The organism is Streptomyces venetus (assembly GCF_039540295.1).
GTDB lineage: Bacteria > Actinomycetota > Actinomycetes > Streptomycetales > Streptomycetaceae > Streptomyces > Streptomyces venetus.
In genome coordinates, this window is the sequence record NZ_BAABET010000005.1 from 284,046 (window position 1) to 339,484 (window position 55,439).

The 55,439-nt window shown below is 71.5% G+C and carries 54 protein-coding genes (2 of these 54 cut by a window edge); 26 read left to right on the forward strand and 28 right to left on the reverse strand.

What is annotated here, in order from left to right:
• The 9 genes from ABEA82_RS18360 to ABEA82_RS18400 form a co-directional block, all read left to right on the forward strand.
• Positions 1-486, forward strand: the final stretch of a protein-coding gene (locus tag ABEA82_RS18360) for a coiled-coil domain-containing protein (protein WP_345662613.1). The gene continues 1,035 nt to the left of window position 1, outside the view; only the last 486 of its 1,521 coding nucleotides appear in the window; the start codon falls outside the window, past its left edge; its stop codon occupies positions 484-486.
• Entirely contained in the window at positions 476-1,837 is a 1,362-nt protein-coding gene (locus ABEA82_RS18365; RefSeq protein WP_345662614.1) for a DUF4407 domain-containing protein, read from the forward strand. The genes ABEA82_RS18360 and ABEA82_RS18365 overlap by 11 nt, the downstream gene beginning before the upstream one ends.
• Before the next feature lie 247 nt (positions 1,838-2,084).
• Positions 2,085-2,759 carry a glycoside hydrolase family 11 protein gene (locus tag ABEA82_RS18370; RefSeq protein WP_345662615.1) on the forward strand — a complete coding sequence of 225 codons (675 nt, stop codon included), beginning with the start codon at positions 2,085-2,087 and terminating at the stop codon, positions 2,757-2,759.
• 2 nt (positions 2,760-2,761) lie between these two features.
• Entirely contained in the window at positions 2,762-3,460 is a 699-nt protein-coding gene (locus tag ABEA82_RS18375; protein ID WP_345662616.1) for a polysaccharide deacetylase family protein, read from the forward strand.
• A gap of 91 nt (positions 3,461-3,551) precedes the next feature.
• Entirely contained in the window at positions 3,552-4,112 is a 561-nt protein-coding gene (locus ABEA82_RS18380; protein ID WP_345662617.1) for a DUF6461 domain-containing protein, read from the forward strand.
• Positions 4,109-4,669: a hypothetical protein gene (locus ABEA82_RS18385; RefSeq protein WP_345662618.1), complete on the forward strand. Its 561-nt coding sequence runs from the start codon at positions 4,109-4,111 to the stop codon at positions 4,667-4,669. Before ABEA82_RS18380 ends, ABEA82_RS18385 begins: the two co-directional genes overlap by 4 nt.
• A gap of 115 nt (positions 4,670-4,784) precedes the next feature.
• A complete protein-coding gene (locus ABEA82_RS18390; RefSeq protein WP_345662619.1) occupies positions 4,785-5,579 on the forward strand; it encodes an SAM-dependent methyltransferase in 795 nt (264 codons plus the stop codon).
• 191 nt (positions 5,580-5,770) lie between these two features.
• Positions 5,771-6,451: a hypothetical protein gene (locus ABEA82_RS18395; protein WP_345662620.1), complete on the forward strand. Its 681-nt coding sequence runs from the start codon at positions 5,771-5,773 to the stop codon at positions 6,449-6,451.
• 35 nt (positions 6,452-6,486) lie between these two features.
• Positions 6,487-6,975: a MarR family winged helix-turn-helix transcriptional regulator gene (locus tag ABEA82_RS18400; RefSeq protein WP_345662621.1), complete on the forward strand. Its 489-nt coding sequence runs from the start codon at positions 6,487-6,489 to the stop codon at positions 6,973-6,975.
• Here ABEA82_RS18400 and ABEA82_RS18405 read toward each other — a convergent pair.
• Positions 6,972-8,165: an MFS transporter gene (locus tag ABEA82_RS18405; RefSeq protein WP_345662622.1), complete on the reverse strand. Its 1,194-nt coding sequence runs from the start codon at positions 8,163-8,165 to the stop codon at positions 6,972-6,974. The genes ABEA82_RS18400 and ABEA82_RS18405 overlap by 4 nt on opposite strands.
• A gap of 72 nt (positions 8,166-8,237) precedes the next feature.
• On the opposite strand from ABEA82_RS18405, the gene ABEA82_RS18410 reads away from it, so the two are divergent.
• The 3 genes from ABEA82_RS18410 (at position 8,238) to ABEA82_RS18420 (ending at position 10,707) form a co-directional block, all read left to right on the forward strand.
• Complete coding sequence (locus ABEA82_RS18410; protein ID WP_345662623.1) at positions 8,238-9,239, forward strand: ArsR/SmtB family transcription factor; 1,002 nt, start codon at positions 8,238-8,240, stop codon at positions 9,237-9,239.
• A gap of 9 nt (positions 9,240-9,248) precedes the next feature.
• Positions 9,249-9,752, forward strand: coding sequence for a glutathione peroxidase (locus ABEA82_RS18415; RefSeq protein ID WP_345662624.1), 504 nt, complete (start codon positions 9,249-9,251; stop codon positions 9,750-9,752).
• A 76-nt stretch (positions 9,753-9,828) separates the two neighbouring features.
• The gene (locus ABEA82_RS18420) at positions 9,829-10,707 is read left to right on the forward strand and encodes a MerR family transcriptional regulator (RefSeq protein ID WP_345662625.1); all 879 of its coding nucleotides are present in this window, start codon (positions 9,829-9,831) and stop codon (positions 10,705-10,707) included.
• Positions 10,708-10,811: 104 nt separating this feature from the next.
• Here ABEA82_RS18420 and ABEA82_RS18425 read toward each other — a convergent pair whose 3' ends face one another.
• The 3 genes from ABEA82_RS18425 to ABEA82_RS18435 form a co-directional block, all read right to left on the reverse strand.
• Positions 10,812-11,003, reverse strand: coding sequence for a DUF397 domain-containing protein (locus ABEA82_RS18425; protein ID WP_003990968.1), 192 nt, complete (start codon positions 11,001-11,003; stop codon positions 10,812-10,814).
• Positions 11,004-11,197: 194 nt separating this feature from the next.
• On the reverse strand, positions 11,198-12,058 hold the full coding sequence (locus ABEA82_RS18430) for a helix-turn-helix domain-containing protein (RefSeq protein ID WP_345662626.1): 861 nt from the start codon (positions 12,056-12,058) through the stop codon (positions 11,198-11,200).
• A 233-nt stretch (positions 12,059-12,291) separates the two neighbouring features.
• Entirely contained in the window at positions 12,292-13,047 is a 756-nt protein-coding gene (locus tag ABEA82_RS18435) for a GOLPH3/VPS74 family protein (protein ID WP_003990970.1), read from the reverse strand.
• Between the two features lie 236 nt (positions 13,048-13,283).
• Between ABEA82_RS18435 and ABEA82_RS18440 the strand changes: the two genes are divergently transcribed.
• The 3 genes from ABEA82_RS18440 to ABEA82_RS18450 all read left to right on the forward strand — a co-directional run bounded on the left by ABEA82_RS18440 (position 13,284) and on the right by ABEA82_RS18450 (position 18,988).
• The gene (locus tag ABEA82_RS18440) at positions 13,284-16,160 is read left to right on the forward strand and encodes a D-alanyl-D-alanine carboxypeptidase (protein WP_345662627.1); all 2,877 of its coding nucleotides are present in this window, start codon (positions 13,284-13,286) and stop codon (positions 16,158-16,160) included.
• A 210-nt stretch (positions 16,161-16,370) separates the two neighbouring features.
• The gene (locus ABEA82_RS18445) at positions 16,371-18,404 is read left to right on the forward strand and encodes an MFS transporter (protein WP_425588533.1); all 2,034 of its coding nucleotides are present in this window, start codon (positions 16,371-16,373) and stop codon (positions 18,402-18,404) included.
• Between the two features lie 35 nt (positions 18,405-18,439).
• Positions 18,440-18,988: a GNAT family N-acetyltransferase gene (locus ABEA82_RS18450; protein WP_345662628.1), complete on the forward strand. Its 549-nt coding sequence runs from the start codon at positions 18,440-18,442 to the stop codon at positions 18,986-18,988.
• A 36-nt stretch (positions 18,989-19,024) separates the two neighbouring features.
• Here ABEA82_RS18450 and ABEA82_RS18455 read toward each other — a convergent pair whose 3' ends face one another.
• Positions 19,025-19,864, reverse strand: a complete 840-nt coding sequence (locus tag ABEA82_RS18455; RefSeq protein ID WP_345662629.1) for a hypothetical protein — start codon at positions 19,862-19,864, stop codon at positions 19,025-19,027.
• Between the two features lie 79 nt (positions 19,865-19,943).
• On the opposite strand from ABEA82_RS18455, the gene ABEA82_RS18460 reads away from it, so the two are divergent.
• Positions 19,944-20,729 carry an SDR family oxidoreductase gene (locus tag ABEA82_RS18460; RefSeq protein ID WP_345662630.1) on the forward strand — a complete coding sequence of 262 codons (786 nt, stop codon included), beginning with the start codon at positions 19,944-19,946 and terminating at the stop codon, positions 20,727-20,729.
• 126 nt (positions 20,730-20,855) lie between these two features.
• Positions 20,856-22,427 (forward strand): sodium:solute symporter family protein, encoded by a 1,572-nt coding sequence (locus ABEA82_RS18465; RefSeq protein ID WP_345662631.1) that lies wholly within the window; start codon positions 20,856-20,858, stop codon positions 22,425-22,427.
• Between the two features lie 16 nt (positions 22,428-22,443).
• Here ABEA82_RS18465 and ABEA82_RS18470 read toward each other — a convergent pair whose 3' ends face one another.
• The 5 genes from ABEA82_RS18470 to ABEA82_RS18490 all read right to left on the reverse strand — a co-directional run bounded on the left by ABEA82_RS18470 (position 22,444) and on the right by ABEA82_RS18490 (position 26,032).
• On the reverse strand, positions 22,444-23,559 hold the full coding sequence (locus tag ABEA82_RS18470; RefSeq protein WP_345662632.1) for an ADP-ribosylglycohydrolase family protein: 1,116 nt from the start codon (positions 23,557-23,559) through the stop codon (positions 22,444-22,446).
• 71 nt (positions 23,560-23,630) lie between these two features.
• Complete coding sequence (locus tag ABEA82_RS18475) at positions 23,631-23,921, reverse strand: hypothetical protein (RefSeq protein ID WP_345662633.1); 291 nt, start codon at positions 23,919-23,921, stop codon at positions 23,631-23,633.
• Between the two features lie 47 nt (positions 23,922-23,968).
• Complete coding sequence (locus ABEA82_RS18480) at positions 23,969-24,748, reverse strand: helix-turn-helix domain-containing protein (RefSeq protein WP_345662634.1); 780 nt, start codon at positions 24,746-24,748, stop codon at positions 23,969-23,971.
• A gap of 225 nt (positions 24,749-24,973) precedes the next feature.
• The gene (locus ABEA82_RS18485) at positions 24,974-25,573 is read right to left on the reverse strand and encodes a hypothetical protein (RefSeq protein ID WP_345662635.1); all 600 of its coding nucleotides are present in this window, start codon (positions 25,571-25,573) and stop codon (positions 24,974-24,976) included.
• 9 nt (positions 25,574-25,582) lie between these two features.
• Positions 25,583-26,032 carry an ATP-binding protein gene (locus ABEA82_RS18490; protein ID WP_345662636.1) on the reverse strand — a complete coding sequence of 150 codons (450 nt, stop codon included), beginning with the start codon at positions 26,030-26,032 and terminating at the stop codon, positions 25,583-25,585.
• 113 nt (positions 26,033-26,145) lie between these two features.
• On the opposite strand from ABEA82_RS18490, the gene ABEA82_RS18495 reads away from it, so the two are divergent.
• Together ABEA82_RS18495 and ABEA82_RS18500 are read left to right on the forward strand one after the other, a co-directional pair.
• Positions 26,146-26,958 (forward strand): helix-turn-helix domain-containing protein, encoded by an 813-nt coding sequence (locus ABEA82_RS18495; protein WP_345662637.1) that lies wholly within the window; start codon positions 26,146-26,148, stop codon positions 26,956-26,958.
• On the forward strand, positions 26,955-27,137 hold the full coding sequence (locus ABEA82_RS18500) for a DUF397 domain-containing protein (protein WP_345662638.1): 183 nt from the start codon (positions 26,955-26,957) through the stop codon (positions 27,135-27,137). Before ABEA82_RS18495 ends, ABEA82_RS18500 begins: the two co-directional genes overlap by 4 nt.
• On the opposite strand, the gene ABEA82_RS18505 is transcribed toward ABEA82_RS18500, so the two are convergent.
• The 3 genes from ABEA82_RS18505 to ABEA82_RS18515 all read right to left on the reverse strand — a co-directional run bounded on the left by ABEA82_RS18505 (position 27,134) and on the right by ABEA82_RS18515 (position 29,330).
• Positions 27,134-27,985: an ABC transporter permease gene (locus ABEA82_RS18505; protein ID WP_345662639.1), complete on the reverse strand. Its 852-nt coding sequence runs from the start codon at positions 27,983-27,985 to the stop codon at positions 27,134-27,136. The genes ABEA82_RS18500 and ABEA82_RS18505 overlap by 4 nt on opposite strands.
• A complete protein-coding gene (locus tag ABEA82_RS18510; RefSeq protein WP_345662931.1) occupies positions 27,982-28,824 on the reverse strand; it encodes an ABC transporter ATP-binding protein in 843 nt (280 codons plus the stop codon). The genes ABEA82_RS18505 and ABEA82_RS18510 overlap by 4 nt, the downstream gene beginning before the upstream one ends.
• A gap of 227 nt (positions 28,825-29,051) precedes the next feature.
• A complete protein-coding gene (locus ABEA82_RS18515; RefSeq protein ID WP_345662640.1) occupies positions 29,052-29,330 on the reverse strand; it encodes a GlsB/YeaQ/YmgE family stress response membrane protein in 279 nt (92 codons plus the stop codon).
• 147 nt (positions 29,331-29,477) lie between these two features.
• On the opposite strand from ABEA82_RS18515, the gene ABEA82_RS18520 reads away from it, so the two are divergent.
• Positions 29,478-29,990: a DUF2165 domain-containing protein gene (locus ABEA82_RS18520; RefSeq protein WP_345662641.1), complete on the forward strand. Its 513-nt coding sequence runs from the start codon at positions 29,478-29,480 to the stop codon at positions 29,988-29,990.
• Positions 29,991-29,999: 9 nt separating this feature from the next.
• On the opposite strand, the gene ABEA82_RS18525 is transcribed toward ABEA82_RS18520, so the two are convergent.
• The gene (locus tag ABEA82_RS18525) at positions 30,000-30,560 is read right to left on the reverse strand and encodes a hypothetical protein (RefSeq protein ID WP_345662642.1); all 561 of its coding nucleotides are present in this window, start codon (positions 30,558-30,560) and stop codon (positions 30,000-30,002) included.
• A 107-nt stretch (positions 30,561-30,667) separates the two neighbouring features.
• On the reverse strand, positions 30,668-31,663 hold the full coding sequence (locus tag ABEA82_RS18530; RefSeq protein ID WP_345662643.1) for a glycosyltransferase family 2 protein: 996 nt from the start codon (positions 31,661-31,663) through the stop codon (positions 30,668-30,670).
• Positions 31,664-31,768: 105 nt separating this feature from the next.
• Here ABEA82_RS18530 and ABEA82_RS18535 point away from each other — a divergent pair, with 105 nt between their 5' ends.
• Both ABEA82_RS18535 and ABEA82_RS18540 read left to right on the forward strand, forming a co-directional pair.
• On the forward strand, positions 31,769-32,239 hold the full coding sequence (locus ABEA82_RS18535) for a GtrA family protein (protein ID WP_345662644.1): 471 nt from the start codon (positions 31,769-31,771) through the stop codon (positions 32,237-32,239).
• 18 nt (positions 32,240-32,257) lie between these two features.
• A complete protein-coding gene (locus ABEA82_RS18540; RefSeq protein WP_425588534.1) occupies positions 32,258-33,667 on the forward strand; it encodes a hypothetical protein in 1,410 nt (469 codons plus the stop codon).
• A gap of 8 nt (positions 33,668-33,675) precedes the next feature.
• On the opposite strand, the gene ABEA82_RS18545 is transcribed toward ABEA82_RS18540, so the two are convergent.
• From ABEA82_RS18545 to ABEA82_RS18555, 3 genes are all read right to left on the reverse strand, one after another.
• The gene (locus tag ABEA82_RS18545) at positions 33,676-36,261 is read right to left on the reverse strand and encodes a bifunctional FO biosynthesis protein CofGH (protein ID WP_345662645.1); all 2,586 of its coding nucleotides are present in this window, start codon (positions 36,259-36,261) and stop codon (positions 33,676-33,678) included.
• A 58-nt stretch (positions 36,262-36,319) separates the two neighbouring features.
• Positions 36,320-36,499 carry a hypothetical protein gene (locus ABEA82_RS18550; RefSeq protein ID WP_345662646.1) on the reverse strand — a complete coding sequence of 60 codons (180 nt, stop codon included), beginning with the start codon at positions 36,497-36,499 and terminating at the stop codon, positions 36,320-36,322.
• Between the two features lie 172 nt (positions 36,500-36,671).
• The gene (locus ABEA82_RS18555; RefSeq protein ID WP_345662647.1) at positions 36,672-37,517 is read right to left on the reverse strand and encodes an LLM class F420-dependent oxidoreductase; all 846 of its coding nucleotides are present in this window, start codon (positions 37,515-37,517) and stop codon (positions 36,672-36,674) included.
• Between the two features lie 209 nt (positions 37,518-37,726).
• On the opposite strand from ABEA82_RS18555, the gene ABEA82_RS18560 reads away from it, so the two are divergent.
• Positions 37,727-39,253, forward strand: a complete 1,527-nt coding sequence (locus ABEA82_RS18560; protein ID WP_345662648.1) for a CehA/McbA family metallohydrolase — start codon at positions 37,727-37,729, stop codon at positions 39,251-39,253.
• A 10-nt stretch (positions 39,254-39,263) separates the two neighbouring features.
• On the opposite strand, the gene ABEA82_RS18565 is transcribed toward ABEA82_RS18560, so the two are convergent.
• Complete coding sequence (locus ABEA82_RS18565) at positions 39,264-40,082, reverse strand: endonuclease/exonuclease/phosphatase family protein (protein ID WP_345662649.1); 819 nt, start codon at positions 40,080-40,082, stop codon at positions 39,264-39,266.
• Positions 40,083-40,181: 99 nt separating this feature from the next.
• Here ABEA82_RS18565 and ABEA82_RS18570 point away from each other — a divergent pair, with 99 nt between their 5' ends.
• Entirely contained in the window at positions 40,182-40,574 is a 393-nt protein-coding gene (locus ABEA82_RS18570; RefSeq protein ID WP_345662650.1) for a nitroreductase/quinone reductase family protein, read from the forward strand.
• Positions 40,575-40,580: 6 nt separating this feature from the next.
• Here ABEA82_RS18570 and ABEA82_RS18575 read toward each other — a convergent pair whose 3' ends face one another.
• From ABEA82_RS18575 to afsR, 8 genes are all read right to left on the reverse strand, one after another.
• Positions 40,581-42,050, reverse strand: coding sequence for an aldehyde dehydrogenase family protein (locus ABEA82_RS18575; protein WP_345662933.1), 1,470 nt, complete (start codon positions 42,048-42,050; stop codon positions 40,581-40,583).
• Positions 42,051-42,064: 14 nt separating this feature from the next.
• The gene (locus ABEA82_RS18580) at positions 42,065-43,795 is read right to left on the reverse strand and encodes an N-acyl-D-amino-acid deacylase family protein (RefSeq protein ID WP_345662651.1); all 1,731 of its coding nucleotides are present in this window, start codon (positions 43,793-43,795) and stop codon (positions 42,065-42,067) included.
• Between the two features lie 104 nt (positions 43,796-43,899).
• Entirely contained in the window at positions 43,900-45,018 is a 1,119-nt protein-coding gene (locus tag ABEA82_RS18585; RefSeq protein WP_345662652.1) for an LLM class flavin-dependent oxidoreductase, read from the reverse strand.
• Positions 45,019-45,132: 114 nt separating this feature from the next.
• The gene (locus ABEA82_RS18590; protein WP_345662653.1) at positions 45,133-45,903 is read right to left on the reverse strand and encodes an SDR family NAD(P)-dependent oxidoreductase; all 771 of its coding nucleotides are present in this window, start codon (positions 45,901-45,903) and stop codon (positions 45,133-45,135) included.
• Between the two features lie 9 nt (positions 45,904-45,912).
• A complete protein-coding gene (locus ABEA82_RS18595; RefSeq protein WP_345662654.1) occupies positions 45,913-46,815 on the reverse strand; it encodes a TIGR03619 family F420-dependent LLM class oxidoreductase in 903 nt (300 codons plus the stop codon).
• A 14-nt stretch (positions 46,816-46,829) separates the two neighbouring features.
• Positions 46,830-48,068, reverse strand: coding sequence for an amidohydrolase family protein (locus ABEA82_RS18600; RefSeq protein WP_345662655.1), 1,239 nt, complete (start codon positions 48,066-48,068; stop codon positions 46,830-46,832).
• Between the two features lie 151 nt (positions 48,069-48,219).
• Positions 48,220-48,396, reverse strand: coding sequence for a hypothetical protein (locus ABEA82_RS18605; RefSeq protein ID WP_345662656.1), 177 nt, complete (start codon positions 48,394-48,396; stop codon positions 48,220-48,222).
• 218 nt (positions 48,397-48,614) lie between these two features.
• Positions 48,615-51,626 (reverse strand): SARP-family global regulator AfsR, encoded by a 3,012-nt coding sequence (gene afsR, locus ABEA82_RS18610; RefSeq protein WP_345662657.1) that lies wholly within the window; start codon positions 51,624-51,626, stop codon positions 48,615-48,617.
• A gap of 323 nt (positions 51,627-51,949) precedes the next feature.
• Between afsR and ABEA82_RS18615 the strand changes: the two genes are divergently transcribed.
• Positions 51,950-52,873, forward strand: coding sequence for an SMP-30/gluconolactonase/LRE family protein (locus tag ABEA82_RS18615; protein ID WP_345662658.1), 924 nt, complete (start codon positions 51,950-51,952; stop codon positions 52,871-52,873).
• Here ABEA82_RS18615 and ABEA82_RS18620 read toward each other — a convergent pair.
• Positions 52,839-54,479, reverse strand: a complete 1,641-nt coding sequence (locus ABEA82_RS18620; RefSeq protein WP_345662659.1) for a FadD3 family acyl-CoA ligase — start codon at positions 54,477-54,479, stop codon at positions 52,839-52,841. The two genes, ABEA82_RS18615 and ABEA82_RS18620, sit on opposite strands and share 35 nt — an antisense overlap.
• A 105-nt stretch (positions 54,480-54,584) precedes the next feature.
• Here ABEA82_RS18620 and ABEA82_RS18625 point away from each other — a divergent pair, with 105 nt between their 5' ends.
• On the forward strand, positions 54,585-55,439 hold the 5' portion of the coding sequence (locus ABEA82_RS18625; protein WP_345662660.1) for a lipid-transfer protein. Its footprint extends 342 nt past the window's final position; the window shows 855 of its 1,197 coding nt (coding positions 1-855); the start codon lies at positions 54,585-54,587; its stop codon lies beyond the right edge, outside the window.

Sequence of the window (55,439 nt, forward strand, 5' to 3'; positions counted from 1 at the left end):
CGGCGCTGGCAGATCGAACGCGACGACCGGCGCCAGGAGCTGACCCGCAAGGAGGAGCAGGACGAGACGGCCGCCCGGCGTCACGAGGACGCCCGGCGCTGGGATCTGGAGCACGAGGACCGGCTGCGGCAGCGCCAGGAGGAACGCGCGGACGCCAAGGAGCTCCAGCGCGACCAGCGCGAGTGGGCGAAGGAGCAGCTCAGCGTGCGGGCGACCCTGGGCAAACAGGCCATCGACCGGGGCCTGTTCGACAGCACCATGTACGACGCGGGCGCCTTCATCAACAGCGTCGGCGACGTCGCCTACAACCAGTCCCCGTCGCAGGGCGGCGGGCCGGAGATGCCCCAGGCGGAGCTGAAGGGCGAGGTCAAGGGTGAGTTGCGCCGGGGGTCCCGGCGGACCGCCGAGACCGAGCCGGCCGCCGACGACATGGACGAAGCCGACGACTTCGATCCCGCGAACCAGGAGGGACGCCTTGGCAACTGACACCCCGCTGCGTCCGGCCGACAGCGCCGCCTTCGACGACGACCGGAGCAGCCAGTCCCGCCCCGCGCCGCCGGCGTTTGGCTGGGCGCCCCGGCTGCGCCGCCTGATCGGCATCGAGGAAGGGCTGCTGGCCTGGGTGCCGGAGGAACGCCCCCGCTACACCTGGTACGGCGCGCTCGTCGTCAACACGGCGCTGCTGGGCGCGGTCTCCATGGTGCTGGCGCTCTCCAGCTTCCGCTCCGACCTGCCGCTCGCGGCCGTGCTCGTGGTCGCCGTGCTCTGGTTCTGGGTGATCCTGGCCCTGGACAGCTGGCTGGTCTCCAGCACCCACGGCACGGCGGTGCGCAAGTGGACCCTGCTGGTGCGGTTCTTCCTGTCGGTGCTGCTGGGCCTGTTCATCGCCGAGCCGATCCTCTTCCAGATCTTCGACAAGGAGATCCGGCAGGAGATAGCCGTCGGCAACGATCAGAAGGTCGCCGACTACCGGGGCATGCTCGTCTCCTGCAACCCGACCGACGGCGCCTCCACCACCGGCCGTCCCGAGTGCGCCCGCTACCAGCTGAAGGTCGCGGGCTCCCCCGCCGAACTGGCCCGCCAGATCAAGAGCAACGGCGACCGCGCGGCGGCCCTGCGGACCCAGGTCGCCGACATCAACAAGACGCTGAACGACAAGCTCGACACCGAGCAGCGCCTGTGCGGCCCGAAGTACTGGATCGTCCGGAACGGCGTCCGGGACGTCACCATCACCTGCGAGCGGGCCCGCAAGGCCACCTCGGAGTACGAGGACAACAGCAAGATCAGGACGTACGAGGAGCAGCTCAAGGGCCTGGTCGCCAAGGGGCAGCAGTTGTCCGCCCGGAAGGACGAGGCCGCCGACGAGTACCAGCCCCTGCTGCAGAAGGCCGTCGACGACAAGACCCGGCGGCGGGCGGCCGACCTGGACACCGACGGCATCCTCACCCGCGCCCACGGCCTGAAGGAGGTCGCCAAGTCGGACGGCTTCGCGCTGTTCCTGACGATCGTGCTGCACCTGCTCCTGCTCTGCCTCGACGCGATGCCCGTCCTGGCCAAGGTGCTCAGCGGCGCCACCTCGTACGACACCCTGCTCGGCGCCCGCCACCGCACGAGCCGGCGGCTGTACGCCGAGGAGCTGGAGGTCCAGCACACCTGCGCCCGCCTGGAGCACGACGTGCGGCGCCACCGCGTGCAGCTGGACACGGCCGACCGCATGAGCCGTCTGGACCAGGAGCACCAGCGGGCCCAGGCGGAGCGCGCGGCGGCGGAGCGCGCGGAACTGGAGGAGCGGATGGAGCGGATCATGCGGACGCGAGGAGCGAACACCCCGGTTTGATCCGGAAAGCCAACGAAACATTCGATGACCGGAACCCTGCCCTCCGCACCAGTGGGGCAGGGTTCTTCTCACTACCGAAGTTCAACTGCCGACTGAACAGCACATATCCACCCTCGGACGTACCGGACCGGCGACGAATATTTCGCAACAGTCGCCGAAACCATTGACAGTTGACAGGGCCAGACCAACACTCCCGGGTGACAGAACGCCTCCATCGACCCCACGCACACGAGGAGGAAGCACCCCCATGACTCACGCCCTCGGCCGCTTACGGCTGCTGCTCAGCAGCGCCGTCACCCTGCTGCTGGTCGCCGTCGCCGCCCTCGCCCTGCCGGGCACCGCCCACGCGGACACGGTCGTCACCACGAACCAGACCGGCACCAACAACGGCTACTACTACTCGTTCTGGACAGACGCGCCGGGCACGGTCTCCATGACCCTCTCCTCCGGCGGCAGTTACAGCACCTCATGGCGCAACACCGGGAACTTCGTCGCCGGCAAGGGCTGGAGCACCGGCGCACGCCGCACCGTGACCTACTCGGGCACGTTCAACCCGTCCGGCAACGCCTACCTGACCCTGTACGGCTGGACCGCGAACCCGCTCATCGAGTACTACATCGTCGACAACTGGGGCACGTACCGGCCCACGGGTACCTACAAGGGCACCGTCACCAGTGACGGCGGCACGTACGACATCTACAAGACGACGCGGTACAACGCCCCGTCCGTCGAGGGCAACAAGACCTTCGACCAGTACTGGAGCGTGCGGCAGTCGAAGCGGACGGGCGGCACCATCACCGCCGGCAACCACTTCGACGCGTGGGCCCGCGCGGGCATGCCCCTCGGCAACTTCAAGTACTACATGATCATGGCGACCGAGGGTTACCAGAGCAGCGGCAGCTCCAACATCACGGTGCGCTGACGATGAGGACCCGCACACGCTCCCCACGACGCGCCCTGGTCACCACGCTGACGGCCCTCGCGACCGCCGCGGCGGCCACCCTCACGACCGCCACCGCCACCGCCGCCCCGGACCGGGCCGCCGCCTGCTCCGGCTACGTCGGACTCACCTTCGACGACGGCCCGTCCGGCAACACGACGAAGCTGCTCGACGCACTCCGCCGGAACGGGCTGCGGGCCACGATGTTCAACCAGGGCCAGTACGCCGCGGCCAACCCGGCCCTGGTCCGGGCCCAGGTGGCCGCCGGCATGTGGGTCGCCAACCACAGCTACACCCACCCGCACCTGACCCAGCTGAGCCAGGCACAGATCGACTCCGAGATCTCCCGGACCCAGCAGGCCGTCGCGAACGCGGGCGGCGGCACACCGAAGCTCTTTCGCCCGCCGTACGGCGAGACCAACGCGACGGTCAAGTCGGTCGCGGCCCGGTACGGCCTGACCGAGATCATCTGGAACGTCGACTCCCAGGACTGGAACGGCGCGAGCACCGACGCCATCGTCCAGTCCGTCGGCCGCCTGACCAACGGCCAGGTCATCCTCATGCACGACTGGCCCGCCAACACCCTCGCGGCGGTCCCCCGCATCGCACAGTCCCTGACGGCCCGCGGTCTGTGCGCGGGGATGATCTCCCCGCAGACGGGCCGGGCCGTGGCGCCCGGCTGACCGAACGGCGCGACGGCCTCCGCGAGCCGTCGCGCCACCCGGCCGACCGGCGGACGACCGACTGTCAGTGGTCCCTTCTACGATGCGTCGCATGCCTGAATGGATGCACGTCACCGACCCTGTCCTGAACGCGGGTTGGCACGACGAGGTGAACCTCGTCTTCGGCCGCGGCATGGGGCTCGACGCACTCACCGAAGGGCTGCGCGGGGTGCACCGGGAGCCCCTTGTCACCGGGGAGGGGAACGGGTGGGCGTGGGCGGTGCACGACATGCTCAACGCCGAGATCGAGGACTACGACCCGGTCTCCTACGGGCCGCTCAGCGCGGGCGCCGAGATCGTCGTGCTCGTGACCGAGCCGTGCAGCGCGAAGGCGCATCCGCCGAACTTCGAGTACTACCGGGACGGGCGGCTGATCACCTGGTTCAGCTTCGAGGACCTGACGCAGCGTCCGGGGGACAACCCGGACTACCTTTCCCCCGAGTTGCTGGCCGCGAAGCTGATCGGACCCGACGCCGCGTGCGAGAAGGCGGACGACAGCGGCCATGACTGCTTCGACCACCACTACGACGACCACAACCGCATCGTCCGCGCGGTCGCCGGCTTCTTCTCCCTGCCTTCGCCGCCGCTGTCCGCGGAGGTGACGGCCCCGTGACCTGGCTCGCCCCGGTCGGCTTCCGCACGTTCTGCCGGGGGATCCCCCTGGCCGACCTGAACGGCTTCTTCACCGAGGCCGGACTGCCCGCCGCCGCCTCCGGTGCGTCGGAGGACGGCTGGGCCTGGCTCGCCCACCACGCCGAGACCAACCCGGACGGCGGAGCGATCCAGCAACTCGGCCAGTACATCACCGGCTTCCGCTACGCGGACCGCGTCAGCGACCAGCACAACGTCCACATGGTCTTCCTGGCCTCCACCCCGGCCTGCACCTGCGGCCATTCCTATGCGGTGCCGCACTGCGCCCAGCACCCCTGCCAGTTCGCCTACAGCCGCGGCGGCTTCGCCGTGTCGCTCTTCAACCTCGGCGAGCGCCGGGAGTCCCACCGCTTCGGCAGCCAGGCCGACCTCTTCGTACGGCAGTTCCTGGAGGAGGGCCTCGTCGGGCGCACCACCCGCTACGACTCCGAGCCGGGCTTCAACACGGACGGCACCGAAACCGTCCGGATCATCGCCGAGCACTTCGGGCTGCCCGTCGGGCCCCTCCGGCGGGACTGATGGCCGAAACTCCATGGTGGTCAGGCAGCAGGGGCGGCCGACGCCCGGGTCCGGCCGGGAATCTCACCTAGGTTGGTGGACCGGTCCCCCCTACCCCCGCCCCCAGGAGACCCGGATGCCCCACGACAGCCTGCGCGCCCGTATCGACACGTCCAAGCCGCACTCCGCGCGCTTCTGGAACTACTTCGTCGGGGGCAAGGACAACTACGAGGTCGACCGCGAGATCGGCGACCAGATCAAGTCGATCTTTCCGGGCCTGGTCGACGTGGCGGTCACCAGCCGCCGCTTCCTGGGGCGGGCCGTCGGGTATCTGGCCGGTGAGCAGGGGGTGCGGCAGTTCCTCGACATAGGGACGGGGTTGCCGACCGCCGACAACACGCACGAGGTCGCGCAGCGCGTCGCACCGGACGCCCGGATCGTCTACGTCGACAACGACCCCATCGTGCTGGCCCACGCCAACGCGCTCCTCACGAGCACCCCGGAAGGCCGCACCGCCTATCTGGACGCCGACCTGTACGACCCGGAGGCCGTCCTGGAGGCCGCCGCGGGGACGCTCGACCTCTCCCGGCCGGTCGGCCTGATGATCCTCAACACGCTCGGCCATGTCGCCGACCACGACCAGGCGCGTGAGCTGGTGCGGCGGCTCATGGCCGGGTTGCCGTCGGGCAGCCACCTCGTGATCAGTGACAGTACGGCGACGAGTGAGGGGATGATCGCGGCGTCGGAGGCGTACAACGCGAGTGGGGCTGTGCCGTACTACGTCCGGAGTGTGGAGGAGATCGCCGGGTTCTTCGACGGGCTTGAGTTGGTGGAGCCGGGGGTTGTGAGGGTGCCGGAGTGGAGGGCCGGGGCTGAGGGGGTTGGTGTTGTGGCGGTGGATGCGTTCTGTGGGGTGGGGCGTAAGCCGTAGGGGTGGGCGGGGTTGGGGGGCGGGTGCGGGGGCGTGGGGGCTGGTCGCGCAGTTCCCCGCGCCCCTAAAAAAGACTGCGCAGTTCCCCGCGGCGCTAAAAAGACTGCGCAGTTCCCCGCGCCCCAAGAACGCGCCGTTCCCCGCGTCCCCAAGAAAAGGCGTCGTGGGTGCTGGGGCTGGATAATCAGGGTATGGGCGTGGCGGCTTTCGTTTCTGAGTCGGTTCGGCGGTTGCTCCGGGATCTGGTTGATGTGGGCGAGGTGTACTCGCTCGTCCTCATGGGCGGGTACGCCATGCTGGCGCACGGGCTCGTGGGGCGGGGCGGGCCGGACGTGGACGTCGCCACCGAGCATCCCGCCGCGATGGACGGCATCGCCGACGCCGTCCGGGCCGGGCTGGTGGAGCGCGGGTGGCTGGTGCGGAGCCTGGAGACCGATCCGCTGGCCGCCCAGTTCCTGGTCACCGACGCGGCGACCGGCGAGGAGTACGGGGTCGGCGTCCACAAGGAGGTGCTGTGGCGTCCGCCCGTGGTGACGGAGCTCGGGCCTGCCCTCTCCCTCGACGACCTCGTCGGCACCCGCGTCCGGGACCTGGCCGACCGCGGTCTCGCTCGTGACCTGGTCGACGTGCACGCCGCCTCGGCCCGCTGGAGCCACCCCGAACTGGAGGAGCTCGGCCGCCGCCACTCCGACGCCTTCGACCTCACCGACCTCCAGTCCCGGCTGACCGGCACGGACTGGCTGGACGACAGCGCGTTCACCGCCCGCGGCCTCGACGTCCGGGACGTCGCGGGGCTGCGCCGATGGGCCCAGGAGTGGGCCGACGACATCGCGGAACGGCTCATCGAGGGCGAGGCCCCCGACGAGGAGTGACCAGGGCCCCTCCTACCGGTCGGTACCCTGACCCGATGGGCAAGGGGGCAGGCGGGCAGGTGGGGGTCGTCGCCGCGCTGGTGCGGGCGGCGTTCCTGGTGGACGGTGTGTACGCGGAGACCAGCCGGGCCCACGGGCTGACCCCGCAGCAGGGACAGCTGCTGTGCGTGCTCATGCCCCAGCCGTACGGCATGGGCGAGCTCGGGGAGACACTCGGGCTGGCCAAGTCGAGTCTGACCGGGCTGGTGGACCGGACGGTGCAGCGGGGGCTGGTGCGGCGGGAGGCCGACCCGCGCGACGGGCGGGCTGTGCGGGTGGTCCTGACCGAGGAGGGCGCGGCGCTCGCGGGGAGGTTCTACGCCGAGACGTCCCGCCGGATGGAGGCACTGCCCTCCGGGCTCAGCGGCGCCGAGCGGGACCGGCTGGCCGTACTGCTGTCACGGGTCGTGGTGGACAACGAGGTTCCCGAGGTGTTCGCGGAGACCGAGGCCGCCCCGGGCTCCGAGGAGCGGACGTACGGCTAGGAGAGCCGTTCCGGCACCTTCGCCGGCGCGCGTTCTGTGCGCCTCGCCGCCACCATCAGCAGCAGCGTCACCGCCACCGAGCCGGTGGCCATCGCCGTCATGGCCGAGGCCGGTGACGTCAGTTGGGCCACCGATCCCGCGAGTGCCGCCGCCACACCCTGCATCGTGAGCCTGCCCGCCGAGTCCAGCCCCAGGGCCTGCCCCGCCAGCGTGTCGGGGGTCAGGGCCATCAGCCGCTCCTGCTGCACGAGGCTCGCCCCGAAGCCGACCGACGCCAGCGTGACGGCGGCCGCCGCGAGCGGAAGCGGTGGGCGCAGGAGGAACGGTACGTACGGGACGGCCAGGAGCAGCAGGAGCGGGAAGCCCAGGCGCGGCCGCAGCCGGGGTGGGAGCAGGCGGCCCACCAGCACGTCCCCGGTCAGCATGCCCAGTGCGGCACAGGCGAACAGGGTGCCGGCGGAGTCGGGCGCGTAGGAGACGTAGAGGGATTCGCAGCCCACCACCAGGCCGTTGGGGATCCAGAGGGCCAGATAGACCTGGCGGCGGGGCGCGGACGACCACAGCAGCGCGTTGGCGCGCCAGGTCGCCGTCGCCGAGGGGCGGCCCGTCGTGCGCGGTGGGCGGCGGGTCAGGCCGAGGCGGACGACCACCGCACCCAGGACGTACAGGGCGGCGGCCAGCAGCAGGGACGCCCTCGGGGACAGCAGCGCCACCAGGGCGCCACCGGTCGCGTAGCCGGCGATCTGCATGAGGCCGGTCATCATGTTGAAGACCGAGCGGCCCAGCAGATAACCGTCCTTGGAGAGGATCTCGTTCAGCAGGCCCCAGCGCACTCCCCCGCCCACGGACTCCACCAGCCCCTTGGCCAGGACGATCGCGAAGATCCCCCAGACCGGCAGTCCGGGCAGGGCCAGGGCGGCCGTGGCCGCGGCGAAGAGGAGGGGCAGGGTGGTCAGGGCCGCGCGCGGGGGGAGCCGGTCGGCGGCCGAGAGCAGGAACGTCGCCCCCAGCACCTGCACGAGCGACGAGCCGAACATGCTCACCGCGGACAGCAGCGGCGACTCGGTCGCCCGGTACACGAGGGTGCCCAGTGCCAGCCCGCTCATCGTCCGGGCGATGGTCTGCACCGAGCCGGACAGGAAGAACGGGGTGAACTCGGGTGTGCGGAACAGTTCGCGGTAACTGCGCATGTGACGGAGTCTGTGGCGCCGCGGAGCGCAGGGTTAATGTTTCGCGTACGTGCGAAACGTCGGGGGTTTTCCATGGGCTGGTGGCAGATCAACGCCGACACGCTGGCCGGCAGCCGGTTCCTCATCTCGCCGTTCGCCGAGGCCTTCGGATGCCTGCGGCTGCTGCACGGGGCCGTGGCCGCGCATCCCGGCGAGCGCAGCTGGCTGGACGCCCATCTGCCCGACTACCGGCGGCGGTTGGCGCGGGATCCGGTGACCGCGCTGCTCGTCAGCGCCGGGATCGGGCGGGACTGGACGGCCGACTTCCTGTCCCCCACCCCCGTCGACGGGGAGAGCTTCGAGGAGGGGGTCGCGAAGGTGCGGGCGGCCGATCCGGCGGCGGCCCGCTCCGATCTCACCGTCTCCCTGCGCGGCCCGGTTCCGGCCCGGCTGCACCGGGACGACCTGCCGGAGCGCGCGGCGGACCTGCTGACGTACGTCTGGACCACGGCGGTACGCCCGTACTGGCCGCACCGCCGCCGCATCCTGGAGGCCGACGTGGTCGCGCGGACCGCTCAGGTCAGCAGGGGCGGCTGGGCGTCGGCGCTGGGCGCGCTGCGGCCGGGCACGCGGTGGCTCGGGGAGAACCGGCTCCAGGTGAACGCCCGCGCGTATCCGCCGCGCGAACTCTCGGGCGCCGAGCTCGTCTTCGTGCCGATCACCACGCAGCGCATCGGCTGGGCGTCCTGGGAGGGCACGGACCGGTACGCGCTGATCTACCCGTGTGCGGGCGCCCTCGCCGACCCCGACGCCGGGCCCGCCCCCGCCGGCCTCGGCGCGCTGCTGGGAACCGCCCGCGCCGGTGTGCTGGTCCGGCTCGGTTCCCCTCTCAGCACCAGTCAGCTGGTCGCCGTGACCGGCCAAGGACTCGGGTCGGTCGGGCGGCATCTGCGGGTGCTGCTGGACGCCGGGCTGGTGGAGCGGCGGCGGGCGGGCAGGTCGGTGCTGTACTCGCGGACGGCTGCGGGGCAGACGCTGGTGGAGGCCGTGGAGGCTGTGCAGGCCCGAAGTCGGCCGGACACCCGCCGGGGCTAGCATCCGCTCATGACGACTACCAACGGTTCCTCTCCCCTCGACGTCGAGATCGGTGCGCTTCAGGGCGGTTCCGCCGCTCTGTCCCAGTACGCGGGCAAGGCGGTGCTCGTGGTGAACGTGGCCTCCAAGTGCGGCCTGACCCCGCAGTACACGGGTCTCGAGAAGCTCCAGGAGCGGTACGCCGAGCGCGGCTTCACCGTCCTCGGCGTGCCCTGCAACCAGTTCCTCGGGCAGGAGCCCGGCAGCGCCGAGGAGATCGCCGAGTTCTGCTCGGCGACGTACGGCGTGACCTTCCCGCTGACCGAGAAGGTCGAGGTCAACGGTGAGCACCGGCACCCGCTGTACGAGCGTCTGACCGGCTTCGCCGACGCCGAGGGGCACAGCGGGGACATCCGCTGGAACTTCGAGAAGTTCCTGATCGGCCGGGACGGCGAGGTCGTGGCCCGCTTCTCGCCGCAGACCGAGCCGGAGTCGGCGGAGGTCGTGGCGGCCGTGGAGGCCCAGCTGGCCTGAGCGGCCCCGGGAAGGTGTTGACCTTGCCCCTGGGGCAGGGCGGAACGTCCTCGTCGTCGGGCACAAGAGCCGCCCGATGACGGAGGATGCCGTGGTGGACGTACCGGACCGGGACCTGCTCACCATCGGGGCGTTCGCCGCGCGCGCCCGGCTGTCGGCCAAGGCGCTGCGGCTGTACGACCGGCTGGGGCTGCTGTCCCCGGCGCATGTCGACGAGGCCACCGGCTATCGCTACTACCGCGCCGGCCAGGTCGAACAGGCCCGGCTGGTGGCGATGCTGCGGCAGCTGGACATGCCGCTCGCCCGGATCGCCGAGGTGGTCTCGGCGGGCGACGGGCGGGCGGCGGCCGAGCTGCTCGACGCGTACTGGGCGGACGTCGAGGCGCGGGTGGCGGGGCAGCGGACGCTCGCCGAGTACCTCCGTGGACGACTGTCGGGGAGGAGCTCCGAGATGTACGAGAAGTTCGCGGTCGAGACGGTGGACGTACCCGGGCAGGTGGTGATCAGCGAGACGCGGCATGTCCTGGCGGGCGAGCTGCCCGCGTGGATCGGGGCGTCACTGGGCCGGCTGGAGTCGGCGGCGCGGGAGTGCGGCGGCATCGCGGCGGCGCCGTTCGTCGTCTACCACTCCGAGGTGTCGATGGAGAGCGACGGACCGGCCGAGGCCTGTGTGCCGGTGGCCGACGAGGCGGCGGCCCGGGCGTGGGTCGAGCGGCACGGCCGGGCCCGGGGGACGACGGTACGGGTGGACCCCGCCCGGCGGCTGGCCTACACCCGGATCACCAAGGCGCAGGTGGCCCATCCGCAGATCATGGCGGCCTTCGAGGCGGTGGAGGAGTGGATCGCCCGGGAGGGCCTGGAGCAGGCGGGCCCGTGCCGGGAGGTGTACTTCGCGGACTGGGACGCGGCGGGAGCCGGGGACCCGGTGTGTGACGTGGCGTTCCCGGTGAGCTGACCCCCCATCGGGGGCCGGGCACGAGCGGAGCCCTCTCGGCAAGGACGGCGATGCTGGTCGAGAGGGCTCTGTCGGTGGTGCTTGTGCTGTTGTCGTTCGGTGGCTCAGGACTTGACCGAGGCCACGAAGGCGTTCCACGCGTCGGCGGGGAACGCCAGCTTGGGGCCCTCGGGGATCTTGGTGTCACCGAGCTCCAGCGCCTGCTCGACGGTCGACCTGACCATCACACAGGCGCCGTTGTTGTTGGTGTAGGAGGACGTCGTCCACGTTTCCGTGGCGCCCAGACGAATTGCCATGTTCGCTCCGTAGCCAGTTGCGTTTACGCCAACCCGTGCTGGTGGTTGGCGTGATCGACGCTACTCGCCAACATCCTCTTTCGGAGCAGTCATTCACTCGACTGGATGGCATATTCCAGGGGAGACTTCCAGTCAGGCGTGTCAGGGGTGTAACATCCCGCGCTTTGCCCGACGAAAGGTCAGCCGACGGCTGGTCAGCCCCGCGCGTAGTCCTTCGCCAGGCGCTCGACGAGCTGCCGTGACTGGTCCACGTTCAGCGACTGGGCGCGCAGGTGCTCGTACATGACCGTGTACTTCTGCACGTCGAGCGGCTTCTCCAGGTACAGGTCGCTGGTCACGCCCTCGATGTACACCACGCTCGAGTCGGCCGCGTCGGCGAACTCCAGGATCGAGTACTGGCCGTTGATACCGGCGTGCGCGCCGACCTCGAACGGCAGCACCTGCACGGTGATGTGGGGCAGCTGCGACATCTCGATGAGGTGCTCCAGCTGCTCGCGCATCACCTGCCGGCTGCCGACGACCCGGTGCAGCGACGCCTCGTCCAGGACCACCCACAGCCGCAGCGGATCCGTCTCGGCGGTGATCCGGCCCTGCCGGCGCAGCCGGACCTCGACGCGCTTGTCGTTGTCCGCCTCCGAGGCCTCGGGCGAGCCGCCCCGGATGATGGCCTCGGCGTACGCACGCGTCTGCAACAGGCCGGTGATGATCTGAGGTTCGTAGACCCGCAGCGACTCGGCGTCCGTCTCCAGGCCGATGTAGACGCTGTACGGGATGTCCCCGAAGGCGTGCCACCAGCCCTGCTGCCGGGAGTCCTTGGCCATCTGCATCAGCGAGTCGACGATCCGCTGGTCCTCGACCTCGTAGACCCCGCACAGGTCGCGGACGTCCCGCTGGCTGATGCTGCGCCGGCCGTTCTCCAGCCGGCTGATCTTCGACTGCGACACCAGCAGCCGCTCGGCGACCTCTTCGGCCGTCATGCCCTTGACCTCACGGAGCCTGCGCAGCTCCTGGCCGAGCCGGCGCCGCCTGACGGTGGGATTGACATTGGACGCCACGGGACGTGCACCTCCGGCTGCGTGCCTCTACTTTGCGTATCTGCTGCTGAGCAGACTGCCACCAAGGTGCTTCCTACCGCTGGGAAACGGTGGATATGCGACGGGTACACGCCAGTTCGGACACGGGCACGCCGAGCGGGGCGGGGAGAGTGTGTGCTCTCCCCGCCCCGCTCGGACAGCGGCTCCCGTGACCGGGTTCTGGGTGCGGCGTGGTGTTCGTGGTGCGGCGCGGCTCAGTGGGCCGCGGCACGCGCCATGGTTCCGTGGCGCGGTTGCATCGGAACACCGCGGGCGGGTTCCGGTGCGGGCCTGGCTCCGCCGGCGGCCTGACGGCCGGACGGGGCCGGGCTGCGGCGCGGCTGGGCCGCCACGCCGTTCTGGACGTCCATCACGGCGTGCGCGACGAGACCGCCCATGGGGTCGTGCCTGATCAGGTCCCGCAGCCGGGAGCGAGAGGAACGTCCCTCGTTGCCCGGGTACAGGTGCTTGCCGAGGCCGACCGCGTGTGCCAGTGCGGCGAGCGCGGCGGTCCGCGGGTCCGGCGGTACGCCGGTGCGGATCGCCGAGTCGAGCCGGGCCCTGATCTCCCGGCTGATTTCGGTGTCCGTCGCCTGGTAGCGAGTCGTCGGCAGCACTCCGCACATCTGGCCCGCCACGGCATGCACCATGCCGCACCGCTCCAGATGCGAGAGGTAGGTCTGGCGGAGCCCGAGACGCGGCCCGCCAATCCAGTTCACTGCCCGCACGGGAGCGCCGCGCCTACGCAGCAACTCCAACGCGCAGTCCAACGTTGGATCTCCAGTCGGCCGTGGGGCTACCACGGCGATACGATCCCCGTCTGGGGCTATCCGTCCGGCCAGCGCCAGCTCTACTAGCTGTGCTCCGGCCAGACCGAGGTCGAGCGACTGCGGCTGCGCAGTGGTACCCGTGGCCGGGTCCAATGCCAGCAGCAGAAGCTCCTCCGGAAGTGTTCTGCGGCTCCTGCCCATCCATGCCTCCCCGCGTGGATGAAAGACAGGGTGACCCCTCTCACATTGGTCTGTCGAGGGTGCGTGACCGGTTCGTAGTGGAACCGGTAGGTATGTCGTTCTCGTCTACCGGGTGGGTTCAGTGCGCGCACAGGACACTGGTACATGGTTCGGACAGCGCTGGAAAGCGGTGTCAGGGCGGCGGTTCACGGTTCGGTACGCGCACGCGGGGAGTGCGGCGCGAGGAGGAGGCATCGGTGGCGGGCGAGTCCCCCGACAGGTCGAAGCAGCGCGAGTCGTCGGCAGAACGGACGTCGGGGAGCGCGAGTCCGGTTCCCGAGGCGAGGAGCGAGTCCGCCGATCCGCGGCTCGCGATGGCCAGGGACGCGAAGAGGTCCTCGACACGGGGAGGCGTCGACACGGCGACCCGTGTGCTGTCCGTGCGGACGGACGAGGGGCCGGACGACGAGGAGCAGGACGAGAGCGGCTCCGGCGCCGAGGACGCCGTCACGGACGCCGAGAAGGACGAGCGCACCGGCGAGTCCTCCGACTCGGGCGAGCGGAGCGAGAGCGAGAGCGACTCCGGCTCTGACTCCGACTCCGGTGACGGCCGGTTGCGGGACGCCGTCGCCGCGTGGGTCGCGTCGGCGGACGAGGACGAGAGGCCTGCCGACGCGGAGGCCCAGGACGCGGACTCCGAGGGCGCCGGCAAGGATTCCGCGGACGCCGGGAAGACCGGGAAGACCGGGAAGGTTGACGCCGAGAACGCGGACGACCCGGCCGAGGAGACCGGGAAGGCCGAGGACACCGGGGAGGCGGAAGGCGGGAACGACTCCGCCGAGGCCGAAACGGACACCAAGGCCGACCATGAGGCCGAGGACGACGACGAGCCTGAGAACGCGGGCGAGGCCGAGAACGCGGGCGAGGCCGAAAGTTCGGGCGAGGCCGCTGCCGAGGCCGGCAAGCACGTCGAGGACGACGACAAGGCCGAGAACGCGGACCAGCCCGCCGCCGCGGCCAGCAAGCACGCCGACGACAGCGACAAGGCCGAGAGTTCGGACGAGCCTGCCGCCGCGGCCGGCAAGCACGCCGACGACGGCGACGAGCCCGCCACCGCGGCCAGCACGCACGCCGACGACAGCGACAAGGCCGAGAGTTCGGACGAGCCTGCCGCCGCGGCCGGCAAGGTCACCGAGGACGGCCGCGAGGCGAGTGACAGCGCCGACGAGCCCGCGGACGCCCCGGAAGGCGGCCAGGAGGCCGTAGAGGCGGCGTCAGAGGCCGCTCAGGGCCGCGACAAGGCCGACGAGGAGGCCGAAGAACGCGAGGCGGACCGTTCCGCCACGGACACCGACGCCTCCGAGGACGAGGCCAAGGCCGACGCCGAGGCCGCACCCAAGGCCGACAAGGGCACGGACGACACCACCGCCACCGCCTCCGACACGGGCTCCGACGCCGACTCCGACGACGCCGGCAAGTCCCCCAAGGCGGACGACGACGAGGGCGACGGCGGCAAGGACACCGCCGAACGGCCCGTCGACCAGCCCACCGCCATCTTCAAGGCCCCGCGGCCCCCGGTCGATCAGCCGACCACCATGCTGAAGCTCGGTGGGGTCGCGAAGGACGTCAAGGGCGCCGAGGCGGCCCCCGAGAGGGAGGCCGAGCGGACCAGCAAGTTCGTCGCGCTCAAGCCGCTGGACGACCCGTCGACGCGCAAGCCGGCGTCCACCGGGCAGACCACTCCGCCCGCACCGCCCGCGCCGCCCGCATCGGCCCCACAGGCCGCCCCCGCCGACGCCACGGCCCCGGTACCCACCGTCGGCCCCGAGCGGACCACGCAGCAGCCGCTGCCGCCCAAGCCGCCGCTGGACCTGCTCGCGGAGCTGACCAACACCCCGCCGCCGCCGGACACCCCGCTGCGGACGGCCGTACGGCGGGTGAAGATCTGGACGCCGCTGGCGCTGCTGCTGGTGGTCCTCCTCGCGGTCGTGCAGAGCGTGCGCCCGCTGCCGGCGCCCACCCTCGAACTGACCGCGAAGGACAGCTACACCTTCGAGGGCGGCAAGGTCGACATCCCGTGGCCGGACAAGGGCCAGGCCGCTCTGGACGTGCAGGGGATCGGCACGTTCGGGTCGTCCGGCGAGCAGAAGCCCGTGCCGATCGCCAGTGTCGCCAAGGTGATGACCGCCTATCTGATCCTGCGCGAGCACCCGCTGAAGAGCGGCGCGCCCGGCCCGAAGATCGAGATCGACCAGGCCGCCGAGGACCAGTCCGACGCCGGCCAGGAGTCCACCGTCGACGTCACCAAGGGCGACAAGATCACCCAGCGGGAGGCTCTGGAGAGCATCCTGATCGCGTCCGCGAACAACATCGCGCGCCTGCTCGCCCGCTGGGACGCCGGTTCCGAGAAGTCGTTCGTGCAGAAGATGAACGACGCCGCCAAGGACCTCGGCATGAAGAACACGACGTACACCGACCCCTCGGGCCTGAACAACACCACGGTCTCCACGGCCGTGGACCAGGTGAAGCTCGCCAAGGCCGCCATGCAGCAGCCCGCGTTCCGCGAGGTCGCCGCGATGATGTCGTACGTCGACTACAAGGGCACCAAGCACGACAACTGGAACCGTCTGGTCGGCTACAACGACGTCACCGGCATCAAGACCGGCACCACCACCTCGGCCCTCGGCAACCTCGTCTTCGCCGCGAAGAAGGACGTCGACGGCGAGACCCGCCGGATCATCGGCGCCGTGGTCCGTCAGCCCGCCGGCGGCCCCGACAACACCATCCTGGGCGCCGCGCTCCACGAGGGCGACCAGCTGATCCGGGCCGCTCAGGGCGCGCTGGAGTCGGCGACGATCCTGAAGAAGGGCGACGTCGTCGGGTACGCGGACGACGGTCTCGGCGGCCGGACGCCGGTCGAAGTCACCGAGGACGTCACGGCCGTCGGCTGGGCGGGCCTGTCCGTCAAGCTGACGTTCGCCGCGGACGAGCTGCCGCACACGGCCAAGGCCGGCGCGAAGGTGGGCACGCTCACCGTCGGTGACGGCACCACCAGCGCGGTCAAGGTCCCGGTCGCCCTCCAGAAGGACCTCGTGGAGCCGGGCTTCGCGGACAAGCTGACGCGCCTCGGCTGAGCCGGGGCCGCCCGCTCGCACCACCGCACCCCATCGGGTGAGTGCCCGTCCGGGCGCCGCCCGGTGGGGTGCGTGCTAGCGTCGCGAATCGGGCAGGCCGTGGTTGCCTGCGTCACGGCCGTGAACCGCCGACCAACGGGACACGGCCGGGAGCGGAAGACGAGAACGAGACGTCGAGAACAGAAGACGGGACACGGGGAGTGCCTTCGAGTGGCCACTGCGGAGCCGACACGCGCCGACCATGCCGATCCGGGCCCGGTATCCGGCCCGCGAATAGGCATGTCCGCACCACGGGAGACCGCGTCACGGGACACCGCCCCGCGGGACACCGGCGGCACGCGGGAAGCGGGCGCCCGGGAAGGCCGCGACGGCCCCGGCAGCAGTGACGGCGACGTGCCCGGTACCCCTGACGCCCCCGGCACCCGCGGAACCACCGACACCCGCGAAGCCCCGGACCTCCACGAAACCCCCGAATCCCCCGATTCCCCCGGCACACCCGGCACCCCCGACTCCCGGATGCCGGCCGTCCTGCTGACCCTGCGTGAGCGCATGCTGCGCCACCCCGTCCTGTCCGTCACCGGTCTGGCCGGAGTGCTCCACGTCGTCTGGTTCTTCACGTTCGCGAACAGCGGTGGCGACCTGGCCGCGCAGGACGCGTGGGCCGAGTTCGTCGGCCGGCACCCGGACTCGGCGTACAACCTCGCCTGGTACGGCGGGATGCACCCGGTCTCGTACAGCGTGGTGTCGCCGTACCTGATGTCCCTGCTCGGGGTGCGGACGACGATGATGATCGCGGGGACGGTCTCGGCCGGCCTGCTGACCCTGCTCCTCATGCGCAGCCGCTCGGTCCGCAACCCCCTCTGGGCGGCGCTGGCGGGCGTGTTCGGGCTGTTCTGCAACGCGGTGTCCGGGCGGGTCACGTTCGGCCTGGGCATGATGTTCGCGCTCGGCGCGGTCGCCGTCGTGTTCTGCTGGCCGTACCGGTGGCGCTACAAGCGCTGGGCGAAGGCCCTGTCCGCGGCGCCGCTGGCCGCGCTGGCCACCATGTCGTCGCCGGTCGCGGGTCTGTTCGTGGGCCTGGTGGCGGTGGCGCTGTTCCTTCAGAAGCGGCGGCCGGGCGCGTGGGCGCTGGGGCTGGCGCCGACCGCGGTGGTGGCGGTGTCGGCATGGCTGTTCCCGTTCTCGGGGACGCAGCCGATGACGTGGGCCTCGGTGCTCCTGCCGCTCGCGTTCTCCGTCCTGGTCTACGTCCTCGTGCCGGAGGACTGGAAGACGGTCCGGCTGACGGCCGCCGTGTACGGACTGGGTGTCGTGCTGGTGTGGCTGATCAGCAGCCAGATCGGTTCGAACATCACGCGTCTGGCGATGCTGTTCGCCGGGGTCGCGCTGGTGGCCGCGCTGCCGTTCACGGTGCCGCGCAGCCGCGGCTGGTACGCGGTCGTCGTGGCGTTCGTCGGCTTCGTCGTGTGGATCGGCTTCAAGTCGGTCGACGACATCGTGCACACGGCCCCGGCGGCGAACTGGTCGCGCGAGCTGGCCCCGCTGGTCAACGAGTTGCAGGAGGTCGGCGCCGAGAAGGGCCGGGTGGAGGTCGTCCCCGCCCGTTCCCACCGCGAGGCCTCCGCCCTCGCCCCGTACGTCAACCTGGCCCGGGGCTGGAACCGGCAGGCCGACATGGAGCGCAACCCCCTCTTCTACGACGACACGCTCAACTCGGCGAACTACCACGAGTGGCTGAAGCGCTGGGCGGTGCACTACGTGGTGCTGCCCAAGGGCGAGCCGGACGGCGACGGGGGCCAGCGTGAGCGGGCGCTGGTGCGGCGCGGGCTGCCGTACCTCAACCAGGTCTGGGGCAACGACACCTGGCAGCTGTTCGAGGTGACCGCCCCCACGCCGCTGGCCGAGCCGAACACGGTCGTCGACCGTGCCGAGCAGGGCGAGATGGTCCTCCAGGTGAGGAAGGCGGGCCGGATCCTGGTCCGGATCCCGTACTCGCCGTGGCTGAGCATCGTCGACGAGGAGGGCAAGAGCCTGAAGCCGCCGCAGGAGACGCCGGAGTCCAGGAACCGTCCGGAGAGCGAGCCGAAGACGTACGTCAACGTCAACGGCTGCCTGACGGAGACGGAGGAGGACGCGCAGGGCGACAAGTGGACGGAACTCCTCGCCCCGAAGGCGGGGACGTACCGGCTGGCCGCGCCCTACCAGCTGCCCCGGGGGACGCCGTGCCCGGAGGAGCTGCGCTGACCGTGGCGGGCCCGGCGCGCGATAGGTTGCCCGCCATGATCGAGTTAGGACCCGTCGCCTGGCCCCCTGCCCCGATACGGACCGAACGGCTCGTGCTCCGCGAGTCCGAGGCCCGCGACCGTGCGGCGTTCGTCGAGCTGTTCGCGTCGCCGGAGGTGCACGCCTATCTCGGTGGTGCCCGGCCGCGTGACGAGCTCGACCGCGCGATGCCCGAGGTGCCCGGGCGGCGTCCCGGCCTGTTCGTGATCGATCTCGACGGAGCGATGATCGGCATGGTCACGTTTGACCGGCGCGACGCGGGACGTCCGGGTCACGTCCGTGCGGATGGCGAAGAGATTGAGCTCGGCTACACGTTCCTGCCGCAGGCGTGGGGGCGCGGGTACGCCGCCGAGGCGTGCGCGGCGGCACTCGGCTGGTGCGCCGACGCGCTGCCCGGCGAGCCGGTGGTCCTCTGCACCCAGACCGCCAACGCCCGCTCGATGCGCCTCGCGGCGAAGCTGGGGTTCACCGAGGTGGAGCGGTTCGAGGAGTTCCGCGCCGAGCAGTGGTTCGGCGTGCGGTCCCCGGTCGCGCCGTCCGGTTGAGCCCGGCGAGCCCGGCCTCGCGCCTGGGCCTTCCTGTCAGCGCAGCCGGTCCACGTACGTGTCCGTGCCCGGCACCGTCGGGATGAACGGCGCCACCAGCTCCACCCTGCCCAGGCCCGACTCCGCCACCGCCGTGTCCAGGCCGGTGAAGTGCGCTTCCCAGCACTCGCGCGGGTCGGCCCGGAGGAACCACAGCAAGGTCAGCCGGGTGTCCACGCCCTCGACCTGCTTGACGTAGGTCATGCGGTCGCCGGGGAGCGGGGTGGGCCGGAAGACGGTCACCATCGCCGCCGGTGAGCCCGCGAGGCGCCCCGGCAGGTGGCGGGTGCGCAGCCAGTCCAGCAGTGCGGCGCGCTGCTCGGCGGTGTCCGACTCGACGACCTGGAGGACCAGGCCCGCGTAGGGATGGTCGAGGGCGTGGACGTCGCGGGGCCCCGCCGCGCCGTCCCGGTACACCGTCGCCTCGTGGTCCTGGAAGGCGGTGAGGACGTGCGTGCGGTCGTGGTAGACGCGGGCGTCGCGGTTGAGGCGCTTGTTGATGGCGACCGTCCAGCGCATGTGGTCGTCGTAGCGGCCGGCGGTGATCCAGTACGTGGAGAGGTAGCAGCCGGCGGTGACCGGCTGGGCGACGGCCGACTTCTCCGGGTAGCGCAGGAGTTGCAGGTCCCGGGTCGCCACCCAGCGGCGGCCGGCGTACATCCAGGGCATCGCCATCGCACCGGCGTAGTAGTGGTCGTCCTCGTACCAGCGGTTGTAGGCGTACTCGTGGCCCGGGTGCGGTTCGACCATGGTGATGAGGGCGTGGCCGGGGTGGGTGCCGTAGGGGCCGACGGCGGCCAGTTCGGCGTACAGCTCGCTGCGGGTGTCCTCGCTCATGCCCTTCCCCTTCTTCGGCGGCTGGCTCATACTCTGACGCTCCGTCAGGTAATGCGCCAGGGTTCCGGGGAGGTCTGCGATGCCGCTGCTCGCGGAGAAGACGGTCGTCGTGTCGGGGGTGGGGGCCGGGCTGGGGCGGCAGGTGGTGGCGGCCGTCGTACGGGACGGCGGCCGGGTCGTGCTCGGGGCCCGGACGGAGGCGAACCTGGCGAAGATCGCCGAGGAGGTCGATCCGGAGGGGGCGCGCACGGCGTACCGGGCGACCGACATCGCCGACGAGGCACAGTGCGAGGCGCTGGCCGGGCTGGCGCGGGAGCGGTTCGGGGGGATCGACGCGGTGGTGCACGTGGCCGCCCTGGACAGTTACTTCGGAGGGCTGGAGGACGCGGACTTCGAGTCCTGGCGCTCGGTGCTGGACGTGAACCTGCTGGGCACGCTGCGGATGACCCGGGCCTGTCTGCCTGCGCTCAAGGAGGGCGGCGGTTCCGTGGTGTTCGTCGGGACGCAGTCGGCGGTGGCGGCCCCGTCGCAGGTGCGGCAGGCGGCGTACGCGGCGTCGAAGGGGGCGCTGACGAGTGCGATGTACTCGCTGGCCCGGGAGCTGGGGCCGTACCGGATCCGGGTCAACACCGTGCTGCCGGGCTGGATGTGGGGCCCGCCGGTGCAGGCCTACGTGCGGTTCACCGCGCAGTCGGAGGGCGTGGCCGAGGCGACCGTCCTGGAGCGGCTGACCGGGCGGATGGCGCTGCCCGATCTGGCCACGGACGCGGATGTGGCCGACGTGGCGGTGTTCCTGGCGTCGGACCGGGCGCGGGCGATCACCGGACAGTCGTTGCTGGTCAACGCCGGGGAGTTGATGCGATGAGTTCATGTAGGTGAACCGAGGCCATCACGCCGAACATTTTTACCTCCCTTTGACCCTACGGTCACTTGTCGTGTTCACGTGACAGCGCCCACGATGAGCGCCGGGCTGATCCCTGGGAGGGCGCACATGAACGGTCTCGACTGGGCCGTGCTCATCGGCTACTTCGCCGTGATGGTCGCGATCGGCGTCTGGTCGCACAAACGCGTGGACAACGTCAGCGACTTCTTCACCGCCGGCGGCAAGATGCCGTGGTGGCTCTCCGGCATCTCCCACCACATGTCGGGCTACAGCGCGGTGATGTTCACCGGGTACGCGGGCATCGCCTACACCTACGGCGTCACGTCCTTCGTCACCTGGTCCTTCCCGATCGCGCTCGGCATCGCCATCGGGTCGAAGTTGTTCGCGCCGCGCATCAACCGCCTGCGCTCACGCCTCCATGTGGCCTCCCCGCTGGAGTACCTGAAGAACCGCTACGACCTGAAGACGCAGCAGGCGCTGGCCTGGTCCGGCATGCTGCTGAAGATCGTGGACGTGGGCGCCAAGTGGGCGGCGATCGCCACGCTGCTGTCGGTCTTCACCGGGATCTCCCTGAACCAGGGCATCCTCATCACCGGCGCCATCACGGCGGTCTACTGCACGATCGGCGGCCTGTGGGCCGACGCGCTGACCGAACTGGGCCAGTTCATCATCCAGTTGCTGGCCGGCGTCGCCATGTTCATCGCCGTCGCCGTACGGCTCGACGACCACGGCGGCTTCTTCGGCGTCTGGGACTCCCCCGAACTCCAGGGCCACGAGAAACCGCTGGTCGGCCCGTACGGCACGGTGTTCCTGCTCGCCTTCCTCTTCATCAAGCTCTTCGAGTACAACGGCGGCATGCTCAACCAGGCCCAGCGCTACATGGCCACGCGCAACGCGTACCAGGCCGAGCGGTCGGCTCGGCTGTCGGCGATCCTGTGGCTGGTCTGGCCGCTGGTGCTGTTCTTCCCGATGTGGATGTCGCCGCTGCTGGTCGAGTCCCAGAAGCCCGACGGCTCCGACTCCTACGCTCTGATGACCGAACAGCTGCTCCCGCACGGCCTGCTGGGCCTCGTCATCGTCGGTTTCTTCTCCCACACGATGGCCATGTGCTCCTCGGACGCCAACGCCATCGCGGCGGTGTTCACCCGGGACTGCGCGCCGGTGATCTGGTCCAGGGCACGGACCTGGTCCCAGGGCCAGGGCCTGCGGGTAGCCCGGATCGCGACCGTCGTCTTCCTCGGCCTGTCGATGGCGGCGGCCACCCAGGTCAACTCCCCGGCGTTCAAGGACATCATCACGGTCGTCATCAAGTGGGTCGCCGGCCTGATGGGCCCGATGGCGATCCCGATGATGCTGGGCCTGCTGCGGGCGTTCCGCCGGTCCGGTCCGACGGCGGCCCTCGTCAGCTGGTCGATGGGCCTGCTCGCCTTCTGGCTGGTGAACTACCCGATCAACTGGAACGTCGAGGGCGGTGTCCCGCTCCAGTACCAGGTGTCGGTGCCGCTGGCGGTGTCCCTCGTCCTCTACGTCCTCGTCGGCTACATCAAGCCGGAGGACACCCCCGAGCGGCTGGCACTCATCGAGAAGATCAACACCGACGGGGACGGAGCGGCGGCGGCCGCGATCCCGACGCCGGCCGGTCCGGCGGACGGGGCGGTCCGCACGACCGTCAAGGAGTGATCACCGCATCTCCCGGTCAGGCACGGGGATAGCGGGCGAGCCACCCCGGCGACGACCCCCCGGGCCCGTGCAGCGCGGGCCCCTGGGTCATCTCCATGGCGAAGTCGTCGGCCAGCTCCAGCATCGTGGGACGGCCCTCCAGCTCGGCCAGCCAGGCCGGGGGGAGGGCCGTCTCGCCGTGCAGGGCACCGAGCAGGCCGCCCGTCAGCGCGCCGGTGGCGGCGGACGGGCCGTCGTGGTTGACGGCGAGACACAGCCCGTGCCGGACGTCGGCGGCGACGAGGGCGCAGTACACGGCGGCGCCGACGAGGCTCTCCGCCGTACCGGCGCCGCACAGCTCGGTCACGCGCTCGGGTCCGGGCATGCCCTGCCGTACCGCGCCCAGCGCGTGCTGGAGTGCCTCCGACACGGGCTGGTGCCCGGGCCGGGCGGCGAGCAGCGCGAACGCCCGCTGCACGGCTCCGTCGAGACTCTCCCCGAGCGCCAGCGCGTGCACGATCACGGCGTACGCACCGGCCGCGAGACAGGCGGTGGGGTGACCGTGGGTCTGTGCCGCGCACTCCACCGCGAGCTGGGCGACGAGCTGCGGCTCCCACCCCACGAGCAGCCCGAAGGGAGCGGACCGGGCAGCGGCCTCCGGCCCGAGCTCACCGGGGTTCTTCGGCGCCTCGGGGGTGCCCATGGTCTCGTCGCCGAGCCCGAGGAGCAGCGCGCTGCTGGGATCCCGCCGCGCGTACAGCCACTCCTCCCGGGCGAGCCAGCCGTCGTCCTTGCGCCGCAGGTCGGGCCCCCAGTCACGCTGGGTGGCGGCCCAGCGGAGGTAGGCCCGGTGCACGTCGGTGGGCGGATGCCAGGCGCCGGTGTCGCGCCGCACCTGCGCCCGTATCAGCCCGTCCACGGAGAACAGGCTGAGCTGGGTGAGATGCGTCACGGCCCCGCGTCTGCCGTAGACGGGGGCGAGATCCACGAGCCCCTCCCCGCCGTGTGCCTCCCGTATCGCGTCGATCCCCAGCCCGTCGACGGGCGCGCCCAGCGCGTCCCCGACGGCCACACCGAGCAACGTCCCGCGCACCCGGCTACGAAAGTCCTGCTGCTCCGTACGCCCCCAGACGGCACCGGCAGTCGCACCCACCTCGACCTCCCAGGGACCGTCCATTCGTACGACGCCCAGCACTGTAATCGAATGGGGGCGGGGGGCTCCCTTCACGTCCGCCGCAGCCCTGCCTCTGCCTCTGCGGCCTCTCGGATGGCCCGGATCTCGGCGATGGCTTCAGAGGGGTCTTCCTCGCCCAGGTCCACGATCCGCTCCAGTTGGCGAAGGCGCTCGGCTCGCGCGGGGTGGCGCTCGATGGCGACGAAAACGGCCCAGGAGTGGATGAACGCACGCAGCGGCGCCAGGCTCTGGGTCTGCTGGGCGTTGGTCGTGGCCTCGAAGAGGTGCTGGGTGAGCACCGGCAGCCGACTGGGGGCGACCCGGGCGACGGCATCACGCAACGCGTTCGGAGTCAGGTCAGGGACCGCGTGGCCCGTTCCCGGCACCCTCAGGCCGCCGCCGGTTCGGTGGTGCGGCAGTCGCGGCAGTGGCCGGGCTCCAAGGCCCGAAAGGCTCGGTCGCAGCCGTCGCAGGTTTGGAGGGGGTGCGGGCGCGGTGCGGGGTCGGGGCGGGGCGGCGCCTCGGGGAGCGGCGGCGGGAGGAAGCTGGTCAGGCGGTGGGCCAGGAGGGCCGCCGGGTGGTGGATCGGGGTCTGGGGGAGGCCGGTCGTCAGGGTGCGTGCCACGGCCGTGGCGGGGACGCCCCGGTCCAGCCAGGCCGAGACCGCCGGGGCCAGGCGGTGTACGTCGCGTTCGCTGAGGAGGAGGCGGGAGTCCAGGGCCCGCAGGCCGGTGAGGAGGTCGGCGGCGGTTCCGTGCGACGGCGGTGGCGCGGGTTCCTTCCGGGGTGCGGCGGACACGGGGCGGCGGTCCGGGGTCGCCGTCCGGGGCTTGTTGTACGACACCGTGCGGGTTACGACTCGGCCCGATTGAAGACGCTCCCTGGGGCGTGCGAGGTAGCCGTGTGCCTCCAGCTCCCGCAGGGCCGCCGCCACGCGGATCTCGCCCTCGGGGAACTTCGCCGCCAGCGCCTTGATGCCGACCGGCGTTCCGGCGGGCAGCGACTGGATGTGGACGGCCAGGCCGATGGCCGTCAGGGACAGGTCCGGGTGCTGGGCGAGGTGGTTGCCGACGACGGTGAAGTGGTCGTCGTGGCGTTCCGTCACGTGCTGGACACCGGAAGTGCCGGACTGCGCGCGTGCGGGCGCGCTAGGGTGCTGGTCAGTCATCGGGAAGGGTCTGCTTCCTAGGTGATCAGGCCCTCGCACTGGGATGGCAGTCCCGGCGGGGGCCGAATTCGTTTGTGCGGCTGTCTGCGCTGACGCTGCACCATCGACTGCCCTCCACGCCAGCCGAGTTGGTGATGTTCACCCCTGCGGGTGAGCTGCGGGGGCGGTGGGGGCGGGTTGGTTCTTTCCCCGGTTCTTTGGTCTTTGGCGTCGTGAACGGCCGGGTCATGACCGGCCGCGATCCGGGTCGTCGAAGTCCTGGAAGAACGTGGTGGCGTCGGTGGAGTAGGGCGGTCGTTCCTCGGACTCCCCCGTGATGCCCAGGTCGCGGCGCATCGCTTCTCTCACGGCCGCTATCAGCGGCCACACGGCATGCTGCGCCTCGGCGGCCGACCGCAGCGTCTCACCGGGTCGCGGGTTTCCCTGCTCCAGGCGTTTCACGTGCCCGTAGACCCCGTTCAGAGCGCCGTTCACCGCACGAGCCGGGCCGATCACCGTGTCCGGCGCGATCATCAGCGCCTCGGACCAGCGATCGCGGTACGCGTCCTTGGCCGCTTCCAGTGCTTGGACGTCCTCTTCGCCGGGCGTGCGGTCCCGCATGACGTACAGATGGCGGCTGAGGGCGGTGCAGAACTGTCGTGCGTCTCGGTGCAGTTCCGTGTAGCAGCGGCGCCGCAGCTCGCGGTTCTCGCGCGCCTCCTGGAGGGCCTGACTCATGTCCAGCTCGCGCCGCTTGGCCTTCTCGGCACCGCGCTGGGTGAGCAGGGCTCCCCCGAGCGTCCCCGCCACACCGGCCACGGCTATCAAGACCGCCCCCACGTCCATTCGATCACCCTAGATCGAATGCGCTCCCAAGTCGTCCTGACCCAGCACCAGTTCGGACCACACCGTCTTCGCGTGCGCCGGCGCCTCCGTCACACCCCAGCGGTCCGCGTACGCCTCGACGATACGCAGGCCCCTGCCGCCCTCCGCGTCCTCCTCCCCCGGGTCCGGGAGTCGCGGGACCCGGTCGCCCCGGGCGTCCGTGACCTCGATACGGAGCGTGCGGTCGGCGTGCAGCTTCAGGCGCAGCCGGAAGTCCCGGCCCAGGACGCGGCCGTGCCGTACGGCGTTGGACGCCAGCTCCGCCACGACCTGCGCGGCAGTTTCGTACGGCTCACCCCACGCGTCGAGTTGGCGTTCGGTGAGCAGGCGGGCCAGTCGAGCACCTCTTCGAGTGGCGGACAGCTGCACCGCGAAGTGCCGGGTGTGGAGCGGGATCCGGGTGGGGGATTTCTGACTCATGTCACCCAGCGTGGTCGCTCGTCCCTACTCTGAACAGCAATGACCTCGGTACGGAGGGTGACTGTCCGACTGCGTGGCGGGGTCGTACGGCTGGTACGTCAGGAGGGGAAGGCATGGAGGACGAGGAAGCGGCGGCCGTGCTCAGGGCCGTCGGGCGGCAGATCAAGATGTGGCGTGAGGCCGCCGGGTTGAAGCAGGCGGAGTTGGGGTCGGCCATCGGGTACGGGGAGGAGATGGTGTCGTCCGTGGAGCGGGCGCGCCGCGTTCCCAAGCCGGACTTCCTGGACAAGGCCGATGAGGTCCTCAACGCCGGGGGGAAGCTCTCCGCGATGAAGGAGGATGTGGAGAAGGCCCGGTATCCGAAGAAGGTGCGGGACCTGGCCAAGCTGGAGGACGAGGCCATCGAGCTCGGGGCCTACGACAACCACCAGATCCACGGGCTGCTCCAGACGCCGGAGTACGCCCAGGCGTTGTACGCCATGCGGCGGCCCGCCTTTACGGAGGACGAGATCGAACGGCACGTGGCCGCGCGCATGGCACGGAAGGCCGTGTTCGATCGCGTGCCGCGACCGCTCATCACGTTTGTCCAGGAAGAGTCGACGCTACGGCGGCCGCTCGGGGGCAGAATGGTGCTGCGCCAACAGCTCGAACACCTCTTGGAAGTCGCCAAGTTGCGGCACGTGTCGATCCAGGTCATGCCGACAGACCGGGAGGACCACGCGGGTATGGCAGGTCCGTTCAGGGTGCTGAAGCTCCAGGACGGCAAAACGCTGGGGCACTTCGAGGCGCAGCTGCACAATCGCGTGATCAGCGATCCCCGGGACGCCCAGATCCTCGACATGCGCTATGGAATGATCCGGGCGCAGGCCCTCTCGCCTCGGGAGTCCCTGGCCTTCATCGAGAAAGTTCTGGGAGAAGAGTCGTGACCACTGAACTCGACTGGTTCAAGAGCAGCTACAGCAGCAATGACGGCCCCGATTGCGTAGAGGCCGCCATATCCCCCGCCACCATCCACATCCGCGACTCCAAGAACAAGACCGGCTCCCGTCTGGCCTTCACCGACAGCGCCTGGTCCGAGTTCCTGGAGTTCGCGGCGGGTCGCTAGCCGACCCGCTGCATCGCCTTGCGGTGGCGTTCCGCCATCGCGGCGCCGGACTCGCGGCGGGCCATCCTGCGCAGGACGGACGGGGCGAGGAGCAGACCGGCGAGCGTCCACGCACCCAGTGCGCCCGCCGTCTCCAGGTGCTGCCAGGACGCACCGATCTCGGCGGCGACCGCGTCGGCCGGCAGCAGCGCGGAGCGGAGACCGAGGCCGACCCAGTACACGGGGAAGATCTGCCCGACGGTCCGCAGCCACTCGGGCAGTTCCGACAGGGGGAAGTAGATCCCGGAGATCACGACGAGTCCCATCACCGGGAGCATCAACAGCCCGACGGCGCGTGGGCTGTTGACGAGTGAGCCGATGACGGCGCCGATCGGCAGGGTCGCCAGGAGTCCCAGCGGGATCACCCACACCAGCGTCAGCAACGCTCCGCCGCCCTGCCGGGCGACGCCGTCCACCAGGAACATGCCGACGGCGAAGGGGAGTGCCATGGAGGCCAAGGCCGTACCCGAGACCATGATGATCTTTCCGACCAGGTGACCGACCATGCCGTGCGGCACGGCTTTGGCCCGCAGGAGTGTGCCGTCCTCCCGCTCGGTCGCGAGCAGTTGCGCCGTGGTCATCATCCCGGTGAACGCGAGCGTCATGCCCAGCATGCTCGGCAGCATGAACGCGCCGGTCGAGATGCCGGCGCCCTTCAGCGGATCGTCCCTGAGCAGGAACAGCGGCACCATGAGCAGCACGGTCCAGAGCACGTACCCGAACACGTCCTGGCCGGTGGTGAAGGTCTGCCGGAGTTCCGTCCAGCCGCGCCGGACCCCTGCTCCCGCCGCGTGCCACACCGGGCTCATCGCGCTGCCTCCAGCTCTCGCACCATCGTCAGGTAGGTGTCCTCCAGGCTCGCCCGGCGCACCTCGAGTCCGCCGACCGCGTCTCCGTGCTCCTCGAACAGCCGGCGGACGAACGCGGTGGGCTCCGCGGTCGCCTCCTCGAAGGGGCGTCCGTCCAGCGTCCAGCGCACCGTGGCCTCGGCCGACGCCTGGCGGGAGAGTTCCTCGGCCGAGCCGTCGGCCACGATCCGGCCGCCGGCGAGAATGAGGATCCGGTCGGCGAGCTTCTCCGCCTCGGCGAGGTCGTGGGTGGTCATCAGCACTGTCGTGTTCTCGTCGGCGAGTCCGCGTACCAGGCCGTGGAACTCGTTCCTGGCCTCCGGGTCCAGACCCGCCGTCGGCTCGTCCAGGAACAGCAGCTCGGGGCGGCCCACGATGCCGATGGCCACGTCGAGACGCCTGCGCTGCCCGCCGGACAGTGTCCCGACCCGCTTGTCCGCCTGCTCGGTCAGCCCCACCGCGGCGAGGAGTTCGTCGACGTCCCAGGGGCGCTGTATGAGGTCGGTGGAGTAGGGCACGTAGTACGAGCCGAGATGGGCCAGCAGTTCCCGTACCCGCCACTTGCCGTGGTCCCGCCAGGACTGCAACACGATGCCCAGCCGCGCACGCCAGCGTTCGTCCCCGCGAGCCGGATCGGTACCGAGGACGGTCACGTCCCCGTCCGAGCGCATCCGGAAGCCTTCCAGGACCTCGATCGTGGTCGTCTTGCCGGCGCCGTTCGGGCCGAGCAGCACGAGGACCTCGCCGCGCCGGGCCGTGAAGCCGACGCCCTTCAGCACGTCCTGGCTGCGGTAGCGCATCCGCAGGTCGCGTACGTCGATGACCGTGTCGCCGTCCTGCGGCGGGCTGGTCCCCGCCCCGGATAAGGCGTGAGTGGTTGTCAACGTCGTTCCCCCGTCCGGCGGCTGCCGTGAGCCCCGCCCATGGCGAACACATTACCGAAGGGCTGAGGACTCCAGTGGCTCCGGAAACGCCACGAGCCGCCCCACCGACCGGGGGCGGCTCCGACGAGCTGAACGTCAACCGGTCATGCGTGACGGTGCGAGTGTCGGTTGCCGGTGACGACGCGGTAGAGGGCGAGCAGGATCAGGGAGCCGACGATCGCGGCTATCCAGGTGGAGATTTCGAAGAACCCGTCGATGGAGTCGACGCCGAAGATGACCTTGCCGAGCCAGCCGCCGAGCAGCCCACCGGCGACACCGATGAGCATGGTGATGATGATGCCCCCCGGGTCCTTGCCCGGCATCAGAGCCTTGGCGATCGCCCCTGCGAGCAGCCCGATGATGATCCAAGCAATGATGCCCATAACGCCTCTCCACTCCGTCATATAAGGGTTTTGTTAGTTCTTCGAGTGCACCGAATCTCCCCCTACAAACGTCCTCTTCGCGGTCGTCACTGTCGCTCGATGGTCACGGGGTACACCGGAGGGCCACACGCGGGGAGAATGATCGGCATGGCCACCTCCACAACTCCGCGCGGCAGACTGTCCCTTGCCGCCATGCTGCTCACCGCCACCATCGCCCTCTACATGGCGCTGGTCGCCTTCGGGAACATCACCGACTTCGGCACCAACCAGCAGTTCGTCCGGCACGTGCTGGCCATGGACACCACGTTCAAGGACGAGGACCTGATGTGGCGGGCCATAACGAGCACGGGACTTCAGGACACCGCCTACGTCCTGATCATCGCGTGGGAGACCGTCGCCGCGCTCGTCCTCGGCTACGGGAGCTGGCTGTGGGCCAGGAACGATCAGGCGCGCGCCCGGCAGTTCTCCAGCTACGGGCTGCTGATGGTGATGCTGCTGTTCGGCGCCGGGTTCATCGCGATAGGCGGTGAGTGGTTCTCGATGTGGCAGTCGAAGAGCTGGAACGGGCTGGACGCCGCGACCCGGATCTTCCTGTTCAGCGGAGTCGTGCTGGTCGTCAACCAGTTGTCGGCCCCGCGTGCGGAGACGTCCGCTACCTGAACACCAGGTCTACTTGACCACGGCCACGGTCGTGCCGACCATGCCGAACGCCCACAGTGCCGTGCCGTCCGCCTTCTTCATCCGGACCCCGCCCGTCCTGGCGCCGGAGTCGGCGGGCGGCGGTGAGGCACCGTCGACCGCGTTGGAGAAGGCGACGGAGACGCCGTCCTTCGCGGCGAAGTACATGATGTGCTCGATCTGGACGCCGTCCGAGCCGGTGGTGGCCCCCATGCGGGAGGACACCGTGTACGTGCCGGGGTCGGGGCTGACCGTGCCCGGCCACACGGTGAACGTACGGCGCGTGGCCTCGCTCGCGTCGACCAGCCACACCCGCTTGTCATCGAGGGAGTAGACGACGCGCCGGCCGGTGCCGGAGCCGTCGGGCACCTTGGTCGACGCGGACGCGGTGGGGGTGGGCCGCGCGCCCGCCGGGGCCGAGCTGCTCGGCTTGGCCGATGTGGCGGCGGGGTGCGGGCCCTGGTCCGCCTGCACGGCCAGGACCGTCACCGCGGCTATCGCTCCCACGGTCAGCCCGGTCACCCAGGCCCACGAAGGAAGTCGGGCAGGCACGGGCACGCATCTCCTCAGTCACGGGACCCCGCACGAACCGGGGTTCCGATCATCGTACTGCGCGCCCGCTGCTCTCCTGTGTTCTCCTGGCGGGTTCTCCCGGCGGCTCAGGGGCCGTCGGCGGCGGTCTTGCGGACCGGTACCGGTCCGGTGCCGGCTCCGTGGAGGGCGCGGCGCGGGGAGCGGACGGGAGCCGGGTAGGCGAGGTGCACGAGGCGGATCTGTTCCTGCCGCATATGGGTGAGCGATTCGAGGATGTAGCCCACGAGCAGGACGATCGCCGCGATCGTCATGATCGCGGCGGCGAGGATCGCCGTGGGGACGCGGGGCACGGTGCCGGTGCGGACGAAGTCGGCGATGACGGGGATGCCGAGGACGACCGAGACAAGGGCCAGGACGGCGGCGATCACGGTGTGGACGAGGGAGGGGCGCTCGCGTCTCGCCAGATCGAGGATGACCCGCAGGATGCGCCAGCCGTCCCGGTAGGTGCGCAGTTTGCTCTCGCCGCCGGCCGGCCGCACCCGGTAGTCCATGGGGATCTCCGCCGTGGGGAGGCGGAGGTGGAGGGTGTGGATCGTCATCTCGGTCTCGGTCTCGAACTCGCGGGCCAGCGCCGGGAAGGACTTCACGAAGCGGCGCGAGAAGACGCGGTAGCCGCTGAGCATGTCGGTCACATCGTTGCCGAAGAGGGAGCGCACCGCCCCGGTGAGCAGCTTGTTGCCCACCGCGTGTCCGGTCCGGTAGGCCCCGTCGTCGGTGACCCGGCGGGCGCCCACGACCTGGTCGTACGGGCCCTCGAAGAGCAGGTCGACCAGATCCCGGGCCCGGGAGGCGTCGTAGGTGTCGTCGCCGTCGATGATGAGCAGCGCGTCGGCGTCGACGTCGGCGAAGGCGCGGCGGATGACGTTGCCCTTGCCCTTGCGGAGCTCCTGCCGGACGATCGCGCCCGCCTCCCGGGCGACCTCCACCGTGCGGTCGGTGGAGGCGTTGTCGTACACGTAGACGACCGCCTCGGGGAGTGCCGTGCGCAGGTCGCGTACCACCTTGCCGACGGCCGCCTCCTCGTTGTGGCACGGCACGACACACGCGATCGTCGGTTCCACGGCCGCTCCCTCTCGGATCTCGGATCAATTGCTCATACCGTATGAAATAGTGCGATATGAGCGTGGCTGAGTAGCGAGGGCGCGCCGGGTCGTTACTCTCGCCGTGTGCCGGTCCTCGCCTCCGTGACGCTGCGTGCGCGCGATGCCGTCAAGGGCATCTGGCGCGAGGCCGCCAAGTTCTCGGTCGTCGGGGCGCTGGCCTTCGTCGTGGACAACGGCGGTTACAACCTGCTCGTCTTCGGCCTGCCCGGCGGCGCCGCGGGCGGGCCGATGAGCGCCTCCCCCGTCCAGGCGTCCGTCCTCGCGACCAGTGCCGCCGCGCTCTTCAGCTGGGCGGGGAACCGCTACTGGACCTACCGCCACCAGCACCGCGAGAAGGTGACCCGCGAACTCGCCCTGTTCCTCGTGGCGAACGGGGTGGGCCTCGCCATCACCGCGGGCACGGTCTTCACCTCCCGGCATCTGCTCGGGCTCGACTCCCCGCTCAGCGACAACACCGCCCGCATCCTCGGCTGGGTGCTCGCGACGCTGTTCCGGTTCTACGCCTATCGGCGCTACGTCTTCGTCGCACCCTGAGCCGTTAATATCCGGCTTATGGGACAAATGGGATGGGTGCCGCGGGTGCGGCGCTGGGTGTGGGCGCTGGCCGCCGTCGCCGCGGTCTGCTGCCTGGGCACGATCCTCGTCTTCGCCCCCGGCTACCTGAGTCCCGACAGCCTCGAACAGCTCCGGCAGGCCGAGGGCCGGACGCCCCTGACCGACTGGCATCCGCCCGTGCTGAGCCTGGTGTGGCGGGCGCTCATCGCCGTGACCGGCACGTTCGCGTCCATGGCGGTGCTCCAGGCCGTGGTCTTCTGGGGTGCGCTCTGGGTGCTGGCCTGGTGCGTCTGGGAGCTGACCGGGAGCCGCGGCGGTTCGCTCACCGTGCTCGGGATCGGGCCGATGCCCTTCGTGCTGAACTTCGTCGGGGTGGTGTGGAAGGACGTCCACACCGCGTTCGCGCTGCTCGCCGCGTGCGCCGTCGCGTTCCTCGGGCTGCGGCTGCGGGACGGCGACCCGCGTCCCGCCGTGCGGTGGGGCCTGCTCGCGCTGGGCGTGCTGTTCCTCGCGTACGCCATGCTGGTGCGCAAGAACGCCTTCTTCGCCGCGATCCCCGTCTTCATCCTGCTCGTCCTGGCGCTGTGGCGCGCTCCCGGGCGCCGTACATGGGTGACGTGCACGGCGGCGCTCGTGGCCGCGCTCCTCGTACCGGCCGTCGCCATCTCCCTGTTCGCCCGGCCCATCGGGACGAAACAGGGCGCGCAGATCATGCTCGACGACCTGGTCCACGTGCTGTCGGTGGACGAACTCCGGTCGGCGGACGTGTCACCCGGCCTGCGGGACCGGCTCGTGGCCTCGGCGCGGGAGTGCGAGCGCATCGGAGCCCTGTCGGACGCCTACTGGGCCTGCTACCAGCGCCCCGCCGACGGGCTGCGCGGCGACTCGGGCGAGATCACGTCGCTGTGGCTGCACGAGATGAGCGGGCACGTGCCGGGCTACCTCCAGTACCGGCTGCGGCTCTTCGCGACCCTGCTGTTCGAGACCGACTACGCGTACAAGGCGGGGATCACCCGCAACGACCTGGGCATCGAGGTGGCGCACCCCCGGCTGGAGGACATGCTGGGCACGTACGTGGGCGGCATGGCGACGGACGTGCGGTGGCTGTTCCGCGGCTGGTTCTGGCTCGCCGTCGCCCTGGTGCTGGCCGTCCGCCCGGGCCGGGGCGTGTTCGCCATGCCGGTCCGGGCGCTGGGCGTCAGCTCGGCGGCCTACATCCTCGGCTATCTGCCGATCATGCCCGCGACGGACTTCCGCTACGTCTACTGGCCGGCGATCGCCTGCTCCCTGGGCGTGGTCCTGCTGTGGCTGGGCCGGAGCAGGCCCGCGCCGCCCCCGACGGCCCCCGGCGCCACGGCCGACCGTGCCGTGACAGCACATCAGCCGGCTGACGCCGGGGGCCAGTAGACCGGCTGTCAGTCGAGCACCGGCAGCAGCTCCGGCAGATGCCCGTCCGAAGCCCGGGCCGCCTGCTGTCGCTCGTCCGGGACCTCCCCGTAGAGCGTGTTGCGCGGCCTGGCCGGGCGTCCGGCCGCGTCCGCCACCGCGATGAGGTCCTTGACCGACTTGTACGAGCCGTACGACGAGCCCGCCATGCGCGAGATCGTCTCCTCCATGAGCGTCCCGCCGAGGTCGTTCGCGCCGGAGCGGAGCATCTCCGCCGCGCCCTCGGTGCCCAGCTTCACCCAGCTGGTCTGGATGTTGGGGATGTGCGGGTGCAGCAGGAGGCGGGCCATGGCCGTCACCGCGCGGTTGTCCCGCATGGTCGGGCCCGGGCGGGCGATCCCCGCCAGGTACACGGGCGCGTTGGTGTGCACGAACGGCAGCGTCACGAACTCGGTGAAGCCACCGGTGCGCTGCTGGATGCCCGCGAGGGTGCGCAGGTGCCCGAGCCAGTGGCGGGGCTGGTCCACGTGCCCGTACATCATCGTCGAGCTCGACCGGATGCCCAGCTCGTGCGCCGTCGTGACGACCTCGATCCAGTCCGCCGCGGGCAGCTTGCCCTTGGTCAGGATCCAGCGGACCTCGTCGTCGAGGATCTCGGCCGCCGTGCCGGGGATGGTGTCGAGTCCGGCCTCCTTGGCGGCGGTCAGCCACTCGCGGATCGACATGCCGGTGCGACTCGCGCCGTTGACCACCTCCATCGGGGAGAAGGCGTGCACGTGCATACCGGGCACGCGTTCCTTCACGGCCCGCGCGATGTCGAAGTACGCCGTGCCGGGCAGGTCCGGGTGGATGCCGCCCTGCATGCAGACCTCCACCGCGCCCACGTCCCAGGCCTGCTGCGCCCGGTCGGCGACCTGGTCGAGGGAGAGGGTGTAGGCGTCGGCGTCCGTACGGCGCTGGGCGAAGGCGCAGAAACGGCAGCCCGTGTAGCAGACGTTGGTGAAGTTGATGTTGCGGGTGACGATGTAGGTGACGTCGTCCCCGACGGCCGACTTGCGTACGTCGTCGGCGACCCGTGCGAGGGCGTCCAGCGCCGGGCCGTCCGCGTGCAGCAGGGCCAGCGCCTCGTCGTCGGTGAGCTTGGTGGGGTCGTCGGCCGCCGTGCGCAGCGCCTGCCGTACGTCGGTGTCGATGCGCTCGGGTGCCATGCCCGGGGCGGCGGCCTCGCGCAGGGCCTCCCAGTCGCCGTACACCTCGTCGAAGTCGTCCCGGCGGTCCGAGGTGCGGCCCTCGGTGTCGATGGAGCTGTGCAGGTCGGTGCGGCCGGACGCCGTGAAGACCTCCTCCGGCTCCTGCCACGGCAGGCCCCGCGGCAGGGCGTCGGGGCGGGCCAGTCCGGTCTCCGGGTCAGCCAGCGCGGCCACGTGCGGACGCAGCCGCGGGTCCAGCCAGGGCTCGCCGCGCCGTACGAACTCCGGGTACACGCACAGGCGCTCGCGCAGCTCGAACCCGGCCGCCCGGGACTTCTCGGCGAGCTGCTCGATCTGCGGCCAGGGGCGCTCGGGGTTGACGTGGTCGATGGTCAGCGGGGAGACCCCGCCCCAGTCGTCGATGCCGGCCCGGATCAGCCGCTCGTACTCGTCGTCGACAAGGTTGGGCGGGGCCTGGATGCAGCCCGACGGACCCATGAGGAGGCGGGCGACGGCCACCGTGGCGACCAGTTCGTCCAGTTCCGCGTCCGGCATGCCGCGCATCGCGGTGTCCGGCTTGGCGCGGAAGTTCTGGATGATCAGCTCCTGGACGCCGTGGTAGGCCCGGGTCACCTTCCGCAGCGCGAACAGGGACTCGGCGCGCTCCTCGTAGGTCTCGCCGATTCCTATCAGGACGCCCGAGGTGAAGGGGACGGAGGAGCGGCCCGCGTCCTCCAGGACGCGCAGCCGCACGGCGGGCTCCTTGTCGGGGGAGCCGTGGTGCGGGCCGCCCGGCTCGGACCAGAGGCGGGTCGCGGTCGTCTCCAGCATCATGCCCATGCTGGGCGCCACCGGCTTCAGGCGCTGGAAGTCGGTCCAGCTCATGACGCCCGGGTTGAGGTGGGGCAGCAGGCCCGTCTCCTCCAGGATGCGGATGGAGATGGCGCGGACGTAGGCGAGGGTGTCGTCGTAGCCGTGCGCGTCGAGCCACTCGCGCGCCTCCGGCCAGCGGTCCTCGGGCTTGTCGCCGAGGGTGATGAGGGCTTCCTTGCAGCCGAGGGCGGCGCCCTTGCGGGCGATGTCCAGGACCTCGTCCGGGGACATGAACATCCCGTGGCCCTCGCGGCGCAGCTTGCCGGGGACGGTGACGAACGTGCAGTAGTGGCACTTGTCCCGGCACAGCCGGGTCAGCGGGATGAAGACGCTCTTGGAGTACGTGATGACGCCGGGCCGGCCGGCCGCCTCGAGCCCGGCGTCCCGCACCCGGGCGGCCGAGGCCGACAGGTCCTCCAGCTGCTCACCCCGGGCCTGGAGCAGCACGGCCGCCTCGGCGACGTCGAGGGAGACGCCGTCCCTGGCCCGTTTCAGGGCGCGACGCATGGAGTTCTCGGTGGGGCCGGTTCCGGAGGTCGCGGAAGTCGTCATCCTTCGAGCATACGAGTGCGCTGATCAGAGCCGGGGAAGCCCCGTCGGTGGAGACCCGTCAGTGGAAGGCCAGCCACCCTGTGCCCAGGACGAAGGTGAGCCCGGCGGCGGCCACGGCGGCCGGTCGGTTGCGGTGCAGCGCGAACCAGACCAGCGCGGCGGTCACGAGGACGGCCAGCGTGCCGATCCCGGCGCGCAGCAGCCCCTGGCTGTAGCCGTACTCTTTGAAGTGACGCACAAGCCAGGCGAACCAGGCAAGCCTCAAGACGCTCTCCCCCACGGTGACTGAGAGCCGGGCCCGTCACACCGTCCGGCGCGGTGGTCAGCCGCGCATCGGTGTGCACCCGACTCAGTTTGCTGACCCGTAGTTTAGTAGGGGGAGCCAACCGCGTTGCCAGGCACCGGAGTTGTCAGAGATACCCCGCGAGTCCGTCCAGCGCCTTGAGCACCTCCGCCTCCTCCGCCGGAGGCAGCTGCACCACGACCTCCTCGATGCCGAGCTCCGCGTAGTGGGCGAGCTTGCCCGGGGTGGGGTGGACGGCGTACGGGACGATCTGGAGGGCGTCCGGGTCCCGGCCCGCGTCCGCCCAGGCCGTCCGCAGCAGCGGCAGGGACTCGGACAGGCCGCGTCCGCCGATGGGCAGCCAGCCGTCCGCGTACTCGCTGATGTGGGCGAACAGCTTGGGTCCGGCGGCCCCGCCGACGAGCGTGCGCGGACCGACGACCGGGCCACGCGCCTTCCGCACCGGCTTGGGGTGTGCCTGACTGGCCCGGACGCCGCCGAACTCCCCCTCGTAGGCGACCGGCTCCTCGGACCACAGGGCCCGCATCAGCCCCATCCGGTCCCGGACCAGCTCGCGCCGGGTGCGCCAGCGCACGCCGTGGTCGGCGGCCTCCTCGACGTTCCAGCCGAAGCCGAGCCCGAGCGTGAACCGGCCGCCGGACAGGTGGTCCAGGGTCGCGACCTGCTTGGCCAGGACGATCGGGTCGTGCTGGGCGACGAGCGTGATGCCCGTGCCGAGGCCGAGCCACCCGGTGACGGCGGCGGCCTGGCCGAGCGCCACGAACGGGTCGAGGGTACGGCCGTACTCGCGCGGCAGCTCACCGCCCGCCGGGTACGGAGTGGTCCGCTCGACGGGGATGTGCGTGTGCTCGGGCAGGAACAGGCCGGCGAAACCGCGGTCCTCCAGCTCACGTGCGAGCCGGGTCGGGGTGATCGTCTCGTCGGTGAGGAAGATCGTCACGGCGATGCGCATGAGACATCTCTACCCGAGGGAGACACACCTGTCCATACCGACCGGTCGGGACAGCTGCCGCTCGCGTGACCTGTTCCGCTGATCCCCACCGGCGGATTCCCCTCCCTTGCACGCCGGTTAACGGCTGACTACAAGGGTTCCCACGCACCACCCCGCACCACCCCGCACCACCCATGCCACGTCACCGACGACACATCGGGAGCAACTGCATGTGCGAGGACAACCACGGCGGGCTCGGCCGGCGTGCCCTGTTCGTGACCGGAGCGGCCGCCGCGCTTACGTTGGGAAGCGTGAGCTTCGCTTCAGCGGCAGACGGAAGCCGGGAGAGCAGAACGGTGCGCGGCACGCTGCCGCCCGGCTCCCCCGACTTCGTGTACGTGCCCGTCGAGGTCCCGGCCGGGGTCCGGGAGATCAAGGTCGCCTACACCTACGACCGGCCGTCCGTCCCGGCCGGCACCACGGGCAACGCCCTCGACATCGGCGTCTTCGACGAACGCGGCACCGAGCTCGGCGGCCGGGGCTTTCGGGGCTGGTCGGGCGGGGCGCGCACCGAGTTCTTCCTCCGCGCGGACGACGCGACGCCCGGCTACCTCCCGGGCCCGGTGCGCGAGGGCACCTGGCACATCGCGCTCGGCCCGTACACGGTCGCTCCGCAGGGGCTGGCGTACGAGATCACGATCACGCTGACGTACGGGGAGCCGGGCGAGGAGGCCGCCCGGCCGGTGTATCCGCCCGAGCGGGCCAAGGGCCGGGGCCGGGCCTGGTACCGCGGCGACTGCCACCTGCACTCCTGGCACTCCGACGGCCGCCGCACCCCCGCCGAGATCGGCGCCCTGGCCCGGGCGGCGGGCCTGGACTTCATCAACTCCTCCGAGCACAACACGCACTCGGCGCACGCCCACTGGGCCGATGTGGCCGGGGACGACCTGCTCGTCATGCTGGGCGAGGAGATCACCACCCGGAACGGCCACGTGGTGGCGCTGGGCACCGACCCGGGCACCTTCGTCGACTGGCGCTACCGGGCCCGCGACAACCGCTTCGGCCGCTTCGCCCGCCAGATCCGCCGCGCCGGCGGCCTGGTCGTACCGGCCCATCCGCACGCCACGTGCGTCGGCTGCAACTGGAAGTTCGGCTTCAACGAGGCGGACGCCGTCGAGGTGTGGAACGGCCCCTACACACCCGACGACGAGGTCACCCTCGCCGACTGGGACAGCATGCTCGTGGCGTCCGTGCGGGACGGACGCGACGGGCGGGACTGGCTTCCGGCGATGGGCAGCAGCGACGCCCACCGCGACCCGGACGCCGTCGGCAGCCCCCAGACGGTCGTCCTGGCCGACGACCTGACCCGGGAGGCCATTCAGGACGGCATCCGGGCGGGACGGTCGTACATCGCCGAGTCCGCCAGGGTGGAGCTGTCGTTCCGGGCCTCCGGTGGGCGCGGCGAGCACGCGGGCATCGGCGGCCGGCTGCGGGTGGACCGCGACACCCCGGTCACCGTCCGCCTGGAGGTCACGGGCGCCCCGCGCTGCACGGTCCGTTTCGTCACCGACCAGGGCGTGCTCCACACCAGCGCCCCGCTGCCGGTGTCCGGCTCGGGCGTCGTCGAGTGGCGGACGACACCGTCGTACGCGGCTTACGTGCGGGCGGAGTTGCGGCACGAGGCGGCGGCGGGGCCGCTGCCCGGCGCGCTGGCCGCGTTCACGAACCCGATCTTCCTGGGGCACCGCACGGGATGACGAGCCGAGCTCAGCCCTCGTCCAGGTCCGCCACGACCGCCGCGTGGTCCGAGGGCCAGACCCCGTCCACCGGGCCGTCGCAGGCCCGCCGCACGTCCCGGACGTGGCCGAGTCCGCCGGGGCCGGGCGGGCCCACGTGGACGTAGTCGATGCGCCCGCTCGGCTCGTGGGTCGCCGCCACGTACGGGTTGGCGGCGTCCCAGGTGGCGGCGGGTGCGGCCGGGTCGGCGTACTCCCAGGCGTCGAGCAGGACCTGGCCCGGCACGGCCGGGGCGGTCCTGCGGCCCCCGAGGAGGCGGACCTCGTCGGAGTCGGGCCGGGCGTTGAGGTCGCCGGTGACGACGGGCGGGAAGGGGGTGCCGCCGCGGTGCCGGGCGACGAACCCGGCGAGCGCGGCGGCCTGCCCGCAGCGGACCGCGGAGGCGTGCGGGACGGAGGTGAAGTGGGCCGTGAAGAAGGGGACGTCGTGGCCGGGGGCCGCCAGGCGGGCGTAGAGGGCCAGCCGGCCGTCGTCGGTCTCCGCCGGGGCGGGCAGCGGCAGCACGTCCCGGTCCACGACCGGCCATCTGCTCAGCACGGCGTTGCCTATGTCGACCGTGGCGTCCCCGATCCGCCGCCGCCAGCGCTCCGGCGCGGGCGAGGGAGCCCAGGCACAGTGCAGCCCCAGCTCACCGGCCAGCCACTCGGCGAGGTTCTCGCCGTCGGCGGCCCACACCTCCTGAAGGCCGACGGCATCGGGCCGCAGCTCCCGAAGGGCCGTGAGGATCGCCTTCTGCCGCGTCTGCCACGGCCCGAAGCGCCACCACAGATTCCAGGTCACGATCCGCATCCGCAGCCACCTGCCTTCGTCCCGGCGCGTCGAGGATCATTGAAGCAGGAGCCGTTGCAGAAACCGTGAGCACTTCGTGCCGAAGGAGACCCGCCGCCGATGTCCCGCCTCACCGACCTGCGGTTCCGCGCCGCCACGTCCTTCCAGCGCCGCATCAACCCGGTCCTGCGCCGCCTGCCCCTCCAGACGGTCGTGGAGACCAGGGGCCGCGTCTCCGGGCTGCCCCGTCAGACACCGGTGGGCGGCCGCCGCGTCGGTGACTCCTTCTGGCTGGTGTCGGAGTTCGGCGAGCGGTCGCAGTACGTGCGCAACATCAAGGCCGATCCGCGGGTGCGGGTGCGGATCCGCGGGCGGTGGCACACCGGGACCGCCCATCTCGTGCCGGACGACGACCCCGTGGCCCGGCTGCGGCTGCTGCCCAGGTTCAACGGCCTGGGGGTGCGGGCGTTCGGCACGAACCTGCTGACGGTGCGGGTGGATCTGGACACCTGAGAGGCGTCAGCCCGGCCAGACGATCGCCTGCACCTCGCTGTAGGCGTGCAGCGCGTACGAGCCGACGTCCCGGCCGACGCCGCTCCGCTTGAAGCCGCCGAAGGGGGCCTCCATGTTGCGGCCCACGGTGTTCACGCCCACCCCGCCGGCCCGCAGCCGCCGCGCCACCCGGAAGGCGCGGGCGACGTCCCCCGACCAGACGTAGTCGATCAGGCCGTAGTCGGTGTCGTTGGCGAGGGCGACGCCCTCCTCCTCGTCCTCGAAGGGGATGACGGCCACCACCGGCCCGAAGATCTCCTCCCGGGCCACGCGCATGTCGTTGCCGCAGTCGGCGAGGAGCGTCGGGGTGACGTAGAAGCCGGTGGGACAGTCCGGGCGTTCGCCGCCCGCCACCACCACCGCGCCCTCCTTCCGGCCCAGTTCGACGTACGACTCCACCCGGTCCCGGTGTGCCGCCGAGATCACCGGCCCGACCACGGTGTCCGGCTCGCGCGGGTCTCCGACCTTCAACCGGCTCGCGTACAGGCCCAGTTGCTCCACCAGCCGGTCGTACACCCCGCGCTGCGCCAGCACCCGCGTCGGGGCCGTGCAGATCTGCCCGCTGTAGAAGGAGAAGGTGGTGCCGATCCCGGCCACGGCCGAGCCGACGTCCGCGTCGTCGAAGACGAGGGCCGCGCCCTTCCCGCCCAGCTCCATCAACTGCCGTTTCATGTCGCGCCCGCACACCTCGGCGATGCGCTGTCCGACGGCCGTGGAGCCGGTGAAGCTGACCATGTCGACGTCCGGTGAGTCCACGGCCGCCTCGCCGACCTCTTGAGACCGGCCGGACACCACGTTCACCACACCCCGTGGCACACCCGCCGCCTCCAGGGCCTCCGCCATGCGGTAGACGGACAGGGGGTCCTGCGGGGCGGGTTTCACCACCACCGTGTTGCCCATGGCCAGGGCGGGGGCGATCTTGCCGGCCGGGTTGGCCCAGGGGTTGTTGTACGAGGTGACGCAGGTGACGACGCCGACGGGCTGGCGGACGGCCAGCGCGCCCATGACCCCCGCCTCCCCCATCGGCCCGGCCTCGTTGATCTGCGGCGGGATCGCCCACTCGGCGGGCTCCACGCGCGCGTAGCGCCGGAAGCGGGCGGCGGCGACCCCGACCTGCATCCCGCGCGCGGTGCCGGTGGTCGCGCCGGTCTCGGCCCGGGCGAGCTCCGCGTACGGCACGAGCTGGCCCCGGATGAGGTCCGCCGCCCGGGCGAGCACCGCGGCGCGCTCCTCCGGCGCCGTGCGCGACCACGGCTCGAACGCCTCGCGGGCCGCGGCACAGGCCGCGTGCACCTGGTCCCGCGAGGCCTCCGGCGCCCACCCGACGGTCTCCTCGGTCGCCGGGTCGGTCACCGCGTAGTGCCCGCCGTCCGGCTCCACCCAGGAGCCGCCGACGAACAACGCCTGCCCGGCCGTCGCCTGGTCCACCTGGTTCACCTGGTTCACCTGGTTCACCTGGTGCTCACCGTCTCGGTGTCCCGCCCCGAGCGCAGCACCCGGCCCGGCACCGCCCCGGTCACCACGTCGTCCCGGATCGCCTCGACCCCGTTGACCCACACGGCTCGCACACCCAGCGCCCGGGAGTCCAGCCGCGGGCTGTCACCCGGCAGGTCGTGCACCAGGGTGGCCGGGCCCGCGTCGATCCGCTCCGGGTCGAACAGGACGAGGTCCGCATGCCAGCCCTCCCGCACCTGCCCCCGCTCCCGCAGGCCGAAGAGCCGGGCCGGGTCGTCGGTCAGCATCTTCACCGCCTGCTCCAGACCGACCAGCTTCCGGCCCCGCAGACAGTCCCCGAGGAACCGGGTCGTGTACGGCGCCCCGCACATCCGGTCCAGATGCGCCCCCGCGTCGGACCCGCCGAGCAGCACGTCCTCGTGCTGCCAGGTCTCCGCCCGCAGCGCCCAGGACGCCGGGTCGTTGTCGGTGGGCATCGGCCACAGCACCGTCCGCAGCCCGTCGTTGGCGCAGATCTCCACCAGGCACGCGAAGGGCTCCTGGCCGCGCTCCTCGGCGATGTCCCCGACCACCCGGCCGGTCAGCCCGGCGTTGGCGTCACTGTAGGTGTCGCCGATGACGTACCGCCCGAAGTTCGACAGCCGCCGGAACACCCCGGCCTCCTTGGACCGGGCCCGGCGCAGCAGCTCGTCCCGGACGTCCGGATCGCGCAGCTTCTCGATCCGCTGCGGCACGGGCAGCCCGAGCACCGGGCCCCACCCGGGGATCAGGTTCAGCGCGCAGAAGGTGCCCAGGGACATGTTCATCGGCGTGAGGATCGGCATGGTCAGCGCCACGACCCGGCCGCCCGCCTTCCGGGCCTGCTCACTGGCGAGGAGCTGCCGGGGCACCCGCTCGGGCACCGCCGCGTCGATGGTCAGCACGTTCCAGTTCAGCGGCCGGCCCGCCACCGCGCTCATCTCCACGAACAGCTCGATCTCGGTGTCGCTGAACTGGTCGAGACAGCCCGCGACGATCGCCTCGATCTGTGTGCCCTCGTGCTCACCGACGGCCCGGGACAGCGCCAGCAGTTCGGCCGGCTCCGCGTGCCGGGAGGCGACCGGCTGCCCGTCGCCGTCGGAGTGACTGGTCGACTGCGTCGTGGACAACCCCCACGCACCGTCGTCCATGGCCTCCCGCAACAGCCGCACCATCGACGCCAGTTGCTCCCCGGTCGGCTGCCCGCCCACCGCGTCCGGCCCCATCACGTACCGCCGCAGCGCACAGTGCCCCACCATGAACCCGGCGTTGACCGCGATCCGCCCCTCCAGGGCGTCGAGATACTCCCCGAACCCGTGCCAGCTCCAGGGCGCCCCCTCCTCCAGCGCCACCAGCGACATGCCCTCGACCTTGGACATCATCCGCCGCGTGTAGTCGGCATCCTCCGGCCGCTCCGGGTTCAACGGCGCGAGTGTGAACCCACAGTTCCCGCCCGCGACGGTGGTGACACCGTGGTTGAGCGAGGGCGTGGCGTACGGATCCCAGAAGAGCTGGGCGTCGTAGTGGGTGTGGGGGTCGACGAAGCCGGGGGTGAGGACGAGCCCGCGCGCGTCCTCGGTGGCGCGGGCTTCTTGGGTGACCTGGCCCATGACGGCGATCCGGCCGTCCTTGATGCCGATGTCCGCGGTGAAGCCGGGCGCACCGGTCCCGTCGACGACGGTCGCCCCCTTGATGACGTGATCGAGCATGACCACTCAACTCCTCGAGCTGGATGCCCCCAAGGGGCGCGGGGAACTGCGCGACAAGCCACACACCGCCCGCACTCGCCGGACGGCCCGCGGCCCCACGGCGATTACGCGCCCTGCCGAAAACGGGACGTTCGGTGCACAGGATCCGTATCGATCTTCGGAATCACGTACTCCCCGACCAACCGAATCGTCTGCAACGTCTCCTCCTTCGGCACCCCCACCGGCAACCCGAAACTCAACTGATCCGCCCCGGCCCGCTCCCACCGCTCGCACTGCCGCAGCACCTCGTCCGGATCCCCGCAGATCAGCAGCTCCTCCTCGATCAGCACCTCCACGAACTCCTCGGTGTACTCCGGCAGCGTCTCCGGCCACACCGGGAACCCCTCGGGCCGGGGGAACGTGTCGTGGTACCGGAACACCAGCGACGGCAGATAGTGCAGCCCCCCGCTCGCCGCGATCCGCACGGCCTCCGCGTGCGTCGGCGCGCAGATCGCCGTGGTCGTCACCATCACGTTGTCGTTGACGAAGTCCCCGACCGGCTCGGCGTCCACGATCGCCGTCTTGTACTGCTCCAGCACCCACTCCATGTCGGAGACCTTCTGCACGCTGAAGCCGAGCACGCCGAGCCCCTTCTTCGCGGCCATGGCGTACGACGGCGGCGACCCGGCCGCGTACCACATCGCGGGGTGGGACTTCCCGTACGGCTTCGGCAGGACCTTCCTCGGCGGCAGCGACCAGTGCTTGCCCTGGAAGCCGGCGTACTCGTCCTGGAGCCACATCTTGGGGAACTCGGCGATGGTCTCCTCCCAGAGTTCCTTGGTGTGGTTCATGTCGGTGATCCCCGGCAGGAAGCCGAGGATCTCGTGGGAGCCGGCGCCCCGCCCGCTGCCGAACTCGAAGCGCCCCTCACTGAGGTGGTCGAGCATGGCGACCTTCTCGGCGACCTTCACCGGGTGGTTGACCGGCGCGAGCGGGTTGAAGATGCCCGAGCCCAGGTGGATCCGCTCGGTCGCGTGTGCCAGGTAGCCGAGGAAGACGTCGTTGGCGGAGAGGTGCGAGTACTCCTCCAGGAAGTGGTGTTCGGAGGCCCAGGCGTACTTGAAGCCCGACTTGTCCGCCTGGATGACGTACTCGGTCTCCTCCATCAGCGCCTTGTGCTCGGCGAGCGGGTCGGTCTCGGCCCGTTTGCCCACGTATCCCTGTACGAAGACCCCGAATTCCAAGGAGGTTCACCGCCCCACGGTCTGATCTGACGGAGCGTCAGATTAATGAGTCCGACTGTTCCACCGGCCCTCACGAGCGTCAATAGCTGATGACCCGTCAGGTAACGCCGGGCGTCAGATGACACTGACCCCCGCCAGCCACCCGCCGTCGATCACGAACGGCTGCCCCGTGATGTACGACGAGTCCCGCGAGGTCAGGAACAGGGCGAGCCTGGCCACCTCCTCCGGCTGCCCGACCCGCCCCAGCGGCACGAGCTTGCGGTACAGCCGGTCGAGCCCCTTCGCCGACGCCTCCTGGTCGGCGTCGGGATCCAGCCGGGCCGGGTTGGACATCGCCGTGTCGACGGCGCCCGGGCAGACGGCGTTGACGCGGATCCCCCGCCCGGCCAGCTCCAGGGCGGCGACGCGGGTCAGACCGACCACGGCGTGCTTGGTCGCCGCGTACGCGCCCACCGCCGCCATCCCGGTCAGGCCGGTGTAGGAGGCGGTGTTGACGATCGTGCCCCCGTCGGCCATCTGGGGGGCGACCGCCTTGACGCCGAGGAAGCTCCCCACCTGGTTGACCCGCACGACCTGCATGAACTCGTCGAGGGGCGTGTCGATGAGGGTGTTGAAGCGCAGGATGCCGGCGTTGTTCACGAGCCCGTCGACGGGGCCGTACGCGTCGTGGGCCGCGGTGACGGCGGCCTGCCAGTCGTCCTCGCGGCCCACGTCGAGATGGACGTACTTCGCGCCGATCTCCTTCGCGAGGGCCTCGCCCTGGTCGTCGAGGACGTCCGCGACGACCACCCGGGCCCCCTCGGCCGCGAACAGCCGGGCCTCCTGTTCGCCCTGGCCGCGCGCGGCGCCGGTGATCATGACGACCCGTCCGTCGAGCTTGCCCATGGGGCCTCCTCACAGGTGGGGAGCGACCTCGGCGCCGAACGCCGCCATCTGGTCGGTCAGTTCGCTGCGGCTCCGGCTGCGGAACCGCACCTGGATCTGGTGCACACCCATCGCGCGGTAGGCCCGCAGCGACTCGGCGAGCTCCTGCGGACCGCCGGTGAGGGTCCTGCGGCCCATGTCCCAGCGGGGCGTGCCGACGTACAGCGGCTCGGTGACGGCGCCCACGGTGAAGCCGCCGTGGACGCCCGCCCGGTCACGCAGCTCACCGATCCGCGCGATCTGCTCCGGCAGCCGGTCCCTCGGGTCCCCCTGCGGCAGCCATCCGTCGCCCTTGAGAGCGGCCCGTCGTACGGCGGCGGGCGAGGATCCGCCGACCCACAGGGGGACGCGCTCCTGAACCGGCCGGGGCCGCTGGCCCAGCCCCTCGAAGTCGTACAGCTTGCCGTGGTGCTCGGGGAACTCCTCGGGCCCGAGAGCGGCCCGCAGTGCGTCCAGGCACTCGTCGAGCACGGCCCCGCGCTGCCGGAAGTCCACGCCCAGGGCCTGGAACTCCTCCTGGACGTGCCCGGCGCCGACCCCGAGGATCAGCCGCCCGCCGCTGAGGTGGTCGAGCGTGGCGTACTGCTTGGCGGTGAGCAGCGGGTGCCGCAGCCCGACGACGGCGACGTGGCTGAGCAGCCGGATCCGCTCGGTGGCCGCCGCGAGGAAGGCGAGGGTGGCGACGGGGTCGTACCAGACCGTGCTCATCGCGGCGGCCAGCCGGCGCGGGATGCCGACGTGGTCGCAGCTCGCGAGGTAGGCGAAGCCGGAGCGGTCGGCGGCGCGGGCGACGGCGAGGAGGTCGTCGGGGCCGGCGCCGGCCTCCCAGGGCTCGGCGTAGAGGGTGGTCTGGGACTGGACGGGAAGCTGCATCCCGTACCGCAGGCTCACCGGGTGCCGCCCGGCCACAGCCCCTCGTCGCTCAGCCCGAGCAGCTCGATGGCGTTCCGCCGCACGATCCGCTCCACCACCCCCGCTTCCAGGTGCCCCATCTGCGCCTCGCCGACCTCACGGGACTTGGGCCAGGTGGAGTCGGAGTGCGGGTAGTCGGTCTCGTAGAGGACGTTGCGCAGGCCGATCGCGTCGAGGTTGCGCAGTCCGAAGGCGTCGTCGAAGAAGCAGCCGTAGACGTGCTCGGCGAACAGCTCGGACGGCGGCCGGTGCACCTTGTCGGCGACGCCGCCCCAGGCCCGGTTCTCCTCCCACACCACGTCGGCCCGCTCCAGGATGTAGGGGATCCAGCCGATCTGCCCCTCCGCGTACATCACCTTGAGGTGCGGGAACTGCTCGAACTTGCCGCTCATCAGCCAGTCGACCATCGAGAAGCAGCAGTTGGCGAAGGTGATGGTGGAGCCGACGGCGGGCGGGGCGTCGGCGGAGGTGGAGGGCATGCGGCTGCTGCTGCCGATGTGCATGGCGATGACCGTGCCGGTCTCGTCGCACGCCTGGAGGAACGGGTCCCAGCCGTCACCGTGGATGGAGGGCAGCCCGAGGTACGGCGGTATCTCGGAGAAGGCGACGGCACGGACCCCGCGCGCGGCGTTGCGCCGGACCTCCTCGGCCGCCAGCTCGGCGTCCCACAGGGGGATGAGGGTCAGGGGTATGAGCCGCCCGCGCGCGTCGGGGCCGCACCACTCCTCCACCGTCCAGTCGTTGTAGGCGCGGACGCAGAGCAGCCCCAGTTCGTGGTCCTTCGCCTCGGTGAAGGTCTGGCCGCAGAAGCGCGGGAAGGTCGGGAAGCAGAGGGCGGACTGGACGTGGTTGACGTCCATGTCGGCGAGCCGGGCGGGGACGTCGTAGGACCCCGGGCGCATCTGCTCGTACGTGATGACCTCGAGCTTGATCTCGTCCCTGCTGTACCCCACGGCCGTGTCGAGCCGGGTCAGGGGACGGCGCAGTTCCTCGTAGACCCACCAGTCACCGACGGGGCCGTCGTCACCGGGTTCGCCCATGACGGGCCTGAAGCGCCCACCGAGGAACGTCATCTCCTTCACGGGCGCCCGGACGATACGCGGCCCGACGCCCCGGTACTTCTCCGGAAGCCGGTCCTGCCAGACGTTCGCGGGCTCCACCGTGTGGTCGTCCACGGAGATGATCAGCGGAAACGTGCTGTCGTGGATGTCCATGACGCTCACGGTAGCGCCGATCTGACGGAGCGTCAGCTATGCGGACAAGGGGTGAGAGGAGATGCCCGGGTCCGGACACACATCGGCCGCGACGGCTCCCCCTCCGCGCCGCCGCGGCCGAACCCCGTGTGAGGTGGCTTGCTCCCCCGTGTTACTTCGTCGGCTTGAAGGGCTCCGACGTGGCGTGCAGGTCCTTGGTCTCGATCGGCTCGTCGGTCGCGTGCAGGTCCTGCTTCTTGACGGCGCCCTCGTCCGTGGCGTGCAGGTCCTCGGTCCCCAGCGGCTCGTCGGTCGCGTGCAGGTCCTGTGGCTTGAGCTCGTCGCCCATGATCGTCAACTCCCCTTGGCATGGATCAAGCAGTGAGGTCGGCGGGCCCGTCCGGTCACTCCCCCGAGTCCGGCCGGACGGGCCCGCCTGGGCCGCTCACCCTATTTCTCAAGTGCGGGGCCCTGTGCAGTGACCCGTCTGCCCCCCGACGCGACGGATCGACTACGTCAAGCATGGCGTGGGGCGATAAACGAATGATGAACGCCCGCGGCGGGGCGTCAGGCCGCCCGTACCGGAGAGAGCAGCGCCCGCACGTCGGCGGCCTCCGGTGAGCCCAGCTCCTCGTAGATGCCCGCCGCCTCCTGCCAGCAGACCTGGGCCCGGCCGGTCTGGCCTATGCTGCTGAGCGCCCGGCCGAGCACCGTCAGGACATTGCCCCGCCGCCACTCCCCGCCGATTCCGCGCAGCACGGTGAGCGCCATCTCGGCGTTGGCGGCGGCCTGTGCGGCACGCCGGGCGGCGAGGTCCACCTCGGCCAGCCGGAACAGGCTCATGCCCTCCCACAAGCGCTGCCGGCTGTCGCGGAACACCTCCAGCGCCTCCTGGAGCCGTTCCGCCGCGGTGCCCAGATCACCGCTCTGGGTGAGGGCCAGCCCCAGGGCGTAACGGGCGTTCGCGCCCCGCATGGTGCTGCCCATGGCGTCGTAGATGCCGATGCCCTCCTGGGCCAGCGCGACCGCGCTCTGGGTCCGCCCGGTCGCCAGGTGGATCCGGGACAGGTTGCACAGCGCGGCGGCCTCCCCGGGACGGTTGCCCAGGGCCCGGAAGTGCTCGATGGCCCGGGAGAGGTGCTCCTCGCCGTCCGCGTGCCGGTTCTGGTACAGCGCGATGATGCCGCGCGCGTTGCGGGCCCAGCAGACCGGAAGCAGGTCGTCGGCCTGCTGCGCGAGGAGTATGGCCCGCTCGGCCTCCTGGTCCGCCCGCTCGAACCGGCCGCTCACGTGGTGGACGTTGACGAGCGTCGTCAGCGCCCGGGCCTCCGCCCGCGCCAGGTCGTACTGCCGGGCCGCGTCCAGGAGCGCCTCGGCCGTCGCCTCGTACTCCCTGGCGTTGGCCCCCGACTCGGAGAGGTCGTGCGCGGCCCACAGCAGGTCGATGGCCCGGGGCAGGGTCCCCGCCTGCCTGGCCGCCTGCCGTACGCAGGCGAGGAGGCAGACGGCCTCCGCGTACAGCCAGTCCTGCGCCGCGTGCCGGTTCTCGAAGCGCAGCCCCGGATACGAGGCCGGTTCGAGGTGCTCCACCAGCGTGTCACCCGGCCGTTCGATCGCGAACACGGCCGCCGCGGAGGCCAGATAGAAGTCCAGCAGCCGCGACAGCGCCGCGCCCCGCTCGCTCGGCGGCAGTTCGTCCCGTTCCGCGCACGCACGCGCGTAGAGCCGTACGAGATCGTGGAAGCGGTAGCGGCCGGGGGCGGCCGATTCGAGGAGCGAGGTGTCCACGAGCGACTCCAGGAGGTCCTCCGTGTCTTCCACCGGAAGATCCAGGACCGCCGCCGCGGCCGGGAGGGAGATGTCGGGGCCGTCGGCCAGGCCCAGCAGGCGGAAGGCCCGGGCCTGGGCGGGCTCCAGCTGCCCGTAGCCCAGCTCGAAGGTGGCCTTCACCGCCAGGTCCCCGGCCTGGAGTTCGTCCAGGCGGCGGCGTTCGTCGGCGAGCTTCGCCGCGAGCACCGACACCGTCCAGGTGCGGCGCGCGGCCAGTCGGGACGCCGCGATACGGATGGCGAGCGGCAGGAAGCCGCAGGCCGCCACCACGTCCAGGGCGGCCTTCCGCTCGGACGCGACCCGCTCCTCGCCCACGATCTTCGTGAACAGCGCCAGCGCCTCGTCCGGCGACATCACGTCCAGGTCGATCAGGTGGGCGCCCGCCAGGTCCACCATCCGCACCCGGGAGGTGACCAGCGCGGCGCAGCCGTCCGTGCCGGGCAGCAGGGGGCGTACCTGGGCGGCGTCGCGGGCGTTGTCCAGCAGCACCAGCACACGGCGTCCGGCCAGGACCGAGCGGTACAGCGCCGCGCGTTCCTCCATGGAGTCGGGGATCGCGGTGTCGGCGGTGCCGAGGGCGCGCAGGAACGAGCCGAGGACCGTCTCCGGCTCCGCCGCCCGGGCGCCCGCGCCCTGGAGGTCGACGTACAACTGCCCGTCCGGGAACGCCGCGCGGGCCTGGTGGGCCACGTGCACGGCGAGGGTCGTCTTGCCCACACCGCCGATCCCGGCCAGGGCCGAGACCGCCATCACCCCGCCGTCCGCCGAGGCCAGGATGTCGCCGAGCTCGCGGACGAAGGCGGAGCGGCCGGTGAAGTCCGGCACCGTCGCCGGCAGCTGGGCCGGGCGGACCGGGGCGGAGGCCGGCTCGGGGGCCGGGGAGGAGGGCTCCGCGAGCCCCGGGTCGGCCTGGAGGATCCGCTGCTGCAACTCACTGAGGCCGGGGCGGGGGTCCACGCCCAGTTCGTCGGCGAGCAGGCGCCGCGTGTCGGCGTACACCGCGAGGGCCTCGGCCTGGCGTCCGCTGCGGTACAGCGCCAGCATCAGCAGCTCGCGCAGCCGCTCACGGAGCGGATGGGCGGCGGTCAGGGCGGTGAGCTCCGAGACCGCCTCCGCATGGCAGCCCTGCTCCAGGTCCATGTCCAGGCGGGACTCGAGGAGCTGGAGCCGCCACTCCTCCAGGCGGACGCGCTGCGCCTCCGCGTACGGGCCGGGCACGCCGGCCAGGGTCTCCCCGTCCCACAGGGCGAGGGCCCGCCGCAGCACGTCCCGGGCGTGGCAGAGGTCGCCGGCCGAGCGGGCCTTCTCCGCCTCCGTGGCCAGGTCCTGGGCGACGGCCAGGTCCAGGGCGCCCTCGGCCAGGCCGCGGACCGCGTACCCGCCGGACTCGCTGGCGAGGACACCCGCGTCCAGCACCTTGCGCAGCCGGGAGGCGTACGTCCGCAGCGCCGCCAGGGCCTGCGAGGGCGGTTCCTCGCCCCACAGGGCGTCGATCAGCTCCGCCGCCGTGGCGGTCCGGCCCTCGCGCAGCAGCAGGGCGGCGAGCAGGGCGCGTTGCTGGGGGGACCCGGTGGTGATCGGCTCGTCTCCGCGCCAGGCGCGCACCGGTCCGAGCACGCCGAAGCGCAGCGCCGGCACCGACTCCGGTTCCACCGATTCCACCGATTCCACCGGTTCCGCCGACTTCGCCGAGGAGCCGGGACGCCGCTGCTCCGGTACGCGCGGCACACCGTCCGGTACACCGTCCATGCAGTCCCCCTAGACATCCTGAGCAACCACGCCAGTCTGCCTTGTGCACGGCGGGTACGTCAGCCGTGGGGGACACCGATCACAGCCCGACGCACGGGAGTCCACAAGACCCGCACACTCTCTTCCCACACAAGCGGACAAGAACCCGCTCTCCCGGGGCGAGTTGGGGCGCCCGGGCCCAAAGATGCGGCAGGGTGCCCAGCTCAGGAAGTGACGGGGGCGCCCAGATGCTCCAGTCGGTGGTGTCGCCGCCGCGTGGCCTCGGACGTTCACGTCATAGTGGATCCCGCAGACCGACAGTCGCCCACCCCGAAGGCGGTCCCATGCCCGGCGAGCAGCCGCAGACGTACGAGACGCTCGACGAGCGGTTCCGGACCGGCCTGTGCCAGGCGGGGGACTCCCGGCTGGAGACGCTCTTCGAGGGGTGCCGGTGGGCCGAGGGGCCCGTGTACGTGCCCGCCGGGCGGTATCTGCTGTGGAGCGACATCCCGAACGACCGGCTGCTGCGCTGGGACGAGACGACCGGCGCCGTCGGGGTCTTCCGGACGCCGGCCGGGCACCCGAACGGCAACACCCTGGACGGGCAGGGCCGTCTCGTCACCTGTGAGCAGGGCAACCGGCGGGTGACCCGGACCGAGCACGACGGTTCGGTCACCGTGATCGCCGAGCGGTTCCGGGGGAAGCGGCTCAACAGTCCGAACGACGCCGTCGTGCGGTCCGACGGCTCGATCTGGTTCTCCGACCCCGAGTTCGGGATCGCCTCCGACTACGAGGGGCATCGCGGGGAGAGCGAGATCGGGGCCCGGAACGTCTACCGCGTGGACCCCGGCAGCGGTGAGGTGCGGCTGGTCGCCGACGGGTTCCAGGGGCCCAACGGGCTGGTGTTCTCTCCCGACGAGCGCCGGCTGTACGTGTCGGACAGCATCGCCAACCACATCCGCGTCTTCGACGTCCAGGACGATTCCACGCTGACCGGCGGCGACGTCTTCGCCGTGGGCGGGAACGGCCACTTCGACAACATCCGCTTCGACGACGCGGGGCGGCTCTGGGCCGCCGCGATGCACGACGGTGTGCACTGCTACGACCCCGACGGCACCCTCCTCGGCCGGGTCCTGGTGCCCGGCACCGTCGCCAACGTCCGCTTCGGCGGGGCCCGGCGCAACCGGATGTTCATCGCGGCCGACACCACCCTCTACTCCCTCATGATGTCGGTCACCGGGACCCCGGCGCTGCCGACCGGCCCGTGAGGCCGGTTCCCTCCCGCAGCGCACCCTTCACGACCTTCCCGCTCGCGTTGCGGGGCAGCTCCGCCACGAACTCCACCGCTCTCGGCACCTTGTAGTTCGCCATCTCCCTGCGGGACCAGGCGATCAGGTCGTCCGAGGTGAGCAGAGCGCCCGGCCGCCGGACGACGTACGCCTTGCCGACCTCGCCGAGGCGCGCGTCGGGCACGCCGATCACCGCCACGTCCGCCACGTCCGGGTGCAGGCCGAGGAGTTGCTCTATCTCCGCGGGGTAGGCGTTGAAGCCGCCGACGATGAACATGTCCTTCAGGCGGTCGGTGATGCGCAGATTGCCCTCGGCGTCCAGGACGCCGACGTCGCCGGTGCGCAGCCAGCCGTCCGGGGTCAGGACCTCGGCGGTGGCGTGGGGGTCCTCGTAGTAGCCGGACATGACGTTGAAGCCGCGGACCAGGACCTCGCCCGCGCCGGTGCCGGGCTCCAGGGGGCGGCCCTCGGCGTCCACCACCCGTACCTCGGTGCCGGGGACGGCCCGGCCCGATGTCGACGCGATGACCGTCGGGTCGTCGCCGCGGCGGCACATCGTGACGACACCGCCCGCCTCGGAGAGGCCGTACGCCGTCAGGACCGTGCCGACGCCGAGTTCCTCGCGGAGCCGCTCGACGAGCCGCAGCGGCACCACCGCGGCGCCCGTCACCACCAGCCGCAGGGCCGACAGGTCGTGCGCGTCCCGTGCCGGGTGGTCCAGGAGGGACTGGAGGAGGGTCGGGGGGCCGGGGAGCACGGAGATCCGTTCCGCCGCGAGGTTGGCGAGAGCCGTGTGCACGTTGAACACCGGCTGGGGGATCATCGTCGCGCCCCGCATGAGGCAGGCGAGCACCCCGGCCTTGTAGCCGAAGGTGTGGAAGAAGGGGTTCACGATCAGGTAGCGGTCGCCCCGGGTCAGGCCCGCCAGGTCGCTCCAGACGCCGTAGGCGCGCAGCGACTGCGCGTGGGTGACGACCGCGCCCTTCGGGCGGCCGGTGGTGCCCGAGGTGAAGATGATGTCCGAGGTCCAGGGCCCCTCGACCGCGTCGGCCCGGGCGCGTACCGCCGCCGGTCCGACCCCTTCCCCGCCGGCCAGGAAGTCCTTCCAGGTGAGGAAGTCCGCCGGGGCGTCCTCGGCGAGGACCACCACCCGTTCCAGCTCCGGCAGCCCCGGCAGCGGGCCGGTCCCCGGGCCCTCCCCCGCCGCCCTGCGCAGTGAGGCCACGTACGAGGTGCCGAGGAAGGTGCCGGTCACGAAGAGCAGCCGGGTTCCGCTGCGGCGCAGGACGTCGGCGGCCTCCGTCCCCTTGAAGCGGGTGTTCACCGGCACGAGCACCGCGCCCGCCGAGACCGCGCCGAGTGCCGCGACGATCCAGTCGAGCGTGTTCGGCGCCCAGATGCCGACCCGGTCCCCCGGTCCGACCCCGTTCGCCAGGCAGGCCGCCGCCGCGCGCTCCACACGGGCGCCCAGTTCCGCGTAGGTGATCCGGGTACGGCCCTCGACGACGGCCTCGACGTCCGCGTACCGCTCGGCCGCCGACCGCACCAGGCCCGGGATGCTTCCCCACTCCGTGTCCGCTCGCACAGCAAGCCCTCCCACCCGTCGTCGGCACAGGAGCTGACTGACCGTCAGATTAGCTGTAATCTGACGACCTGTCAGCGAACCGTTCGGGCCGGAGGTGCGCGCAGCATGGCAGCAGGATCGGCAGGCCTCGGCTCCAAGGGCATCGACCTCGAGGGCCTCGGCCTCAAGGACGCCACCGCCATCGCCGGCATCGGCCGGACGCCGTTCGCCAAGCGGCTCCCCGAGGACGAACGCACCCTCGCCTGCCGCGCCGTCCTGGCCGCCCTCGACGACGCCGGGATCGCGCCCGGCGAGGTCGACGCCCTCGCCTCCTACACCATGGAGGAGACCGACGAGGTGGAGCTGGCGAAGGCCTGCGGCTTCGGTGACCTCACCTTCTTCAGCAAGGTCGGCTTCGGGGGCGGCGGTTCGTGTGCCACGGTCGGCCATCTCGCCGCCGCCATCGCCACCGGGCAGGCGAGCGTCGGGGTCGCCTGGCGGTCCCGCAAGCGGGGCAGCGGGCCCCGGCCGTGGACGAACACCACCGTCCAGCTCCCGACCCCGGCCCAGTGGACCCGGCCCTACGGCCTGCTCCGGCCGGTCGACGAGATCGCCATGCTCACCCGCCGGTACATGCACGAGTACGGCGCCACCCGCGACCACTTGTTCAACGTCGCCCTCGCCTGCCGCAACCGGGCCAACCAGAACCCCGCCGCGATCATGTACGACCGGCCCCTCACCCGCGAGATGTACATGACGTCCCGGTGGATCAGCGAGCCGCTCTGCCTCTTCGACAACTGCCTGGAGACGGACGGGGCGCTGGCCTGTGTCGTCGTCTCCGCCGAGCGGGCCCGGGACTGCCGCCGGAAACCCGTCTACGTCCACGCCGCCGCCCAGTCCCTGCCCGCCCAGCACCACGGCATGGTCAACTACTGGAACGACGACCCCCTCACCGGACCGGCCTGGGCCGCCGCCCGGCAT

Excerpts from the sequence above, each read along its gene's own strand:
- ABEA82_RS18600 (WP_345662655.1), bottom strand. The coding sequence starts at position 48,068 with ATGGACATCCACGACAGCACGTTTCCGCTGATCATCTCCGTGGACGAC.
- ABEA82_RS18570 (WP_345662650.1), top strand. The coding sequence starts at position 40,182 with ATGTCCCGCCTCACCGACCTGCGGTTCCGCGCCGCCACGTCCTTCCAG.
- ABEA82_RS18435 (WP_003990970.1), bottom strand. The coding sequence starts at position 13,047 with ATGGGCAGGAGCCGCAGAACACTTCCGGAGGAGCTTCTGCTGCTGGCA.
- ABEA82_RS18465 (WP_345662631.1), top strand. The coding sequence starts at position 20,856 with ATGAACGGTCTCGACTGGGCCGTGCTCATCGGCTACTTCGCCGTGATG.
- ABEA82_RS18405 (WP_345662622.1), bottom strand. The coding sequence starts at position 8,165 with ATGCGCAGTTACCGCGAACTGTTCCGCACACCCGAGTTCACCCCGTTC.
- ABEA82_RS18455 (WP_345662629.1), bottom strand. The coding sequence starts at position 19,864 with ATGAGCGAGGACACCCGCAGCGAGCTGTACGCCGAACTGGCCGCCGTC.
- ABEA82_RS18375 (WP_345662616.1), top strand. The coding sequence starts at position 2,762 with ATGAGGACCCGCACACGCTCCCCACGACGCGCCCTGGTCACCACGCTG.
- ABEA82_RS18410 (WP_345662623.1), top strand. The coding sequence starts at position 8,238 with ATGGGCTGGTGGCAGATCAACGCCGACACGCTGGCCGGCAGCCGGTTC.
- ABEA82_RS18495 (WP_345662637.1), top strand. The coding sequence starts at position 26,146 with ATGGAGGACGAGGAAGCGGCGGCCGTGCTCAGGGCCGTCGGGCGGCAG.
- afsR (WP_345662657.1), bottom strand. The coding sequence starts at position 51,626 with ATGGACGGTGTACCGGACGGTGTGCCGCGCGTACCGGAGCAGCGGCGT.
- ABEA82_RS18540 (WP_425588534.1), top strand. The coding sequence starts at position 32,258 with ATGGGACAAATGGGATGGGTGCCGCGGGTGCGGCGCTGGGTGTGGGCG.
- ABEA82_RS18560 (WP_345662648.1), top strand. The coding sequence starts at position 37,727 with ATGTGCGAGGACAACCACGGCGGGCTCGGCCGGCGTGCCCTGTTCGTG.
- ABEA82_RS18485 (WP_345662635.1), bottom strand. The coding sequence starts at position 25,573 with ATGGACGTGGGGGCGGTCTTGATAGCCGTGGCCGGTGTGGCGGGGACG.
- ABEA82_RS18395 (WP_345662620.1), top strand. The coding sequence starts at position 5,771 with ATGGGCGTGGCGGCTTTCGTTTCTGAGTCGGTTCGGCGGTTGCTCCGG.
- ABEA82_RS18595 (WP_345662654.1), bottom strand. The coding sequence starts at position 46,815 with ATGCAGCTTCCCGTCCAGTCCCAGACCACCCTCTACGCCGAGCCCTGG.
- ABEA82_RS18490 (WP_345662636.1), bottom strand. The coding sequence starts at position 26,032 with ATGAGTCAGAAATCCCCCACCCGGATCCCGCTCCACACCCGGCACTTC.
- ABEA82_RS18510 (WP_345662931.1), bottom strand. The coding sequence starts at position 28,824 with ATGCGCTACCGCAGCCAGGACGTGCTGAAGGGCGTCGGCTTCACGGCC.
- ABEA82_RS18415 (WP_345662624.1), top strand. The coding sequence starts at position 9,249 with ATGACGACTACCAACGGTTCCTCTCCCCTCGACGTCGAGATCGGTGCG.
- ABEA82_RS18460 (WP_345662630.1), top strand. The coding sequence starts at position 19,944 with ATGCCGCTGCTCGCGGAGAAGACGGTCGTCGTGTCGGGGGTGGGGGCC.
- ABEA82_RS18590 (WP_345662653.1), bottom strand. The coding sequence starts at position 45,903 with ATGGGCAAGCTCGACGGACGGGTCGTCATGATCACCGGCGCCGCGCGC.
- ABEA82_RS18390 (WP_345662619.1), top strand. The coding sequence starts at position 4,785 with ATGCCCCACGACAGCCTGCGCGCCCGTATCGACACGTCCAAGCCGCAC.
- ABEA82_RS18505 (WP_345662639.1), bottom strand. The coding sequence starts at position 27,985 with ATGAGCCCGGTGTGGCACGCGGCGGGAGCAGGGGTCCGGCGCGGCTGG.
- ABEA82_RS18545 (WP_345662645.1), bottom strand. The coding sequence starts at position 36,261 with ATGACGACTTCCGCGACCTCCGGAACCGGCCCCACCGAGAACTCCATG.
- ABEA82_RS18615 (WP_345662658.1), top strand. The coding sequence starts at position 51,950 with ATGCCCGGCGAGCAGCCGCAGACGTACGAGACGCTCGACGAGCGGTTC.
- ABEA82_RS18580 (WP_345662651.1), bottom strand. The coding sequence starts at position 43,795 with ATGCTCGATCACGTCATCAAGGGGGCGACCGTCGTCGACGGGACCGGT.
- ABEA82_RS18400 (WP_345662621.1), top strand. The coding sequence starts at position 6,487 with ATGGGCAAGGGGGCAGGCGGGCAGGTGGGGGTCGTCGCCGCGCTGGTG.
- ABEA82_RS18420 (WP_345662625.1), top strand. The coding sequence starts at position 9,829 with ATGACGGAGGATGCCGTGGTGGACGTACCGGACCGGGACCTGCTCACC.
- ABEA82_RS18555 (WP_345662647.1), bottom strand. The coding sequence starts at position 37,517 with ATGCGCATCGCCGTGACGATCTTCCTCACCGACGAGACGATCACCCCG.
- ABEA82_RS18605 (WP_345662656.1), bottom strand. The coding sequence starts at position 48,396 with ATGGGCGACGAGCTCAAGCCACAGGACCTGCACGCGACCGACGAGCCG.
- ABEA82_RS18515 (WP_345662640.1), bottom strand. The coding sequence starts at position 29,330 with ATGGGCATCATTGCTTGGATCATCATCGGGCTGCTCGCAGGGGCGATC.
- ABEA82_RS18370 (WP_345662615.1), top strand. The coding sequence starts at position 2,085 with ATGACTCACGCCCTCGGCCGCTTACGGCTGCTGCTCAGCAGCGCCGTC.
- ABEA82_RS18450 (WP_345662628.1), top strand. The coding sequence starts at position 18,440 with ATGATCGAGTTAGGACCCGTCGCCTGGCCCCCTGCCCCGATACGGACC.
- ABEA82_RS18480 (WP_345662634.1), bottom strand. The coding sequence starts at position 24,748 with ATGACTGACCAGCACCCTAGCGCGCCCGCACGCGCGCAGTCCGGCACT.
- ABEA82_RS18520 (WP_345662641.1), top strand. The coding sequence starts at position 29,478 with ATGGCCACCTCCACAACTCCGCGCGGCAGACTGTCCCTTGCCGCCATG.
- ABEA82_RS18565 (WP_345662649.1), bottom strand. The coding sequence starts at position 40,082 with ATGCGGATCGTGACCTGGAATCTGTGGTGGCGCTTCGGGCCGTGGCAG.
- ABEA82_RS18380 (WP_345662617.1), top strand. The coding sequence starts at position 3,552 with ATGCCTGAATGGATGCACGTCACCGACCCTGTCCTGAACGCGGGTTGG.
- ABEA82_RS18425 (WP_003990968.1), bottom strand. The coding sequence starts at position 11,003 with ATGGCAATTCGTCTGGGCGCCACGGAAACGTGGACGACGTCCTCCTAC.